General features: G+C 59.1%; 58 protein-coding genes and 1 tRNA gene (1 of these 59 running past the window's edge). 35 read left to right on the top strand and 24 right to left on the bottom strand.

Annotation, left to right across the window (positions count from 1 at the left end; all coding sequences use genetic code 11):
* The 15 genes from BV911_RS13305 to cysE all read left to right on the top strand — a co-directional run.
* Positions 1 to 470, top strand: partial view of an HK97 family phage prohead protease gene (locus tag BV911_RS13305; RefSeq protein WP_086054110.1) — the 3' portion only. 124 nt of this gene lie to the left of the window's left edge; the window shows 470 of its 594 coding nt (coding positions 125–594); its start codon lies beyond the left edge, outside the window; its stop codon occupies positions 468 to 470.
* Position 471: 1 nt separating this feature from the next.
* Positions 472 to 1,686: a phage major capsid protein gene (locus tag BV911_RS13300; protein ID WP_086054109.1), complete on the top strand. Its 1,215-nt coding sequence runs from the start codon at positions 472 to 474 to the stop codon at positions 1,684 to 1,686.
* Positions 1,687 to 1,852: 166 nt separating this feature from the next.
* A complete protein-coding gene (locus BV911_RS13295) occupies positions 1,853 to 2,452 on the top strand; it encodes a head-tail connector protein (RefSeq protein WP_086054108.1) in 600 nt (199 codons plus the stop codon).
* Positions 2,449 to 2,787 carry a head-tail adaptor protein gene (locus BV911_RS13290; protein ID WP_086054107.1) on the top strand — a complete coding sequence of 113 codons (339 nt, stop codon included), beginning with the start codon at positions 2,449 to 2,451 and terminating at the stop codon, positions 2,785 to 2,787. Before BV911_RS13295 ends, BV911_RS13290 begins: the two co-directional genes overlap by 4 nt.
* Positions 2,784 to 3,194, top strand: coding sequence for a DUF3168 domain-containing protein (locus BV911_RS13285; RefSeq protein WP_086054106.1), 411 nt, complete (start codon positions 2,784 to 2,786; stop codon positions 3,192 to 3,194). Before BV911_RS13290 ends, BV911_RS13285 begins: the two co-directional genes overlap by 4 nt.
* A 60-nt stretch (positions 3,195 to 3,254) precedes the next feature.
* On the top strand, positions 3,255 to 3,668 hold the full coding sequence (locus tag BV911_RS13280; protein ID WP_086054105.1) for a phage major tail protein, TP901-1 family: 414 nt from the start codon (positions 3,255 to 3,257) through the stop codon (positions 3,666 to 3,668).
* A complete protein-coding gene (locus BV911_RS13275; protein WP_086054104.1) occupies positions 3,668 to 3,994 on the top strand; it encodes a gene transfer agent family protein in 327 nt (108 codons plus the stop codon). Before BV911_RS13280 ends, BV911_RS13275 begins: the two co-directional genes overlap by 1 nt.
* Positions 3,991 to 4,185: a rcc01693 family protein gene (locus BV911_RS13270; protein WP_086054103.1), complete on the top strand. Its 195-nt coding sequence runs from the start codon at positions 3,991 to 3,993 to the stop codon at positions 4,183 to 4,185. The genes BV911_RS13275 and BV911_RS13270 overlap by 4 nt, the downstream gene beginning before the upstream one ends.
* A 1-nt stretch (position 4,186) precedes the next feature.
* On the top strand, positions 4,187 to 4,849 hold the full coding sequence (locus BV911_RS13265) for a phage tail tape measure protein (protein WP_086054102.1): 663 nt from the start codon (positions 4,187 to 4,189) through the stop codon (positions 4,847 to 4,849).
* 22 nt (positions 4,850 to 4,871) lie between these two features.
* Positions 4,872 to 5,501: a DUF2460 domain-containing protein gene (locus tag BV911_RS13260; protein ID WP_086054101.1), complete on the top strand. Its 630-nt coding sequence runs from the start codon at positions 4,872 to 4,874 to the stop codon at positions 5,499 to 5,501.
* Positions 5,501 to 6,388 carry a DUF2163 domain-containing protein gene (locus tag BV911_RS13255; RefSeq protein ID WP_086054100.1) on the top strand — a complete coding sequence of 296 codons (888 nt, stop codon included), beginning with the start codon at positions 5,501 to 5,503 and terminating at the stop codon, positions 6,386 to 6,388. The genes BV911_RS13260 and BV911_RS13255 overlap by 1 nt, the downstream gene beginning before the upstream one ends.
* Complete coding sequence (locus BV911_RS13250) at positions 6,385 to 6,831, top strand: NlpC/P60 family protein (RefSeq protein ID WP_086054099.1); 447 nt, start codon at positions 6,385 to 6,387, stop codon at positions 6,829 to 6,831. The genes BV911_RS13255 and BV911_RS13250 overlap by 4 nt, the downstream gene beginning before the upstream one ends.
* Positions 6,831 to 10,763 carry a glycoside hydrolase/phage tail family protein gene (locus tag BV911_RS13245; RefSeq protein ID WP_086054098.1) on the top strand — a complete coding sequence of 1,311 codons (3,933 nt, stop codon included), beginning with the start codon at positions 6,831 to 6,833 and terminating at the stop codon, positions 10,761 to 10,763. Before BV911_RS13250 ends, BV911_RS13245 begins: the two co-directional genes overlap by 1 nt.
* A complete protein-coding gene (locus BV911_RS20240; protein WP_086054097.1) occupies positions 10,756 to 11,466 on the top strand; it encodes a DUF2793 domain-containing protein in 711 nt (236 codons plus the stop codon). Before BV911_RS13245 ends, BV911_RS20240 begins: the two co-directional genes overlap by 8 nt.
* An 84-nt stretch (positions 11,467 to 11,550) precedes the next feature.
* Positions 11,551 to 12,348, top strand: a complete 798-nt coding sequence (gene cysE, locus BV911_RS13235; protein WP_086054096.1) for a serine O-acetyltransferase — start codon at positions 11,551 to 11,553, stop codon at positions 12,346 to 12,348.
* Between the two features lie 177 nt (positions 12,349 to 12,525).
* On the opposite strand, the gene BV911_RS13230 is transcribed toward cysE, so the two are convergent.
* From BV911_RS13230 to pgk, 3 genes are all read right to left on the bottom strand, one after another.
* The gene (locus tag BV911_RS13230; RefSeq protein WP_086054095.1) at positions 12,526 to 12,819 is read right to left on the bottom strand and encodes a septum formation initiator family protein; all 294 of its coding nucleotides are present in this window, start codon (positions 12,817 to 12,819) and stop codon (positions 12,526 to 12,528) included.
* Positions 12,820 to 12,936: 117 nt separating this feature from the next.
* Positions 12,937 to 13,866, bottom strand: a complete 930-nt coding sequence (locus BV911_RS13225) for a class I fructose-bisphosphate aldolase (protein WP_086054094.1) — start codon at positions 13,864 to 13,866, stop codon at positions 12,937 to 12,939.
* A gap of 90 nt (positions 13,867 to 13,956) precedes the next feature.
* Complete coding sequence (pgk, locus tag BV911_RS13220) at positions 13,957 to 15,153, bottom strand: phosphoglycerate kinase (protein WP_086054093.1); 1,197 nt, start codon at positions 15,151 to 15,153, stop codon at positions 13,957 to 13,959.
* 142 nt (positions 15,154 to 15,295) lie between these two features.
* Here pgk and BV911_RS13215 point away from each other — a divergent pair, with 142 nt between their 5' ends.
* Both BV911_RS13215 and BV911_RS13210 read left to right on the top strand, forming a co-directional pair.
* Positions 15,296 to 15,802 carry a peptidylprolyl isomerase gene (locus BV911_RS13215; RefSeq protein ID WP_086054092.1) on the top strand — a complete coding sequence of 169 codons (507 nt, stop codon included), beginning with the start codon at positions 15,296 to 15,298 and terminating at the stop codon, positions 15,800 to 15,802.
* On the top strand, positions 15,795 to 16,352 hold the full coding sequence (locus tag BV911_RS13210; RefSeq protein ID WP_086054091.1) for a peptidylprolyl isomerase: 558 nt from the start codon (positions 15,795 to 15,797) through the stop codon (positions 16,350 to 16,352). The genes BV911_RS13215 and BV911_RS13210 overlap by 8 nt, the downstream gene beginning before the upstream one ends.
* A 16-nt stretch (positions 16,353 to 16,368) precedes the next feature.
* Here BV911_RS13210 and BV911_RS13205 read toward each other — a convergent pair whose 3' ends face one another.
* Positions 16,369 to 17,313: a GNAT family N-acetyltransferase gene (locus tag BV911_RS13205; RefSeq protein ID WP_086054117.1), complete on the bottom strand. Its 945-nt coding sequence runs from the start codon at positions 17,311 to 17,313 to the stop codon at positions 16,369 to 16,371.
* A gap of 99 nt (positions 17,314 to 17,412) precedes the next feature.
* Between BV911_RS13205 and BV911_RS19585 the strand changes: the two genes are divergently transcribed.
* On the top strand, positions 17,413 to 17,565 hold the full coding sequence (locus BV911_RS19585) for a hypothetical protein (protein ID WP_168184074.1): 153 nt from the start codon (positions 17,413 to 17,415) through the stop codon (positions 17,563 to 17,565).
* On the opposite strand, the gene tyrS is transcribed toward BV911_RS19585, so the two are convergent.
* Complete coding sequence (tyrS, locus tag BV911_RS13200) at positions 17,562 to 18,821, bottom strand: tyrosine--tRNA ligase (RefSeq protein WP_086054090.1); 1,260 nt, start codon at positions 18,819 to 18,821, stop codon at positions 17,562 to 17,564. The two genes, BV911_RS19585 and tyrS, sit on opposite strands and share 4 nt — an antisense overlap.
* Before the next feature lie 65 nt (positions 18,822 to 18,886).
* Between tyrS and BV911_RS13195 the strand changes: the two genes are divergently transcribed.
* A complete protein-coding gene (locus tag BV911_RS13195; RefSeq protein ID WP_086054089.1) occupies positions 18,887 to 19,990 on the top strand; it encodes an anhydro-N-acetylmuramic acid kinase in 1,104 nt (367 codons plus the stop codon).
* Positions 19,991 to 20,015: 25 nt separating this feature from the next.
* Here the strand turns inward: BV911_RS13195 and BV911_RS13190 are convergent.
* A tRNA-Gly gene (locus tag BV911_RS13190) sits at positions 20,016 to 20,089 on the bottom strand.
* A gap of 131 nt (positions 20,090 to 20,220) precedes the next feature.
* A complete protein-coding gene (locus tag BV911_RS13185; RefSeq protein WP_086054088.1) occupies positions 20,221 to 20,931 on the bottom strand; it encodes a hypothetical protein in 711 nt (236 codons plus the stop codon).
* 257 nt (positions 20,932 to 21,188) lie between these two features.
* On the opposite strand from BV911_RS13185, the gene BV911_RS20235 reads away from it, so the two are divergent.
* The 3 genes from BV911_RS20235 to BV911_RS13175 all read left to right on the top strand — a co-directional run bounded on the left by BV911_RS20235 (position 21,189) and on the right by BV911_RS13175 (position 23,314).
* Positions 21,189 to 21,314 carry a hypothetical protein gene (locus BV911_RS20235; RefSeq protein ID WP_256388259.1) on the top strand — a complete coding sequence of 42 codons (126 nt, stop codon included), beginning with the start codon at positions 21,189 to 21,191 and terminating at the stop codon, positions 21,312 to 21,314.
* A gap of 146 nt (positions 21,315 to 21,460) precedes the next feature.
* Positions 21,461 to 22,585 (top strand): Ppx/GppA phosphatase family protein, encoded by a 1,125-nt coding sequence (locus tag BV911_RS13180; protein ID WP_086054087.1) that lies wholly within the window; start codon positions 21,461 to 21,463, stop codon positions 22,583 to 22,585.
* 3 nt (positions 22,586 to 22,588) lie between these two features.
* Positions 22,589 to 23,314 (top strand): RlmE family RNA methyltransferase, encoded by a 726-nt coding sequence (locus tag BV911_RS13175; protein WP_086054086.1) that lies wholly within the window; start codon positions 22,589 to 22,591, stop codon positions 23,312 to 23,314.
* A gap of 9 nt (positions 23,315 to 23,323) precedes the next feature.
* Here BV911_RS13175 and BV911_RS13170 read toward each other — a convergent pair whose 3' ends face one another.
* Complete coding sequence (locus tag BV911_RS13170) at positions 23,324 to 24,499, bottom strand: HupE/UreJ family protein (RefSeq protein ID WP_240512245.1); 1,176 nt, start codon at positions 24,497 to 24,499, stop codon at positions 23,324 to 23,326.
* Between the two features lie 2 nt (positions 24,500 to 24,501).
* Between BV911_RS13170 and BV911_RS13165 the strand changes: the two genes are divergently transcribed.
* A complete protein-coding gene (locus BV911_RS13165) occupies positions 24,502 to 25,311 on the top strand; it encodes a DUF4198 domain-containing protein (RefSeq protein WP_086054085.1) in 810 nt (269 codons plus the stop codon).
* 13 nt (positions 25,312 to 25,324) lie between these two features.
* Here BV911_RS13165 and BV911_RS13160 read toward each other — a convergent pair whose 3' ends face one another.
* The 8 genes from BV911_RS13160 to BV911_RS13125 form a co-directional block, all read right to left on the bottom strand.
* Positions 25,325 to 25,978, bottom strand: a complete 654-nt coding sequence (locus BV911_RS13160; protein WP_086054084.1) for a class I SAM-dependent methyltransferase — start codon at positions 25,976 to 25,978, stop codon at positions 25,325 to 25,327.
* A gap of 3 nt (positions 25,979 to 25,981) precedes the next feature.
* Positions 25,982 to 27,211: a DUF3419 family protein gene (locus BV911_RS13155; RefSeq protein WP_086054083.1), complete on the bottom strand. Its 1,230-nt coding sequence runs from the start codon at positions 27,209 to 27,211 to the stop codon at positions 25,982 to 25,984.
* 26 nt (positions 27,212 to 27,237) lie between these two features.
* The gene (locus BV911_RS13150) at positions 27,238 to 28,110 is read right to left on the bottom strand and encodes a UDP-2,3-diacylglucosamine diphosphatase (RefSeq protein ID WP_240512244.1); all 873 of its coding nucleotides are present in this window, start codon (positions 28,108 to 28,110) and stop codon (positions 27,238 to 27,240) included.
* A 180-nt stretch (positions 28,111 to 28,290) separates the two neighbouring features.
* Entirely contained in the window at positions 28,291 to 29,499 is a 1,209-nt protein-coding gene (locus BV911_RS13145; RefSeq protein WP_086054082.1) for a glycerophosphodiester phosphodiesterase family protein, read from the bottom strand.
* Positions 29,500 to 29,627: 128 nt separating this feature from the next.
* Positions 29,628 to 31,346, bottom strand: a complete 1,719-nt coding sequence (gene metG / locus BV911_RS13140; RefSeq protein WP_086054081.1) for a methionine--tRNA ligase — start codon at positions 31,344 to 31,346, stop codon at positions 29,628 to 29,630.
* 164 nt (positions 31,347 to 31,510) lie between these two features.
* Positions 31,511 to 32,023, bottom strand: a complete 513-nt coding sequence (locus BV911_RS13135) for a hypothetical protein (RefSeq protein WP_086054080.1) — start codon at positions 32,021 to 32,023, stop codon at positions 31,511 to 31,513.
* A gap of 442 nt (positions 32,024 to 32,465) precedes the next feature.
* Positions 32,466 to 33,041 (bottom strand): YceI family protein, encoded by a 576-nt coding sequence (locus BV911_RS13130; RefSeq protein ID WP_086054079.1) that lies wholly within the window; start codon positions 33,039 to 33,041, stop codon positions 32,466 to 32,468.
* 66 nt (positions 33,042 to 33,107) lie between these two features.
* Entirely contained in the window at positions 33,108 to 33,713 is a 606-nt protein-coding gene (locus tag BV911_RS13125; RefSeq protein WP_086054078.1) for an ImuA family protein, read from the bottom strand.
* A 145-nt stretch (positions 33,714 to 33,858) separates the two neighbouring features.
* Between BV911_RS13125 and BV911_RS13120 the strand changes: the two genes are divergently transcribed.
* The gene (locus BV911_RS13120) at positions 33,859 to 34,902 is read left to right on the top strand and encodes an aldo/keto reductase (RefSeq protein WP_086054077.1); all 1,044 of its coding nucleotides are present in this window, start codon (positions 33,859 to 33,861) and stop codon (positions 34,900 to 34,902) included.
* On the opposite strand, the gene BV911_RS13115 is transcribed toward BV911_RS13120, so the two are convergent.
* Together BV911_RS13115 and BV911_RS13110 are read right to left on the bottom strand one after the other, a co-directional pair.
* Positions 34,899 to 35,582: an NUDIX hydrolase gene (locus BV911_RS13115; protein WP_086054076.1), complete on the bottom strand. Its 684-nt coding sequence runs from the start codon at positions 35,580 to 35,582 to the stop codon at positions 34,899 to 34,901. The two genes, BV911_RS13120 and BV911_RS13115, sit on opposite strands and share 4 nt — an antisense overlap.
* A 60-nt stretch (positions 35,583 to 35,642) precedes the next feature.
* The gene (locus BV911_RS13110) at positions 35,643 to 36,047 is read right to left on the bottom strand and encodes a DUF983 domain-containing protein (RefSeq protein ID WP_086054075.1); all 405 of its coding nucleotides are present in this window, start codon (positions 36,045 to 36,047) and stop codon (positions 35,643 to 35,645) included.
* A gap of 199 nt (positions 36,048 to 36,246) precedes the next feature.
* Between BV911_RS13110 and BV911_RS13105 the strand changes: the two genes are divergently transcribed.
* From BV911_RS13105 to BV911_RS13090, 4 genes are read left to right on the top strand one after another with little or no spacing between them, the layout of a single operon-like run.
* Entirely contained in the window at positions 36,247 to 36,774 is a 528-nt protein-coding gene (locus tag BV911_RS13105; protein WP_086054074.1) for an EF-hand domain-containing protein, read from the top strand.
* Between the two features lie 56 nt (positions 36,775 to 36,830).
* Complete coding sequence (locus tag BV911_RS13100; RefSeq protein ID WP_086054114.1) at positions 36,831 to 37,415, top strand: RNA polymerase sigma factor; 585 nt, start codon at positions 36,831 to 36,833, stop codon at positions 37,413 to 37,415.
* Positions 37,408 to 37,797 carry a hypothetical protein gene (locus BV911_RS13095; protein WP_086054073.1) on the top strand — a complete coding sequence of 130 codons (390 nt, stop codon included), beginning with the start codon at positions 37,408 to 37,410 and terminating at the stop codon, positions 37,795 to 37,797. Before BV911_RS13100 ends, BV911_RS13095 begins: the two co-directional genes overlap by 8 nt.
* Before the next feature lie 4 nt (positions 37,798 to 37,801).
* Positions 37,802 to 38,317 (top strand): periplasmic heavy metal sensor, encoded by a 516-nt coding sequence (locus BV911_RS13090; protein WP_086054072.1) that lies wholly within the window; start codon positions 37,802 to 37,804, stop codon positions 38,315 to 38,317.
* An 84-nt stretch (positions 38,318 to 38,401) separates the two neighbouring features.
* Here the strand turns inward: BV911_RS13090 and BV911_RS13085 are convergent, their stop codons facing one another.
* Complete coding sequence (locus BV911_RS13085; RefSeq protein ID WP_086054071.1) at positions 38,402 to 39,808, bottom strand: diguanylate cyclase; 1,407 nt, start codon at positions 39,806 to 39,808, stop codon at positions 38,402 to 38,404.
* A gap of 458 nt (positions 39,809 to 40,266) precedes the next feature.
* Between BV911_RS13085 and BV911_RS13080 the strand changes: the two genes are divergently transcribed.
* The 4 genes from BV911_RS13080 (at position 40,267) to BV911_RS13065 (ending at position 43,044) form a co-directional block, all read left to right on the top strand.
* Positions 40,267 to 40,545 carry a DUF3572 domain-containing protein gene (locus tag BV911_RS13080; RefSeq protein ID WP_168184072.1) on the top strand — a complete coding sequence of 93 codons (279 nt, stop codon included), beginning with the start codon at positions 40,267 to 40,269 and terminating at the stop codon, positions 40,543 to 40,545.
* Between the two features lie 84 nt (positions 40,546 to 40,629).
* Positions 40,630 to 41,346 (top strand): HAD family hydrolase, encoded by a 717-nt coding sequence (locus tag BV911_RS13075; RefSeq protein WP_086054069.1) that lies wholly within the window; start codon positions 40,630 to 40,632, stop codon positions 41,344 to 41,346.
* A 76-nt stretch (positions 41,347 to 41,422) separates the two neighbouring features.
* Positions 41,423 to 42,055, top strand: a complete 633-nt coding sequence (locus tag BV911_RS13070; RefSeq protein WP_371588167.1) for a heme NO-binding domain-containing protein — start codon at positions 41,423 to 41,425, stop codon at positions 42,053 to 42,055.
* 2 nt (positions 42,056 to 42,057) lie between these two features.
* Complete coding sequence (locus BV911_RS13065) at positions 42,058 to 43,044, top strand: diguanylate cyclase (RefSeq protein ID WP_086054067.1); 987 nt, start codon at positions 42,058 to 42,060, stop codon at positions 43,042 to 43,044.
* Between the two features lie 60 nt (positions 43,045 to 43,104).
* On the opposite strand, the gene ilvN is transcribed toward BV911_RS13065, so the two are convergent.
* The 3 genes from ilvN to gyrA all read right to left on the bottom strand — a co-directional run bounded on the left by ilvN (position 43,105) and on the right by gyrA (position 48,488).
* Entirely contained in the window at positions 43,105 to 43,665 is a 561-nt protein-coding gene (gene ilvN / locus BV911_RS13060) for an acetolactate synthase small subunit (protein ID WP_086054066.1), read from the bottom strand.
* Positions 43,666 to 43,678: 13 nt separating this feature from the next.
* Positions 43,679 to 45,421: an acetolactate synthase 3 large subunit gene (locus tag BV911_RS13055; protein WP_371588177.1), complete on the bottom strand. Its 1,743-nt coding sequence runs from the start codon at positions 45,419 to 45,421 to the stop codon at positions 43,679 to 43,681.
* A gap of 310 nt (positions 45,422 to 45,731) precedes the next feature.
* Entirely contained in the window at positions 45,732 to 48,488 is a 2,757-nt protein-coding gene (gene gyrA / locus BV911_RS13050) for a DNA gyrase subunit A (protein WP_086054064.1), read from the bottom strand.
* Positions 48,489 to 48,681: 193 nt separating this feature from the next.
* Between gyrA and BV911_RS13045 the strand changes: the two genes are divergently transcribed.
* Complete coding sequence (locus BV911_RS13045; RefSeq protein ID WP_086054113.1) at positions 48,682 to 48,951, top strand: usg protein; 270 nt, start codon at positions 48,682 to 48,684, stop codon at positions 48,949 to 48,951.
* Between the two features lie 5 nt (positions 48,952 to 48,956).
* Here BV911_RS13045 and BV911_RS13040 read toward each other — a convergent pair whose 3' ends face one another.
* Together BV911_RS13040 and BV911_RS13035 are read right to left on the bottom strand one after the other, a co-directional pair.
* Positions 48,957 to 49,430, bottom strand: coding sequence for a disulfide bond formation protein B (locus BV911_RS13040; RefSeq protein ID WP_086054063.1), 474 nt, complete (start codon positions 49,428 to 49,430; stop codon positions 48,957 to 48,959).
* A complete protein-coding gene (locus BV911_RS13035) occupies positions 49,427 to 50,005 on the bottom strand; it encodes a YqaA family protein (protein WP_086054062.1) in 579 nt (192 codons plus the stop codon). The genes BV911_RS13040 and BV911_RS13035 overlap by 4 nt, the downstream gene beginning before the upstream one ends.
* A gap of 514 nt (positions 50,006 to 50,519) precedes the next feature.
* Between BV911_RS13035 and BV911_RS13030 the strand changes: the two genes are divergently transcribed.
* Together BV911_RS13030 and BV911_RS20390 are read left to right on the top strand one after the other, a co-directional pair.
* A complete protein-coding gene (locus BV911_RS13030; protein ID WP_086054061.1) occupies positions 50,520 to 54,194 on the top strand; it encodes a vitamin B12-dependent ribonucleotide reductase in 3,675 nt (1,224 codons plus the stop codon).
* Between the two features lie 414 nt (positions 54,195 to 54,608).
* Complete coding sequence (locus BV911_RS20390) at positions 54,609 to 55,409, top strand: TniQ family protein (protein ID WP_086054060.1); 801 nt, start codon at positions 54,609 to 54,611, stop codon at positions 55,407 to 55,409.
* The last annotated feature ends 3 nt before the right edge of the window (positions 55,410 to 55,412 follow it).

The following is a 55,412-nucleotide window of genomic DNA, read 5'->3' as shown; positions in this document are numbered from 1 at the left end:
GCGATGTTGTGGCGCGGGGGGCCTATGCGGCGTCGCTGCAGCGAATGAAAGCAAGCGGCCGAGCGGTCAAGTTGCTGTGGCAGCACGACCCGACCCAGCCGATCGGTATTTGGGATGACGTGCACGAGGACGAGCGCGGCCTGCATGTGAAGGGCCGATTGCTGACGGACGTGGCCCGTGGACGAGAAGCCATTGCCTTGATCGAGGCGGGAGCCATCGATGGGCTGTCGATTGGATATCGGACGATCCGGGCGAGCAAGGACGACAGTGGCCGCAGGGTTCTGTCTGAAGTGGAGCTTTGGGAAGTGTCGCTGGTGACCTTCCCGATGCTGCCAACGGCACGAATTGGGGCCAAGTCGGAAGACCTGTCGGACCGCCTGTTTCGTGACCTTGCGGAGGTCGTCAATGATGCCCGCCGCCGACTGGCCAGCGCGGACTGGGCCGGCCCACCACCGCTGAAAGGAGTTTGAGATGAACCAACCCGAGACCAAGGCTCGGGCCGGGACAAGTGCGCCCGATGCCCAGACAGAGCCGCCATCGGCGGCATCAGAAATCAAGTCCGCGCTTGTCGGATTGATGCAGGACCTAACCGAATTCCGGACCGGGATTTCCACTCAACTGAAAGAACAGGAAATGAAGTTGACCATGCTGGATCGTAAATCTGCCCGTTCCGGGCGCCCCGCACTGTCCATGGCCGCCGATCTTGAGGCGCCGCACCAGAAGGCCTTTAACGGCTATCTTCGCAACGGCGATGAAGATGCCTTGCGGGGGGTCGAACTGGAAGGCAAGGCCTTCAATGCCGCGATCGCATCGGAAGGCGGTTTTTTGGTTGATCCGCAAACCTCGGCCACAATCCACGCTGTTTTGAACTCGTCGTCGTCGTTGCGGTCGGTCTCTACGGTAGTGAACATCGAAGCGACCTCGTACGATGTGCTGGTTGACCGCACCGACATCGATCACACATGGGCGAACGAGACCACGACGCTGACCGACAACACCAGCGCCAAGATCGACCGCATTGTGATCCCGCTACATGAGCTTAGCGCGATGCCCAAAGCGAGCCAGCGGTTGCTGGACGATAGCGCGTTTGACATCGAGACTTGGCTGGCGAGCCGGATCGCGGACAAATTCTCGCGGGCTGAAGCGAGTGCGTTCATCACCGGGGACGGGCAGGACAAGCCGCGCGGGTTTTTAAACCATCCGCTGATGTTGAACGACAATTGGGCGTGGGGCAGTCTTGGGTATCTGCCCACGGGTGCAGACGGAGACTTCGCGACCACGGCACCGTCGGATTCGATCATCGAACTGGTCTATGCGCTGGACTCGCAATATCGCGGCAATGCGACATTCGTGATGAATTCGAAAACCGCCGGTGCGGTGCGGAAGATGAAGGACTCGGATGGTCGCTTCTTGTGGTCGGACGGTTTGGCTGCTGCTGAACCGGCGCGATTGATGGGGTATCCCGTCCTGATTGCGGAGCAAATGCCGGACATTGCGATCAACTCGGCGGCGATTGCCTTCGGTGATTTTAGCGCAGGCTACACGATTGCCGAGCGTCCCGACCTGCGGGTGCTGCGGGACCCGTTCTCGGCCAAACCGCATGTGCTGTTCTATGCCACCAAGCGCGTCGGTGGCGATGTCAGTGATTTTGCCGCGATCAAGGTCCTGCGTTTCAGCGCGACCTGATCCAGCGACCGGATGGACCGTGCTGGAGAAGAGGCGCGGTTCATTGGGGCGATCAAAGGTCAATTCCAGACGTGTTGTCCAGCTTCCCTCCGTCAGAGCAGCACGGACGGTTGATCGCCCCTGCCTTCCCAGAATTCGCCAATCGCCCAGATTTCGGAGAACCGCCATGATGCTTGTCGAGATTATGCAGACCCCGCTTTCGGACCTGCCGATTGTGCCGTTTCGCGCGCATCTGAGGTTGGGCCGCGGATTTGCCGATGACGCCGTGCAGGACAGCGTTCTGGAAACCTGTCTGCGCGCCGCGATTGCCGCCATCGAAGGGCGGACTGGCAAAGCGCTATACAGTCGCGGTTTTCGATGGACCCTGCCTGCGTGGCGATGCCGCGATGTGCAGGCCCTTCCGGTGGCTCCGGTCTCTAACGTGTCGGGCATCACGATTATCACGCGCCAGGGGGATGCCAGTTTTGCGGACCCTGAATATTATTATCTTGAACAAGATGCGTTGCGCCCGTTGTTGCGCGCGGTGTCCTACTTTCTGCCGTCAATCCCAACGGGTGGGACGGCCGAGGTGACCTTCTCGGCGGGCTATAGTGTCGACTGGTCAGGGATGCCGCCTGATCTGGCACAGGCGGTTTTGCTGCTGGCCGCGCATTACTATGAGACGCGCCAAGAGCAGCCGACGAATGATGGCAATATGCCGTTCGGCGTGACCAGCCTGATCGAGCGTTACCGCACGGTCCGCATCCTTGGCGGGGCGGGCGCATGAAGACCGTTGCCTTGACCCATGAATTCGATCTGGAGGCCCCGCAATATGTGCCGGATGGGGCCGGAGGATTTGTCGAAACCTGGGCTGTGATCGGGGTTATGTGGGGCGCACTGAAGACCAGCAGTGGCCGCGAGCGGACAGTCGAGGCCGCGGGTGTGTCGGAACTGTCGCAACGGATTGTGGTTCGGGGCGCCCCTGTTGGTGCGCCGTCGCGGCCGACAGCACGCCAGCGGTTTCGGCTGGGTCAGCGTCTTTTCTCGATCAACGCGGTCTATGAGGCGGACCCTGAGGGGCGCTATCTCACCTGCAAGGTCACTGAGGAGGAGACGGTTTGACTTATGTCTTGGCGTCATGCCTTCAAGAGGCCGTTTTCGCGCGGCTCACGGGTGACACTGCGCTTGCTGGATTGGTTGGTACCGCGATTTTTGATGCGGCGCCACAGGGCCAGCTTCCGTCGATTTACGTTGCAATCGGGCCGGAGGATGTGGTCGCGCGTAGCGATAAGACGGGGCGTACGGCACAGCATCGGTTTGTCGTCAGCATTGTGACGGACGAAGCAGGGTTTCAGGCCGCGAAACGGGTCGCGGCTGTCGTAGACACCGCTTTGACCACGGCCCGTTTGCCGATGGCGCGTGGCACGGTGGTGTCTTTGTCGTTTTACAAAGCCAAGGCGCGGCGCGAGCGGGCGGGAACCCGCCGCCGTATCGACCTTCAGTTTCAAGCGCTCGTCGACGACGCCTGAGCCGCTTTTCGCACTCAACAGTGCGGCCAACCAATCGCAAAAATGACATGGAGATGAGAGATGACAGCTCAAAGCGGCAAGGATCTTTTGATCAAGATCGACATCGACGGCATGGGAAATTTTCAGACCATTGCGGGGCTGCGCGCGACCCGGATCAGCTTCAACGCGGAAACTGTGGATGTCACAAATCTGGATAGTACAGGGGGATGGCGGGAGTTGCTGGCCGGAGCGGGTATTCGGTCGGCAGCATTGTCGGGGTCGGGCGTCTTTCGCGATGAGGCGACGGATGCTCGGACACGGGATGTCTTCTTTGCAGGGCAGGTGCCCCAGTTTCAGGTTATTATCCCGGATTTCGGAATCGTTGAGGGGGCGTTTCAAGTCACAGCCCTAGAGTATGCCGGAAGCCATGACGGTGAAGCCACCTATGAGCTGTCGATGGCGTCGGCTGGGGCGCTGAGCTTTACGGCGATTTGATGGCCAATCCATGGGCCGGAGAAGTTTCACTGACGTTGGACGGTGTGCCGACGCGGATGAAACTGACTTTGGGTGCTTTGGCGGAGCTGGAAACGGAATTGCAAAGCGGAACCTTGGTCGATCTGATCACACGGTTCGAAACGAACGCGATCTCAACCCGAGACGTTCTGGCGCTTGTCGTCGCCGGGCTGCGGGGCGGTGGCTGGAATGGCCATGCTAAGGACTTGCTGACGGTCGAGATCGCGGGTGGACCGGTTGAAGCTGCAAAGGCAGCGGCACTGTTACTGACCCGCGCGTTCACGGTCCCCGGTGGCGATCGGTCATGACGGAAATCGATTGGCCCGGGCTTTTGCGTACAGGCGTTCAGCGGGTCGGGCTGAAGCCCGAGGAATTCTGGAAACTGACGCCGGCAGAGTTGCTGCTGATGCTTGGGGCGGGTCAAGGCGAGGTGCCGTTGTCCCGGGCGCAGCTTGAACAACTGGCCAGCCGGTTCCCGGACACAGTCAAAGGAGTGTGAAATGGCGGAAATTGATGGGCTTGATGACTTCACCGATCAGGTGACTGTGCTGGAAACCAGTCTTGCGGGGGCGCAAGCGGTCGCGTCAACGTTTGCCGGCGAGATGCAGCAAATCCGGACCACAATGTCGGATACCAGCCGGGAAGTGCGCACCCTGTCAAACGGCATGAGCCGTGGTCTGAGAGGCGCGTTTGACGGTGTCGTTTTCGACGGAATGAAGTTGTCGGATGCGTTGCAGAATATTGGAAAGTCGATGGTCAGTGCGGCCTATTCGTCTGCCATCAATCCGGTCACCAAACATATCGGGACCATGTTCGGCGCTGGGCTTGAGGGCGTGATCAGCGGCGCGCTTCCTTTTGCCAAAGGGGGAAGCTTTGTGCAGGGCCGGGTGACGCCATTTGCGAAAGGGGGGGTGGTCAGCGCACCGACGACCTTTCCAATGCGCGGCGGCACCGGGCTGATGGGCGAGGCCGGACCTGAAGCCATCATGCCACTGACCCGTGGTGCCGACGGCCGCCTTGGGGTTGCGGCGGATGGTGGTGGACGAGCGGTGACCGTCGTCATGAATATTTCGACCCCGGATGTCACCGGATTTCAGAGGTCTCAGGGCCAGGTCGCCGCGCAGCTAAGCCGCGCTTTAGGGCGCGGCCAGAGACTTCGTTAGAGCAATACAAAAGGACATTGCCATGAGTTTTCATGACGTCAGGTTTCCCACGTCTCTGAGCTTTGGTTCGGCCGGTGGGCCAGAGCGCCGGACCGAAATTGTCACCTTGGCAAATGGGTTTGAGGAGCGAAATACGCCATGGTCGCAGTCGCGGCGGCGATATGATGCTGGCATGGGCGTCAAATCACTCGACGATATGGCCCTGTTGACCGCGTTCTTTGAGGCACGGCAAGGACAGGTCTTCGCCTTCCGCTGGAAAGATTGGGCCGATTTCAAGAGCTGTGTGCCGTCCGGTCAGGTCTCTGCTTTAGATCAAGCGTTGGGACTTGGGAACGGCGTCATAGCCACGTTCCAATTGGTGAAACGCTATGCCTCCGGAGATGCCGCCTACCAACGCCCGATTGGAAAGCCGGTGGCCGGAACTGTACGGGTAGCGGTAGATGGTGTCGACCTTGGCCCATCAGAGTTTTCGGTCGATATCACGTCCGGCGTGGTTAGCCTCATGTCTGCTCCAGCAGTGGGCGTTCCTGTGACTGCGGGGTTTGAGTTTGATGTTCCGGTTCGGTTTGATACCGACCGAATTTTTACATCCCTTTCGTCGTTTCAAAGCGGGGAAATCTCGGACGTTCCGGTTGTGGAGGTTCGGGTCTGATGGCAATTTCTCCGGAGCTTCAGGCGCATCTGGATCAGGGCGCGACCTCGCTTTGCCGCTGTTGGGTTGTCCGTCGCAAAGATGGCCACGCGCTTGGCTTTACTGATCATGACCGGCCACTCGTGCTAGCTGGAATGGTGTTCAAGGCAGATACGGGACTGACCGCGCATGCATTGCAGCAGACCACAGGTCTGTCGATCGACAATAGTGAAGCGATGGGTGCGCTGAGCGATGCCGCAATAACTGAAGCGGACATCACTGCCGGACGCTACGATGGTGCCGAGGTTGAAACTTGGTTGGTCAATTGGAATGATCCGGAACAACGCTATTTGCTGTTCCGGGGGACGTTGGGTGACGTGCAGATTGGCGGTGGCGCGTTTCGCGCAGAGTTGCGCGGATTGACGGAAAAGCTGAACCAGCAGCAGGGCCGGACTTATCAGGCGTTATGTGGGGCAGGATTGGGCGACGCTGCATGTGGTGTCGATACGACAAGCTCGACGTTTTCAACGGTGGCGACGGTGAGTTCGCAAGGTGGGTCCCAAGTGTTCACCTTGGTCGGGGCTGAGAGTTATCAGGAGGGGTGGTTCGAGCGCGGGTCCCTGAAGGTCCTGAGTGGTTCCGCCGCCGGGTTGCTTGGTCAGGTGAAATTTGATCGGCGCGTGTCTGCCGCCAGTCGGATCACACTTTGGCAAGATTTACGGGAGGTTCTGGTCACCGGCGATCAGGTTCGTTTGACGGCGGGCTGTGACAAGCGGTTGGCTACCTGTCAGCAGAAATTCGGCAATCTTCTGAATTTCCGAGGGTTCCCAAATATCCCGGGGGAGGACTGGATGTTGGCCTATCCCAGAAGCAAAGGCAAAAACAATGGCGGGAGTCGGTACCAATGAGTACGGTTTCGCGACGCAGCATCCAAATCGCGCGGCGATGGATTGGGACGCCGTATCGCCATCAAGCGACACATGAAGGCATCGGTTGCGATTGTCTTGGGCTTTTGCGCGGCGTGTGGAGAGAGTTGTATGGGGCTGAGCCAGAAGTTGTCCCGGCATACACGTCCGATTGGGCCGAGCCGCAGCATGAAGAGGTGCTGTGGGCCGCCGCATTGCGGCATTTGACGCCGAGGCCCCTCGATCATCCCAAACCCGGCGACGTTGTGCTGTTTCGGATGCGAGACAGCACGATTGCCAAACATCTCGGCATCCAAGCGGAGCTTTCTCCGGCGGCGACCTTTCTGCACGCTTATGCGCAACATGGCGTGATCGAAAGCCCCCTTTCCGCGCCTTGGGCGCGCAAGATCGTTGCGCGCTTTGAGTTTCCCGAGGAGGTGATCTGATGGCGACAATTCTTTTGTCTGCGGCAGGAGCGGCAGTGGGTGGCGCAATCGGTGGTTCGGTCTTGGGGCTTTCTGCTGCCGTGATCGGTCGGGCTGTTGGCGCAACGATCGGCCAGTCGTTGGATCAACGGTTGATGGGGGCGGGCTCGGAAGTCATCGAGACGGGCCGAATTGATCGTTTTCGCGTCACTGGCGCAAGCGAGGGCAGCGGCGTTGCCCAAGTGTTCGGACGTACACGGATTGCGGGCCAAGTGATCTGGGCATCAAATTTTCTGGAGCGGCGCCAGACACAGAAATCGAGTGGCGGAAAAGGCGGAGCAGGCGGCGCGTCTGTTCGCAGCTATTCCTATTCGGTCAGTTTGGCGATTGCCCTATGTGAAGGTGAGATCAGCCATGTCGGACGCATTTGGGCCGACGGGTATGAAGTGGCAAGGAGTGCGCTGAATTTGCGGGTGTATCCGGGGTCTGAAACCCAAGTACCCGATCCCAAAATCTCGGCAATTGAAGGGGCAGGCAATGTTCCGGCCTATCGCGGGACCGCCTATATCGTTCTGGAAGACCTTGATTTAGGTCAGTTCGGAAATCGGGTGCCGCAATTCAGCTTCGAGGTCATTCGACCAGAGCAAGCTGCTGCGACTGCATCTGCGAAATCCCTGGTTGAGACGGTTCAGGCCGTCGCGCTGATCCCGGGGACTGGGGAATATGCACTGGCAACGACACCGGTGCATTATTCAGAAGGACCGGGACGCAAGCGGCCTGCCAATGTTCACAGTTATGATGGGCGGACGGATTTTCTGGCGTCAATGACGGCCTTGGAAGCTGAACTGCCCAAGTGTGCGTCGGTCTCTCTGGTTGTGTCTTGGTTCGGCGACGATCTTCGCTGCGGCAAGGCCAAGATCCGGCCAAAAGTTGAGCACAAGGATGCCGACGGGACGCCGATGCAATGGGGGGTTGCAGGACTGGACCGTTTTTCGGCCCTTCAGGTGGCGCAAGAGGCAGGGCGTCCGGTTTATGGGGGGACCCCATCAGATCAGAGTGTTGTCGAAGCCATCACATCGCTTCGGTCGCGCGGAAAGAGTGTAGTGTTCTATCCGTTTATTTTGATGGAGCAGCTTGCTGGAAATGGCCTAGTCGACCCTTGGACTGGAGAGGCGGAGCAGCCGCCGTTACCCTGGCGCGGGCGCATTTCCCTGTCGATAGCGCCGGGCCGCGCGGGCAGTCCTGATGGGACAGTCGCCGCGGCAAGCGAAGTCGCGGCATTTTTCGGGAGTGCAACTGCGTCGGATTTTACGATCAGTGACCGTAAGGTAACCTATTCCGGCGCATCGGAATGGAGCTTTCGCAGATTCATCTTGCACAATGCCGCTTTATGTTTGGCTGCCGGCGGCGTGGATGCATTTTGCATCGGCTCTGAAATGCGTGGGCTGACGCAAATTCGCGGGGCCGGAAATAGTTTCCCGGCAGTGTCGGAACTTGTCCGTTTGGCCGATGAGGTGCGGTCTATTCTCGGGCCTGCGGTCAAGATCGGATACGCGGCCGACTGGTCAGAATACTTCGGCTACGATCCTGCTGATGGGACCGGCGATCACTTTTTTCACCTTGATCCCCTTTGGGCGCATTCTGATATCGATTTCATCGGCATCGACAATTATATGCCGCTTTCAGATTGGAGAGAGGGTACGCAGCATGCCGACGCCCAAGCCGGATGGGAGACCATCTATGATCTCGACTACTTGAAAAGCAATATTGCAGGGGGGGAGGGGTTCGATTGGTTCTATCCGGATGCCCAAGCGGCGCATGACCAAGTGCGCACGCCCATTACCGACGGGGCATATGGAGAGCCTTGGGTCTATCGATATAAGGATTTGGTTTCGTGGTGGTCTAACGCGCATCACAATCGGATTGGCGGCGTTCGCCAAATGGTGCCAACGTCATGGGTGCCTCAGTCGAAACCGATCTGGTTCACGGAAATCGGGTGCGCCGCGCTCGATAAAGCGACCAACGAGCCGAACAAGTTTCTCGATCCAAAATCCTCTGAATCGGTGCTGCCGCGCGCCTCTAATGGCGCGCGCGATGACCTCATTCAGATGCAATACCTGCGGGCGACATACGATTACTGGACCGACCCCCTGAACAACCCGATGTCAGGAACGTACGGCGGCAGGATGGTCGACATGGCGCACGCGCATGTCTGGGCGTGGGACGCCCGGCCATACCCTTGGTTTCCGGGGCTACCAGAAATTTGGAGTGACGGCGATAATTACACCCATGGGCATTGGCTGAATGGCCGCACAGGGTCTCAACTTTTGGCGACGGTTGTCACCGAGATTTGCCAAAACTCAGGGCTGACCAATGTGGATGTCTCGGGCCTATATGGGCTTGTTCGTGGGTTTGGAATTGCGCAGCCAACGACTGCCAGACAGGCGTTAGAGCCGCTTATGCTTGCCTATGGATTTGATGCGCATGAACGAAATGGTACGTTGGTTTTCCGGAATCGATCTGGAAAAATCGCCAAGACCGTCGAAAAAGGCGAACTTGTTCTTTCCGATGAGCAGGAAAGCACCCTTCTGACGCTTCGTGGGGCGGGTTCAGAGAGCGCTGGGCGCATCCGGCTGACCTTTGTCGCTGCTGATGGTTCGTTCGACGCTCAGGTGTCGGAGACAAGCTTTCCCGAGGCAGAGGCCCAGTCGGTGTCGGCGACGGAGTTGAATTTGGTGATGACCACCGCAGAGGCGCGTCATGTGGCCGAGAGGTGGCTATCGGAAGCACGGATCGCCGGAGAAAGCTGTAAGTTTGCATTGCCCCCGTCGTCTTTGGCTTTAGGGGCAGGGGATGTGGTGGCAATTCCGACGCCTTCTGGCGTGGCGCGCTATCGCATCGACCGCGTCGAGGACATGGGATTGCGGCTGCTAGAGGCAATCCGAGTAGAGCCTGAGTCCTATCTTCCTGGGGGCGTTGTTGAGGGTTCCGTGACTTTGGTTGCGCCTCCTGCAAAGGTGCCGCCGACGCCTGTGATTCTAGATCTGCCACTGTTGACCAACACCGACGTCCAATCGGCACCCTATATTGCTGTGGCCAGTGATCCATGGCCGGGCGCGGTGGCCATTTACGACTCGGCTTATGATCAAGCCTATTCCTTGAATGCTGTGGTCGAGGTCTCGGCAATCCTTGGTGTGACCCAAACCCCGTTGGCGAAAGCAGCACATGGCATTTTCGACCGCGGGCCGACGCTCGAAGTGGTCCTATCTGGTGGGGCGCTTAGTTCTGTCACGATGGACGCGCTTCTGGCTGGCGCGAATGCGATGGCCATCGGCGATCAGGATACGGGGCATTGGGAAATCTTCCAGTTTCAGACTGCCGTGCCTTTGGGCTCTGGCATTTATGGGCTGAGCGACCGCCTTCGCGGTCAACTTGGAACAGACGCGCTGATCCCGGATCTGTGGCCCGCTGGATCGACGGTAGTTCTGCTGGATGATGCCATCAAGCAGCTATCCTTTCCGAGCAATATGCGAGGGCTTGCGCGACACTATCGGATCGGGCCCGCTGACCTGACATATGACGATAACAATTTCGTTCATTTGCAGGTGGCCTGCGAAGCGGCGGGTCTAAGACCATTTGCACCGGTACATTTGCAGCAGGTTCGGGATGCGGCGGGAGTTGATCGTATCAGTTGGATCAGGCGCACCCGGATTGACGGAGACATTTGGTCTATAGCCGACGCGCCGCTTGGCGAAGCGCGTGAAGAGTATCTGCTGCACGTGCTCGTGGCAGGAACGGTCGTGCGGACCGTAACCGTGGCCCAACCTCTGTGGAGTTACGAGCCGTCCATGCGCGCTGCGGACGGTGTGGTTGGAGCATATGAAGTTCAGGTCGCACAAATTTCCGATCGTGTCGGGGCCGGTTTATTTAGAAGGATCATGATCAATGACTAAAACGGAAAATCTGAATCTGCCGCTTGTCCAGGCATCACAAGCGCAGAAGCATGTAACGGTGAACGAGGCTTTTGCCCTGTTGGACGGCCTGTGCCAGATGACGTTGGAATCACTGTCCATATCCCAGCCACCTATCACAGCGATAGATGGCCAAGCATGGGGGGTGCCTGTCGGGGCATCAGCAGAGTGGGCAACGGAACAGGGAAAACTTGCAGTCTTTTGCAACGGCGGCTGGCTGTTCGTTTCGCCTCAGGCAGGGTGGCGTGGATGGGTCAAGGACATGAGCCAACCGGTTCTTCACGACGGTTCGACATGGGTTGCAGCCGGTGTCGCACTGTCGCCAAATGGGGCGGCGACACTGATCGACGTGATCGAGTTTGATCTAGATCTGACCCCCGGAACAAATGTGACTAGCGCCGCAATCATCCCGGCCTCATCCGTGGTTTTCGGTGTGACTGGGCGCGTCCTTCAAGCCATCTCGGGAAGCCTGACGTCATGGCGCCTTGGCGTGGCGAGCAGTTCAAACCGGTACGGCTCTGGCCTTGGGATTGCAGAGGGTTCCACTGCGATGGGTCTGACGGGGCAGCCACTCGCGTATTACGTGGATACGGCGTTGTCACTTGAAGCCGAAGGGGGCGCCTTTACGTCCGGGCAAATCCGTCTTGCGGTTCACCTGCTGCGATTGGGTATACCGCGCCGTTGACCCTTGGTGGATAGGGCGCAAACCGGTATGATCTTTTCTGTGCCTCAGTCTTCCCGTATATGACCGAGCAAAGAGGAGGCCGATATGGCGGAACTTCACAAGAGCATTTCGTCTTTTGACCCCGTGTGGGCCCAAATCACGTCAGAGGCCAAAGATGCGATCCGGGCCGAGCCGCTGTTAGGCGGCTTGATCCATTCTGGTATCCTCCACCACTCGACGCTTGAACGGGCGCTGTCCTATCGGCTTTCCATGAAGCTGTCGTCCAGCGAAATGCCTGACCAGTTGTTGCGCGAAATCATGGACGAAGCCTATGGATCGGATGCGTCATTGGTTCAGGCGGCGCGTGCGGATTTGGTCGCAGTTTACGAGCGTGACCCCGCGTGCCACAGAATGATCCAACCTATCCTTTATTTCAAAGGGTATCAGGCAATTCAGGCGTACAGGATCGGTCATTGGCTCTGGGCGCAGGAGCGCGAGGATATGGCCTATTTTGTTCAGATGCGGGTATCAGAATGCTTCGGTGTCGACATTCATCCGGCGGCGCGGATGGGCAAAGGCATCATGATCGACCATGCGCATTCGATTGTGATCGGGGAAACGGCTGTAGTTGGCGACAACGTATCGATGCTGCATGCGGTTACACTTGGGGGCACGGGCAAGGAAGATCATGACCGTCATCCGAAAATTGAGGATGGGGTGCTGATTGGCGCTGGGGCTAAAGTGTTGGGCAATATCATCGTCGGGCATTGTTCAAGAATTGCCGCCGGTTCGGTTGTTCTGGAAGATGTTCCTGCGTGTACGACCGTTGCGGGTGTGCCGGCAAAGATCGTGGGCGAGGCAGGGTGTGCGCAGCCGTCAATTTCCATGAACCAACGTCTTTAGAATTCCGCAAAATTCACCCTCACCATTGATGGGATGCTCCTCTGAGACGGAGTGCCACGCAGTTTTTTGTCCTCGTGGGGCTGGTAACGCAGGGGATCGAACGTCGTGAGCTTTGCTTTGGCTGTATAGCGGCCTGATCCTGGGTCAGGATGGATGACGGCAGCGCGGGCTCCAGTCTTAGCGAACGACCAAATCGTCTGCGCGCAAGGTGCCTAAGATATTGCGCGCCCGTTCGTCGAGCAGATCGAGGTCGAGGAAGTTGTCTGACAGCCGACGGGTTTTGTTGGTCATTGCTGCAACGTCGCCTTCCAGCGCATCACGAGTCTCAATCAATGCGTTCAATTCGGATTGAATCGCAATCCGTTGCAATACGCCAAGATCGCCTTGGACCGCAGCGAACGCGAAGTAGATCGCAAGGGCGACTGCCATGGTCGCGTAAGCGAGGAAACCGAAACCACTGTTTTTTGTCATTGCTGCCCTGATCCGCCCGGATGTGCGTTGCGTTGACTATCGCACATCCGAAGCGGATTTTGAATCTAAAACATCATGGCAACAGCCGGTCTGAAAGGTCCGGCCATTGCCAAGGGATCAGGCGGCGCCTTTGTAGATGTCGACCAGTTTGCCAAGCATTTCCATGGCGTCTTCACGGGACCGCTGGAAGCTGTTGCGCCCAATGATCGAGCCGTTTCCGCCACCGTCGCGGATTGCCCGGGCATCGTCATAGACGCTATCCGTACCCTTTTTCGCACCGCCCGAAAACACCATGATGCGACGACCGGCAAAGGCGCTATCCATGCAATGCTTGACGCGCGCCGCTTGGGTCGAGACATCAATGCCGAGGTCTTCGTAGACTTTCTTGGCTTCCGGCAGCATGAGGTGGTCTGTCGACAGCTTGATCTTAATGATATGCGCGCCAATCTGACCTGCGATGTGGGCGGCATAAGCAGCAACGTCGATTGCGGTTTCGCCGTCTTTGCTGATGGCTTCGCCACGCGGGTAGGACCAGATCACCGTGGCGACGCCCTTGGCAGCAGCTTCCTTGCGCATTTCGACGATCTCTTCGAACATCTCGATGGCGCAATCCGAGCCGGGGTAGATCGTGAACCCGATTGCCGCACAGCCGAGTCGCAGCGCGTCATCCACAGACGCGGTCAACGCTTGGTTTTTTCCGGCAGTCTCTGACATCAGCGAGTTGGAAGAATTTACCTTCAGAATTGTCGGAATTTGACCGGCGAAGGTATCCGCGCCTGCCTCCAACTGTCCAAGCGGCGCGGCATAAGCATTCATGCCCGCGTCGATGGCCAGTTGGTAGTGGTAGTGCGGATCATACCCGGCTGGATTGGGCGCAAAGGTCCGTGCGGGTCCGTGCTCAAAGCCCTGATCAACCGGAAGGATGATCATTTTTCCGGTTCCACCCAACGCGCCATTCATCAGAATGCTGCAAAGTTTGGCCTTTACGCCCGGGGTTTCACCTTCATAGTTTCTCAGGATCTTTTGGACGGCTTCAGTGGCTTTCATCGTAGGAACCTTTGACTGATTGAACTGCGTCATTGGTTAGTCGGCTCCCGCATGGCAAGCAATACTGGGAGCGCTAACGGTGAGTGTTTGTCACCCCTGATCGTTCAAAGCGGCCACACCCGGAAGGGTTTTTCCTTCCATCCATTCCAAAAACGCACCGCCTGCGGTCGAAATATAAGTGAAATCATCTGCCGCGCCGGAGATGTTCAAAGCGGCCACCGTGTCGCCACCTCCCGCAACGCTGATCAGTTTGCCCTCTCGGCTGAGAGTGGCAGCGCATTTGGCGGCAGCATTGGTCGCCATGTCGAAGGGCGGGATCTCGAACGCGCCAAGCGGACCGTTCCAGATCAACGTGGCGGAAGCTTTGAATACCGCATCCAAGGCCGCCACGCTTTCTGGTCCCGCATCCAGAATCATCGCATCATCCGGGCAAGCATCTGCCGGGAGGACCTCATAGGCGGCTCCGGCCTTGAATTCACGCGCGACGACGATGTCGATTGGCAGGACAATCGTACAGCCAGCTGATTCAGCCTTGGTCAGGATCGCACGGGCGGTGTCGGCCATATCGGCTTCGGCCAGCGATGTCCCAATAGGTTTGCCTTGGGCGACCAGAAACGTGTTTGCCATGCCGCCGCCGATCACCAGCGTGTCGACCTTTTCCACCAAATTGCTGAGCAATTCGAGTTTGGTTGATACCTTGGCACCGCCCACCACCGCAACCACGGGCCGTTTTGGTGCGGATAATGCTGCCTCAAGCGCTTGCAGTTCAGCCTGCATCAGGCGTCCCGCGCAGGCGGGCATCAGCCGGGCGAGGGCTTCGGTCGAGGCATGAGCGCGGTGTGCGGCCGAGAACGCATCGTTGCAATAGATCTGTCCCAATGCGGCCAGAGACGCCGCGAACCGCGCATCGTTGGCTTCTTCTTCGGCGTGGAACCGGGTGTTCTCTAGTAACAAAACCGACCCGTTCGGCAATTCACCCACCGCCTGTTTCGCGGCGCTGCCGATGCAATCGGACGCGAAAGTGACCGGAACGCCGAGAATATCCTGCAAAACCGGCACGAGGAACTCAAGGGACAGGTCGGGAACCACCTTGCCTTTGGGCCGCCCGTAATGCGCCATGAGGACCGGCTTGCCGCCTTTCGCCAAAATATCCGCAATGGTCGGCGCAATCCGCTCGATCCGCGTTGCGTCGGTTACCTTGCCATCCGCAACGGGAACATTGATGTCCACGCGGGTCAAGACAACCTTGCCGCTCAGATCCAGGTCGTCGAGCGATTTCCAAGCCATTTGGGTTCTCCAGTCAATTTGCGGTTGGGTTCTTTCACCCCAGATCGGACGAGCGGTCAATCACTGACCTGCTTTCGGCTTTTCCTTTGACGAAATGCACCCTAGGGTCCGGCGCAATTCGACGCAGAAAAGGAGGCCCCCAATGGCCGAGATCAAAGATCCAGAAAATACCATCATTGTGGAGCTGAAGGATGGCGCCGTAGTGATTGAACTGCTGCCAGCCGTGGCGCCCCAGCATACCGCACGAATGAAGGAACTGGCGCGGGCCGGAGCGTACGACAACGTTGCCTTTCACCGGGTCATCGATGGCTTCATGGCGCAGACCGGTGATGTCGCCAATGGCAACATGGAACAGGATTTCAACATCCGTCGCGCTGGCACCGGCGGGTCTGACCTTCCCGATCTTCCGGCGGAATTTTCCAAGCTGCCGCATGACCGGGGCACGATCGGCGCTGCGCGCTCATCCAATCCCAACTCGGCCAACTCGCAGTTCTTTATCAACTTCTCCGACAACAGCTTTCTGAACGGTCAGTACACCGTTTATGGTCGCGTTCTGTCGGGGATGGAATTCGTCGATAAGATTGCCCGGGGTGAGCCGCCTGCGGCCCCGGACCGGATGATCAGTGTCAAGGTGGCCGCAGATGTTTAAGGTCGCTGCGACGGCTCTGACGGTGCTGGCCGCAGCGCCGGCCTTTGCCACCGGACTTGAAATCACCGTTGCTGGCGAAGCAAACGGTGTGATTGAGATTCAGCTGCGCGATGATCTGGCCCCACAACACGTGGCGCAGATCGTCGCTCTGGCCGAAGAAGGCGCGTATGATAATGTCGCGTTTCACCGGGTTATCGACGGTTTCATGGCCCAGACCGGGGATGTGGAATTCGGCAAGATGGACGCGGACTTCGATATCCGCCAAGCGGGAATGGGCGGCTCTGACCGCGACAACATCCCTGCCGAGTTCTCAGAAGAATCGTTTGAACGCGGTGTAGTTGGGATGGCGCGGTCCCAGAACCCGGACAGTGCCAATAGCCAATTCTTCATCATGTTCGCGCCGGGTGAATTCCTGAACGGACAGTACACCATCATCGGTGAAGTGACCGAAGGCATGGACATCGTCGACGCCATCAAGCTTGGAACCGGACCAAATGGTGCCGTGGTCGGAGAGCCTGACCGTATGGTCTCGGTCACTGTCACCGACTGATCGTCCGCCGGGAAGATCAAGACATCCGCCCGGGCCAACCGTTTGGCCCGGGCGACACCGCGCCCCAATGCTGAGACCATGCGGCACCCAAACGCGCGACCATTGCGGTGCCCGGTGCTCGCATCCATGTGCTGCTAAGGTGAACAGGTTTGGCCCCTGCGCCGAGCTTAAAACGCGCCAAACCGGGCGTCGTTTCCGTGTCCAGAACCCCCAGATCAAATCCGGTGTATCCGCGCTCTGCCAACCAGCACCCGGCCTGCCACATCAACAGATTATGGGCCGACACGTGGCGACCTTCGGGGCCGGTCCAGCCGATGTGATAGGTCGCTGTCGGCGCATGCAGTAACACCAAAATGCCCGCGATCGGGCGTCCGGCCTGATAGAGGCTGAACAGTCGGGTGCCCCCGGGAGTGGCCGTTTCCCATGCAACTGAAAAGCTGGGTGGAAGGCGGCTGTAGCGGCGTTGTCGGCTTTGCGCGGCCTCCGCGCGCAACAGCCAGTGCTGCGGGTCCGCAGGCAACCGAGTTATTTTTACTTGCAGCCCCGACGCTTCGGCCCGGTTCAGCCGGTTGCGCCACTTTTGATCCAGTGCCGCACGTCGGGCGCTATGTGGCCCGGTCAAATCGATCTCGGCCAGATGGAACGGCGACATCATGCGCAGCAACCCGCGTCCCTCCAGCAGGTCACGCCCCTGATCGCGATCCGGCGTGAGGATCACGCCGGTGAACCGCTGTGCCAACTGATCCACCAGCGCGTGCAGCGCAGTATGGCGATCAGCGGGGGGGAACTGCTCGGACCAGACCGGGCCGCGAGTCACCAAGGCGAACCGACCCAGCAATGGCCACCGTCGTAGCACCACTTGCGCTGTCGCCAGAGGTGCGGTCCCCCGGCCAAAGGACAAGTTCAGAACTTCGGCGCCCAAGGCGCGGCAGGCAGCCCCATAGCAAGGGTGCTGCTGCATCGCAGGCGCCGCCGATGGAAAAATCCCAGACGTGTCGGACCATTTCAGCGTCATAGCCCTGTTAACGCGTCGAAAACCTAAAGCGGCGTTAATAGGGCTATGAAAAAGCCACTCAATCCGATTATGGGGGTCGTTGCGCCGCGGGCCCGGCCAAGTTGGGCCAGCGCGCTATGGCTGGCCCTTGTTCTGTCGATCCCGACCTTCGTGTTGCTCAGTGCAGGCGAAGGGATTTGGCGTTGGCTGTCCGGTTAGGACTTGGTGGCCAAGGTGATCAAGGCATGGCGCTTGCGTCCAGCGCTGAGTTTCAGCGGGCTGTCTAAGTCGGACAGGTGCAGGACCAGCCCGGCATCGGTCAGGGGGGCGTCGTCAAGCCGCGCGCCATTGTCTGCGATCAGGCGCTTGGCCTCTTTGCCGGTCTTGGCCAACCCGGCACGCACGATCAGTTGCACGATGGAAATGCCGTCGCCAACCTCGTCGGCGCTGAGGGCAAGGGTCGGCAGGTCGTCGCCGGTTCCGCCCTTTTCAAAGACTTCACGCGCTGTGGCCTCGGCAGCGGCAGCGGCAGCGGCGCCGTGCAGCAGCGTCGTGACTTCGTTGGCCAGCCGGATTTTGCCCTCGTTGATTTCTGAGCCTTCCAGCGCCCCCAGACGGTCGCATTCGTCCAGTGGCAGTTCTGTGTACAGCTTCAGGAATCGTCCGACATCGGCATCGGTGGAATTGCGCCAGAACTGCCAGAACTCATAGGGGCTCAACATGTCGCCGTTCAGCCAAATCGCGCCACCCGCACTTTTGCCCATCTTCTTGCCGTCAGACGTGGTCAACAGCGGCGAAGTCAGGCCATAGATCGTTGTATCGGCCACCCGGCGGGTCAGGTCGATCCCGTTAATGATATTGCCCCACTGATCCGAGCCGCCCATCTGCAACTGACAGCCATACCGGCGGTTCAATTCCAGAAAATCGTAGGCCTGCAAGATCATGTAGTTGAATTCAAGAAAGCTCAGCGATTGCTCGCGGTCTAGACGCGATTTGACCGACTCAAAGCTCAGCATCCGGTTCACACTGAAATGCCGCCCGATATCCCGCAGGAATTCGAGGTAATTCAGGCTGTCCAGCCATTCCGCATTGTTCAGCATCAACGCGCCATTTCCGGCGTCGCTGTAATCCAAGTAGCGGGCAAAGACTTGGCCCATGCCCGCGATATTGGCGTTAATCTGCTCCGGACCCAGCAACGGGCGTTCATCCGACCGGAACGACGGATCACCGACCTTAGTTGTGCCGCCGCCCATCAGCGTAATTGGCCTGTGGCCAGTTTTTTGCAGCCAGCGCAGCATCATGATGTTCAACAGATGGCCGACATGCAGCGACGCCGCCGTGGCGTCATAGCCAATATAGGTGGGCACGATGCCATTCAGCAGCGCCTCATCGAGGCCCTCAAGATCGGTGCAGTCGGCAAGGAAGCCGCGCGTGATCATGACGTTCAAAAAGTCAGATTTCGGCTGGAAGGTCATCGTCGCAGGGTCCATTCTCGGGCAATCAGTGGCTTATAGGGGCAAGACCTGTGAAGGAAAAGACCATGTTGCGACAGCGTGCCGAAGCGGGTCCGATCTGGGCTCTGGGATCCATGTCGGGAACGTCATTGGACGGGGTCGATGCGGCTATGATTCTGACCGATGGGGTGCAGATCACCGATTTTGGCGCCACCGGGTATCGCGCTTATACCGAGGCAGAGCGCGCCGTGCTGCGGGCCGGGCTTGGACGATGGCCGGGCGAGCCTGCGGTTGCGGCGGCGGCCGAGGTGGTTGATCGCGCCCATCTTGCACTTTTGTCCGGGTTTGACGGGGCCGACCTTGTTGGCTTTCACGGTCAGACGTTGGCGCATGAGCCTGCAATGCGCGGCACACATCAGGCGGGCGAAGGCGCCAAACTGGCCCAAGGGTTGGGGCTGCCGGTGGCGTGGGATTTCCGCAGTGCAGATGTGGCTGCGGGCGGGCAGGGCGCGCCGTTGGCTCCGGTCTTTCACTTCGCGCTGGCGCAGCGGATCGGCGCGACAGCTCCCGTGGTGTTCCTCAATCTTGGCGGCGTCGGAAACTTAACTTGGATTGATCCGGAGAAGACGTCACCATTTGATCCCGGTGCGATGCTGGCCTTTGATACCGGTCCAGCCAACGCGCCGATCAATGACCTGATGCGCCGACGGTTCGGGGTGGATCTGGATATAGACGGGGCCTTGGCTGCTGCGGGTATTGCTGACGACCGGGTGCTGGCACGGTTCGCGGCCCACCCGTATTTCGATCAGCCTGCGCCGAAAAGCCTTGACCGCGATGCGTTTGCGCAACTGACCGCCGATGTCGCTACGCTGCCAGATGCTTGCGCGGCCGCGACCCTTGCTCATGCGGCTGTGATCGGGGTCGCGCGCGGTCTCCAGCTGTGCCCGGCTCCGGCAGTTCGGGTGCTTGTGACCGGCGGAGGGCGGCGCAATCCCGTTATTATGCGCGACCTCGCGCAGACGCTTGGCTGTTCGGTCGCGCCAGTCGAAGATGTCGGCCTTGATGGGGATATGCTTGAGGCGCAGGCTTTCGGATTTTTGGCGGTCCGATGTCTGCGCGGCTTGCCGATCTCAGGCCCGTCGACGACAGCTGTGTCTGTAGCCCTGACAGGGGGGCAGATCGCGGATTGATGCCCTGAGCGGAGAGATAGGGTGTTGGAGCGGGTGAAGGGAATCGAACCCTCGTATTCAGCTTGGGAAGCTGCTGCTCTACCATTGAGCTACACCCGCGACCGTGCTTGGCAATAGCCAAGGTGCTTGCTGCGGTCAAGGACGATTGCTTGCAATCGGCCGGACAAAGAAAAAGGCGCGCCGTGATGGCGCGCCCAAATTGCAAAGGCCGAGTACGTGTGGCCCGAGGTTCAGGCAGTCTTGCGCCGACGGGCTGCAACACCGCCACCCAAAAGCACCGTGCCCAGCAACAAGCCAGCGGCAGGCAGAGGCACCGGCGCAGGAACGGGGGCTACGCCAGCATAGACCGACCCGACCGAGTTGGATGCAGCTGGATCAATGCCGCTCATCAACATGGTCAGAGAATTGACCGAGGTCAGGTCAACGCCATTTGAAAAGCTGGAAAACAGAAAAGCCACCGGGGAGGCCGACGAGATATCGGTATTAAAGGCGTATGTTGCCATTCCGCTGACGCCGTTCGTGTCGACAGCGCTAAATGTCAGCGCCCCGGACCCACGTGAAAACACAATGCTGGTGATCAAGGCATCATTGCTGCCGCCATCGGTCAAATCGATGCCGCCCAGGCCAGTTGATCCCATACCATCCCAGGTCACGGATCCCGAACCGGTGACGCCACGGGTGTTGGACAGATCAATGCTGCCTTCACCGTCGACAACTTGCAGGATCGAACCAAAATACGCGGTCGCACTCGAGACGACACTGATGTCACGATATCCGCCGATGACCGGGGCTTCGACTTCGCTCTGATCCGAAACGAAGCCAGGGATTGGTTTGTACGCGACAATCTGTTCGGCGTTAAAGGCGTCGATCAGAACAGGCGCGGCCTGTGCGGCGGAAGAAAGGCCAGAGAACACGGCGATGGCAACAATCAACTTTTTCATACGTTAAGCACCTTTAAAATGAAACTGGTCACCAAGTCAGCGGTGCCCTTAAGTACGTGGTCGCGGCATTCAAACGGTTAGCGAAATGACGTGACGTGATTCTTCGTCTTGACGTTAAGTTTGTTGTTATCGATTTAGCCGTAATATTTGCATCAAACAAGAGTTGTTAACGAATTGGAGGCAAACTTTGGCGCGTTTGGCAAAGAATCGCCTCAATCGATTTAGTGGCGCCTTTTCAATAGGCAGGCGATGGGCGAATGCAGCATATCAACCTGGCCCAAATATCTGTGCTTGAGGATGAAGTCGCCATGCATCTGGATGTGATGCGCCCGCCCTGTGATCTGCTGACGCGGAGTCTTTGGGATGATCGCCTCGACGCATAGGTGCCGTAATAAGGTGGGCGGCGACCGGGTCTAACCTCTGCGATCAGTACTGATCTCACGCGTTTGGAACCGAGAAGTGACCTGTGAACGCTTGCGTTGCAGAACTGTCACGTCTACCTTGTCCATAACCACAAATGGAGGGCGTTATGACGCCCAGGCGTTCCGGGCTGGTCGAGACGCTGCCGATACATGGTGTTCGTTCCCCCCAGCCTGCCAACCCAGATGAGCTGTATGCGGCGCTCGATCTGGGCACAAATAGTTGCCGTATGTTGATTGCCCGTGCCGAGGGAGATCATCTGCGCATCGTTGACAGCTTCTCAAAGGCTGTTCAATTGGGAACCGGACTGGAAAGTTCCGGATCGCTTTCGCGTGTCGCGGTCCGACGCACGGTTCAAGCCTTGCGCGTTTGCAGCCGTAAACTTGATCAACACCGGGTTAAGCGGATGCGGCTTGTCGCGACCGAAGCCTGCCGGAGGGCCCGCAACGGCCCGGCCTTCATCGCACAGGTTCAACGCGAAACCGGCTTAAAGCTGGAAGTGATCTCGCCCGAGGAAGAAGCCCGCCTTGCAGTAGTTAGCTGCGGACCACTGGTGCATCGGTCTGCCGAACAGTTGCTGGTGGTCGATATCGGCGGCGGTTCGACCGAACTGGTTTGGATCGATCTGTCTCAGGTCGCGCCGGAGGAACGCTCGGCGGCCATTCTGGCGATGCATGGGCGGCCGTTCTCAGAACCAGGCCGCCGTGGCGCAAAGGTTGTGGACTGGATTTCGGTGCCGCTGGGCGTTGCCACCTTGCGGGACCGGTTCATCGACGTCGAAGACGATGCGGGACGGTTCGCGCTGATGAGCTGGTTCTTTGAAGAAAACCTTGCCAGCTTCACCCCCTATGATCTGTTGCACGAGCGTAGCGGTTTTCAGATTGTCGGGACCAGCGGCACCGTCACGACCGTGGCTGCGTCGCATCTGGGGTTGCGCCGGTATGACCGGGCTTTGGTGGACGGGATGGAGTTAAGCTCGGATCAGATCGACACAGTGATCCATGAATATTTACGACTGGGCCCGGAAGGGCGGCGGACCGATCCGCGGATTGGACGGGATCGGCATACGCTGATCATGCCGGGCGCGGCGATCTTGCAGGCCCTGCTCAGGCTGTGGCCTACCGACCGGCTGTCCGTGGCCGACCGGGGGCTGCGCGAAGGGCTGCTTTATGCTCAGATGTCTGCTGACGGATTGTTCGGCAGTGACACGTTTCAAAATCAGAAAGGCGGCTGAGTTATGGCCAAACCGACCAGTGGTCGCGGTGCGCGCGACTTGCGTGTGAAAGTCAAAACGGCGCGGGGGCGGAAGCTGTCTTCGACCCTGTGGCTTGAGCGTCAGCTTAACGATCCCTATGTCGCCCGGGCGCGGGCCGAGGGGTTTCGCGGCCGCGCGGCCTTCAAGATCTCTGAACTGGACGACAAGTTCCGGTTTCTGGTGCCCGGCGCCCGGGTTCTGGATCTTGGCTGCGCCCCGGGGGGCTGGTGCCAGATCGCCGTGGACCGGGTCAATGCGCTTGGGACCAAGGGCGGCAAGGCGCGCGGGCGGGTTGTCGGCCTCGACTTGCAAGAGGTCGAGCCGATTGCAGGGGCGGAAATTCACGTGCTGGATTTCTTGTCAGACGGTGCTGATGATGTTGTGAAAGGCTGGCTGGACGGGCCTGCCGATGTCGTGATGTCGGACATGGCTGCCGCCAGTTCCGGGCACAAACAGACCGACCACATCCGCATCATTGCCCTCTGCGAGGCCGCGGCCTATTTGGCCTTTGATGTCTTGGCCGAGAACGGCACGTTCGTCGCCAAAGTTTTGGCGGGTGGGGCCGAGGGCGAGTTGCAAAAGCTGCTGAAACTGCGGTTTAAATCCGTGGCCAATGTCAAACCCAACGCAAGTCGGTCGGACAGCTCTGAAAAGTTCGTGGTTGCCCGTGGCTTCAAGGGCATCTCGCCTGACGAGGCCGACGCCTGATCCGGTGGGTCAGGCGATCTGACCCACTATCCGCTCCACGAACCAATAAACGCCCACCAAGCCGATCATCACCGACGCCGGAATGGCGATACGGGTCCGGTACCATGGTTTCTGGCCAAACCAAGCGCCGATCAGCCCGTAGGCCAGCAAGATGACGGACAGTTGCCCAATCTCGACGCCGATATTGAAGGCCAGAAGGCTGCGCAGGGCATGGCCGGATGACAGGCCAATGTCGCCCAGAACCGATGCGAAGCCCAAGCCGTGCAGCAGTCCAAATGCGAAGACGACAAATGTGCGCCACGGGGTGATCTGTTTTAAGGTGATGTTTTCGAACGCGATATAGGCGATTGATAAGGCAATCAGCGGCTCGACGATCCCGGACGGCACCGACACGACCCCAAAGATCGCCAGAGCCAGCGTTACCGTATGCGCTGCGGTAAACGCGGTAATTTGCACCAAAAGCGGGCGCAGCTTGGTCGAAAAGAAGAACAGCCCAAGCACGAACAGAATATGATCGGTGCCTTTCGGGATGATATGCTCAAAGCCCAACACGAGATAGCGCAGGAAGCTGCTTGTCGCCGAGGTCGGGGCCGCTTGGGCGCCGCGCGGGATCGGATCACTGGCAGCGCCCGATGTCAGATACGCGGTATAGCCCTCTGGTCCTGCTCCGATCTGGCGCAGAACGATGGGCCCGAGGTCCGCGTCCCATGCAAAGGTCACGGCGGCGTCGCCGGGCGGTAAGGCCGCAGAGATCGACAACAGTGAGTCCCGTGGCAGGTCTCGGGCGATGTCTGCGGGCACATCCACGCCCGTCAGCGACAATGGCAGTCGCACACCGCCGCTTTCTAGTGTGATCTTGCCTGACAGGCGCGGCCAATCCTTGCGCACAAGTGCCGCCAAATCCGGGGCAGACAGGGCGCGAAGCTGGTCATATTGGGCGGCCTGAGGGGCGTCGTTCGTATCGGTGATCCCGTCCAGATCGATCTCGGCTAGCGGTGCTTCGAGGGGCAGGGTGATGCTCAGTTGCGCCCGGGTTTGCCCGATGTCCAGATCGGCAATGGCGGGGCGGGTTTCATGCGCCTGTGCGGCAGTCGCGAACACCAAGATCAGGATTAGCGCCATCGCGGCGCTTGACTTCCCGCGCAACAGGCGCAGCCTTGTGGTGACCTCATTCCAATGGATCATCCATGCCCCTTTTCCATGCTGCCGCCGTCATCTTGTCCATTGCGGCCAGTTCTCTGCCCGCACACGCGCATGAGTTTTGGATCTCACCTGATTCGTATCAGATTGCCTCAGGGGAACAAGTCACCGCGCATTTGAGGGTCGGACAAAACTTTGACGGGACCAGCCATTCTTACCTGCCCGCAAACTTTGCGCGGTTCGAGGCGGGGTCGCCCGATGCGCTTGGTCCGGTTGCAGGCCGATTGGGCGACCGTCCGGCGCTGTCGATGCCATCCGGGGCGGATGGTCTGTTGCTGATTGTGCATGAGACGGCAGACAATCGTGTGACCTATGCCAATTGGGATCTGTTCGCCGGGTTTGTAGCCCAGCACGACCTTGGCGATGCCGTCGCCCAGCACAAAGTGCGCGGTATTCCCGAGACCGGCTTCCTCGAGGCATACCGCCGCTATGCCAAATCCCTGATTGCGGTCGGTGACGGCGTAGGGGCGGACGGTCAGGTTGGTCTGGAGGTCGAAATTGTGGCCGAGACCAACCCCTATACCAAGCCTGCTGGCGCGCCGGTCACAGTGCGCCTGTTTGAGGGCGGCGTGCCGCGCGGCGATGCGCAGCTTGAAGTCTTTCAACGTCTGGGGCCCGATGTGACCTATACCACGTTGCGCACCGATGCCGAAGGACGGGTGGAAGTTCCGGTCGCCGCCGCAAGCGAGGTGCTGCTGAATTTCGTCGTGCTGCGGCCGGTGGCGTGGGATGCGGCGGAGAACGGTCCGGCGTGGCGATCGCTGTGGGCGTCTATGACCTTTGCGGTGCCGCAATGATCGAGCCGTGGCCTCAGGAGGGGAGGGTCAGCCGCCCTTGTACCGCGTAGTCGCGAAACGGATGGCTGATTGTGACCGCGCCGCCCATGTCCGCGCCGATCCGGCCTAGGACCTCTGGCAGGGTGCCGCGCGGTGCGACATGGAACTTCGCCAGCCACGCCAATAGCCCTGCATTGAACCAACGGGGCAGGCCGGTTTGCTGGCCGAAATCCACCACGGCCAGTTGCCCGCCCGGGGCCACCTTCGAGGCCGCCATGCTGAGGGCGGCTTGCCAGTCGGGGATCATCGACAGGCTGTACGACAGGAATACACGATCAAAGCGGGTCTGTCCGAACAGGGCGGCTGCATCAAAATCGCAGGCGTCGGCCTGTTGTAACTGGGTCCGCGCGCTCATGCCTGCCCGGGCGATATTTGTTCGTGCGGTGATCAGCATCTCGGACGATATGTCGAGGCCAAAGAGCCGTGCCGTCGGATAGCGTTGTCCCGTTTTGATCAGGTTTCGACCGGTGCCGCAGGCAACTTCCAAAACCGTGCCATTTTCGGGCGGGGTCAGGCTGTTGATCATCTCGTCGCGGCCCAGCAGATAGTATTTGCGCGTGGCATCATAGATCAGGCGTTGCTTGCGATAGATGCTGTCCATCAGGGCGCCTTGGGGCAGGTCGGCCATTGCTTAGTCCTTCATCTGGTACAGATGCAGCCCGCCATAAATCGCCGAGCGGTCTTGCTGCCAAAGCGCATGCGAGCGGTCTGGCTGATACGTCCAGCGGTCCAGCAGCGGGGCTGGCACGCGACCGGGCAGAATATCTGCGGCCCCGCCTGTGCGGAACAGCACCCGGGCACCGGGAGTGGCGGTTCGGGTGATCTCGGTCCACAGGTCGGTCAACTGTCGGTCGTTCATCCAGTCCTGCGCATCGAGCAGCACATAGGCCTGTTTGCTGGCCGGGGGCAGGTCGGCCAGAACGGCTGTCAGCGGGCGGTTGACGATGCTGGCGCGCGGCGCGTTCGCGCGGACCATGTCGAAATTGGCCGCCTCAAGATAGGGCGGGACCGGCCCGTTGCCATCGGCGCGATAGCCACGGTTGAAGGCGGCCCATGCGAAATAGTTCTCTGAGATCGGGAAATCGCAGATTAGCTTGCGGGTGCGCTCGCGCAGGACCGGCACGATATCGCCGCCGCCGTCCAGCGCCAACTTGTCGAATTGCGCTGGCGGTATGCCGAGCCCGAACAACGAGGCCCGCCGACGCGCGATCATTTTGACGATCCCACGATCGAACAGCGGCGCGATCTCGCGGTCAAAGAAATCCTGCTGCTCGGCCAGGGATTGGCACGCCAGCAATGGCCGGTAATCGACCCCGGCGATTCGTGAGACAACGTGCATCGTCGAGATGAACTGCCCCAGAACGCCAAAGCGATAGAGGCCCTTGCCAAACATGTTGACCCGGCGCGGCATCAGGCCTTGGCGCGCGTCCCACCACGCGCGACTGACCGGATCGAGGGCAGGGGCAACGTACCGGTCATACAGGGCGATGTTGGAAGGGCGGTTGGCATGGCCCAGCAGGTCATAGAAGGCGGCGTGGTCCGGCAAGGTCTGCGCCGCCACCAGTTTCAGACGCACCAGCGCCACATGGGCCGGGGACAGATCGACGGCAGTGACCGATGCCGGGTTTGCCGTCAGATACGACAACAGGTTGCAGCCGCCCGAAGAAATGCAGATCACGTTATCGCCCGGACCTAATTCCAGTCCCGCCATGTCGACGCAGGGGTCCTCCCAGATCTGGGCATAGACCAGACCAGTAAACAACTTGGAAAACAGTCTCTCCTGCGCGCCTGTGCGACTGAATAGCGGTTTTTGATGAACCGCGCCGCCAAGCTGGCCGCGTGCAAGATCTGTTTCGGTCATAGAAGGCCCTTTAACTATGCATAGATTCAATCGGTGGTTTCGGGGATCCCCTGCTGCTGCCCATCACCGGAGGGCTGCGCCCGCTCTTTCAGCTTCTGCCGGCGCCGGGCCCGCCGGGTCACCCGGGCCCAGTCGATCAGGCGCAGGGTCCCGTCTTGCTCTTCGACGATCGCGGTGCAGCTTTCCACCCAATCGCCGCAATTAACGTATAGGATGTCGTCGATGTGGCGCAGTTCCGCCTTGTGGATGTGGCCGCAGACGACGCCGTCAAATTCGCCACGCTTGGCCTCGTCGGCCAACACCGCCTCATAATCGCCGATAAAGTTGACCGCGCGCTTGATCTGTTGCTTGGCCCAGTTTGACAGGGACCAGAACTGGCCACCCCACAGCCGTCGGATCTGGTTGATCCAGGTGTTCAGCCACAGCACGAAATTATAGGCCCGGTCGCCCAGATGCGCGAGCCATTTGGCATTCACCACCACCACATCATATTGATCGCCGTGGGTAACCAGCAGGCGCAGACCGGCTGCGGTGACGTGTTCGTCCTTTTCCTTGACCTCGATCCCGCCGAAATGGGTGCCAAGATAATTGCGCATAACCTCATCATGGTTGCCCGGAACATAGATGATCGGAATGCCCTGATGCGCCTTGGTCAACAGTGCCTCAATGACATTGTTGTGCGATTGCGGCCAATGCCAGCCCCGGCGCAACCGCCATCCGTCGAAGATGTCACCGACGAGATAAATCTTTTCGGCATCATAGCGCCCCAGAAAATCCAGCAGCATCTCTGCTTGGCAGCCGCGGGCGCCAAGGTGAATGTCGGACAAGAATAGGGTCCGAAAGCGTGGGACGGGCAAAGGGTCGGTTTTGGTCATGACGCCATACATAAGGGGTCTCATCGCGCCTGACCCATGATCAACGCCGCACCGTATCAAATTGGAACGGTGCGATGCCGGGCTGGCCAGACGTGCAAGCCGGATACCGGCCTTTTGGCAGGAAATCGGCCCGGTGTCACGGCTTGTCGCGCATTGCAGACCCCAGCGCGCGGCTGGGGTCGCAGGTCTTATGCCCGCCTTAAATCACAGGCCCATGCAGTTAGCGTAATAGGTCACCGTGGAGTTCCAGTCGGTGAAGATGCCTTCGACGCCGACGTCTTGTGCCAGTACGTCAACCAGTTCGTACATCATGCCGTCCGAGGTGATGGCAGGGGCGATCGATTGGTAATACCAGCCTCCGCCAGTGGTCAGCGGACCCGAGCGTTCCAGCGACCAGGCGATCAGCTTCAGATCGGCCTCTTTGGCGGCAATCGCGTATTCGGACGGCACGATCTTGTTATCCGCGTCGAGCGTGACCATCATCCAGAGCGCAGGGGCGAGGTAGTTGACGCCCATGGCCTTGATCTCGGCGGGGGTCAGATCCCAGCTTTCAGGGTCCATGTTGTCATAATTTTCGTGGCCTTCGACCAGATAGACGGCTTGCGCGCCGAACTCTGGCTCTGCCTTGATCCAATAGAGCACGTCGTCCAGATTAAAGGACTGCAAGAAAACGTCCGACGCGGGGATGCCAGCGGCTTTGTACTCGTCCACCAACTTCTGTGCATAGTCTTCCTGCGTGAAGCCGTCGAACGGCATCTCGACCGAGGGGCCTTTCAGTTCCGGCGTGAACTTGGCTCCCAGCGATTTGAACAATTCGATGGATTCGGCATGGGTCATCAACGTGGTCGGCTCGACCGCATATAGGTCGGTGCGCCAGCCAGCGGTGGAGTCCATGTACGCCTCGACCGTGGTTGCTACGGAACTTGCTGCATCCATCTTTGGGGTCAGGGTCATGAATTCGTCGAGGGTGACCTCCGAGGTGCGGCACTCGGCTGTGGCCTTGTCATCACCCGACGCGGGGCTGAACGGCGTAACACAGGTCTCGGCCAGATCGGTGGCCAGAATGTTGGTGGTGGTGTGCAGGTCATTCTGGGCGTGACGGCAGACCAGTTCTTTGTCCTTGGTGAAGGTGACATCGCATTCCAGAATACCAGCGCCCATCCGTGCGGCGGCAACGTTGGCCTCAACCGTGTGCTCGGGGAACTGCATCTGCGCGCCGCGATGGCCGATGGAAAAATCGCTGCGCGTAAACGGACCCTCGGCGCAGGACAGAAGTTTGTCCTTCAGCGGGCCATCGGTCATCTTGTCGATTAGGTAATAGGGACGAGGGCCCATGGTCACGACATCGGCCAAAGCGGTGGTGGCGACAAGAGCCAGTGCTGACGCACTGACGAGGGTACGGTGAAAGGTCATGTTCAATCCTGCATGAAACGAGCGTCACGCGGATGTCTCACCCCGATGTGACGCCCGCATATGCAAGATGCGACATTTGTTTGAAGCTTATCTGCGGGCGGCAATCTGTTGCCGCCCGCAGATAAGCGTTACCCGCGTTGACCGGCGAACTGCTCTTGCCAGCCTTCGCGCTCTTCGTCCGTGATCTTGCGGAACAGAACGTCCGGCACGGTGAAGGGGGCACCGGCGGACAAGGCGGTGAGGGCGGCCGCGACATCTTCTGGCCAGTCGAGGCTCGCCAGCCCCATGGCTTGGCGCAGGGTTTCGCTGGCATTAGGAATGAACGGTTGCGACAGGGCCGCATAGAGACCGATCAAGTTCAGGGCCAGCCGTGTCACCGCAGCGGCGGCATCCGGGTCGGTCTTGTACAGGGTCCACGGGGCCGCATTTTGCAGATACTCATTGCCAACGACCCAAATCGCGCGCAATTCCGCTGCGGCCTTGCGGATGTCGATGGCATCCATATGGGCCTGATACTGCTGGACCCGCGCGGTGAGGTCTGCAACCAGCGCCGCCGCCTCGGGCGTATCCGCGCCGCCAGCAGGCACCGCTTCGCCAAATTTCGAGCGGCAGAATTTGGTGACCCGGCTGACGAAGTTGCCCAAAACATCCGCCAAATCCTTGTTCACGTTGGTTTGGAAATTCTCCCACGTGAATTCGGTATCGCTGCTTTCCGGGACGTGGCTGAGCAGCCACCAGCGCCAGTAATCGGCAGGCAGGATCGACAGCGCCTGATCCATAAAGACGCCGCGGCCCTGACTGGTGCTGAACTGACCGCCGTCATAGTTGAGGTAATTGAACGACTTGATGTAATCCACCAACTTCCACGGATCGCCCGATCCCATGATCGTCGCCGGGAAGCTGAGGGTGTGGAACGGCACATTGTCTTTGCCCATGAACTGGACATAGCGCACGTCTTCGGCGCCCTTGTCGGTGCGCCACCAGCGTTCCCATTCGCTGTCGGTCAGGTTACTGGCTTCGGCCCATTCAGCCGCGGATGCGATGTATTCGATTGGTGCATCGAACCAGACATAGAAGACTTTGCCTTCCATGCCGGGCCAATCCTCGGTGCCCTTCTTGACCGGCACACCCCAGTCCAGATCCCGGGTGATGCCGCGATCTTGCAAGCCATCGCCATCGTTGAGCCACTTTTTGGCAATGGAGGTGGTCAGGATCGGCCAGTCGGTTTTGGTGTCGATCCATGCCTCCAGATCGGGGCGCAACACCGATTGGCGAAGATAGAGATGCTTGGTCTCGCGCACTTCTAGATTGGTGGAGCCTGAGATCGCCGAGCGCGGATCGATCAGGTCGGTCGGATCCAACTGTTTGGTGCAGTTTTCGCATTGATCGCCGCGGGCGCGGTCGTAGCCACAGTTGGGGCAGGTGCCTTCGATATAGCGGTCGGGCAAGAACCGTCCGTCGGCATGGGAATAGACTTGGCGCTCGCTGACTTCGCGGATCAGGCCCTGATCGGCCAAGCGACCGGCAAAATATTGGGTCAGGCGGCGGTTTTGCGGGCTGGAGGACCGTCCGAAGTGATCGAAGGATAGGCAGAAGCCCTTGGCCAGATCGGCTTGCACGGCGTGCATCTCGGCGCAGTAGTCGGCGACCGGCTTTCCTGCCTTGGCCGCGGCCAGTTCCGCAGGTGTGCCGTGCTCGTCGGTTGAGCAAAGAAACAGAACCTCATTGCCACGCGCCCGGTGATAGCGGGCGTGGAGGTCTGCTGGCAGCTGACTGCCGACCAGATTTCCAAGATGCTTGATCCCGTTGATATAGGGAATCGCTGAAGTAATGAGGATACGTGCCATCGCGCCGCCTTGGTCTGAATTCGCCCTGCCTTACCGCAACGGATCATGAAGAACCAGTGCCCGGCGTGATCCGTCTCCGCGTGTCATGCGCGGCAAAAGAAAAAGCACCGGCGAACCGATGCTTTTCCATTTTTGAAACTGTCTGATCCGTTGGATCGGGCAGATTACTTCTTTTTGCGTGCAGCGACGGTGCCGCCAGCAACCAGGAGCGAACCCAGCAGCAGGCCAGCGGCCGGCAGCGGAACGGGTGCGACATCGGCAGGGCCGGTGGCGAATGCCAGGCTCAAAGTGATGTCGTCCTTGATGGCGTAGGAGAAGAGGAACTGTACCACGTCGCCTGCGGAGAAGTTTTCGCCAACAGAGAAGGCGTAACCGGATTGGCTTTCACCACTCCCGGAAATGGTCAGAGCCTGTGCATCGGCGCCGTTAACGCTGTACCGCACGCTGCCCACATCGGCACCGAAGTTGTTGCCGTTTGCGGTGATGGAGAAGTTATTGACCTTGAGGTCTTCCATTACGTTGAAGTTGTACTCAGCCGAGGTGCCGGGCATCAGAACTTCTGCAAACGCGTACGAGTTGTTTGCAAAAACGTCCTTGTTCACTGTTGCAGCCTGAGCTGCAAGCGGTGCGGAGATTGCGAAAGCTGCGGCGAAAAGTGCATTTTTCATGTAGGTCACTGCTTAACATCCTTTTAGTTAAGGCCGATCAAACCCGTCCGGAGCCCGTCGGCAAATCGATACTCTAGTTTGTATCACACCGGCAAAATTCGACCGCTGAGATCACTTATTAACGAATGTGTACATGTTTTCAGTCATCCATGCAATTGCCTTGTGGGGTTTTTCAGTGACCTTTTTCTTGTGTTGCACAGCGCCCACAGGGATCATCGCGGTGGGGTCGCGTGGTTAATTAACCCTGATAATTGAATGAGTTAGTGTTAACGAACCGCGACCGTCTATGCCTTGGCAAGCCGGGCAGTCACAGGCCGCGTTGCTCCGCCGCAGGGGGGGCACGCGCAAGTTGCCCGGTGGCGGGCGAACAGCATTGCGCATTTTAAAATTAATGATTCGAGTGCGCGGGCCGGGCCGAGTGGTCTGTCAATCCGAGTTGCCGGTTGGGCAATCAGTCGGCGCGTGTCAGCCGAACCAGAATGCGCAGGCTGACCGCATCGGCCACCGACTCGGCATAGCCGGTTGCGCCGAATGCGCTGCGGTTAAGCGTGCCGGTCAGAAGCACACTTAACCGGGACAGATCGCCGGTGTCTGTGCCTGTCTGGCGGTAAATCTGGGCGTCCAGAACCAGTGGCTGTGTGACGCCGCGAAGCGTGAGGGTCCCGGCAACTGTCGCGCCAGTCCCATGCGGGGTAAACCGGGTGCTATGAAAGACGATTGTTGGATAGGTCGCGGTGTCAAACACACTGGCACTTTTCAAGGCGTTGGTTGCGAAAATAACCCCGGCTTGGGTGCCGTCGGCGTTCAGGGACACCGTGGCAGTGGAATTTGAGATATTCTGAAGATCGAGTGTCAGCTTGGCGGTGTCGATCGGGATGGTGCCGGTGTTCGTTTGTCCCATCATCGAATAGCCAAACTGCACCTTGGATTTTTCGGCATCCAAAAGGTAGGCGCGCGGTTTTGCCCCTGCGGACGCCCCCGCGAACAGAGCCGCTATTGTCGCCAGTATGGTCAACGAAACCCGCATGATTGGATATATATAAGGTCGGCGCGGGATCGTTTACAGGGCAGGCGCCCCATTCGTTCGTGCGCGTTACTGCGGTGCCGGGATTGGATGCAGCACTTGCAAGATTTCCGGTGTCAGGGACCACATGCCGGGCGGCGCGCTGCGGGCGCGCCGACATTCCAGCCGCCATTCGGTGGTGTCCGGGCGATGGGTGGCGGACAAAGACCAGCGGCTGTCCACACCGGCGGCGCCGCCATTCCCCGGGGTTAACAGCAGTCCCAAAGGTGCTGTTGCGGCATGCCACGTGCCGGTTTGGGCGGCAAGATGCAGCCGACGCACGGGGGTCAGGGGCGGCGGTTCGGGAAGTTCCACCACCACCAACGTAGCGGCGCCTGAGCGCAGGCTTTCCTCGGCGGCCCACAACAGATCTTCGGCCCGACGCGGCGTGACGTCGATCAGCCGGCCGGGATCGATCCAAGGTTGCACCCCGTCGAAATGCAGGATTTCGGATTGCCACGAAGGGCGGATCCAGATGACCGGCCCGGTCAGCCGCGCCGCAATCATCATTCCCAGCGTCCAACGTGCCGGGCCGCAGATCTCGTGGGTCCGCCCCAATTGCAATGCCATGTCGGGGGTTACCCGCACTTGCGACTGCGGGTTGTACGCGCTGCGATGAAGGCGAATCTGGTCCATGCGCCAGCATTGCATGTTCATGTTGTGTTCTCAATGGCTGCGCTGCCGGCTGACGGCAAGGGCAAGCGCCCCATCGGGCAACTTCGCCTTGAGCACAGCCGCGCCTCGTCCTAGATCAACCGCAATCGATCATAAGGAAATGCAAATGCAATACAACACATTGGGACAATCGGACATTCTGGTATCGGAATTGTGCTTGGGCAGCATGACCTGGGGCACCCATACCCCGGAGGCAGACGCGCATCTTCAGATTGAGACCGCCCTCGCGCATGGCATCACCATGGTCGACACTGCCGAAATGTATCCGGTCGCCCCGGTTCTGGCCGAAACCGTTGGCATGACGGAAACCGTCATCGGGAATTGGATCGAGAAAAGCGGGCGGCGGAACGACATCGTCCTTGCCTCGAAAATTTGCGGCCCAAACGGCGGACATACCCGCGATGGTGAGGCGATCTCGGCTGACGCTATCCGCCGCGCGTTGGATGGATCGCTGAAGCGGCTGAAGACGGACGTCATCGACCTCTATCAACTGCACTGGCCAAACCGGGGGTCATATGCGTTTCGGCAGAACTGGACCTATGATCCGTCGGGCCAGAACCGGGCTGAAACGCGCGCACATATGGAAGACGTGCTGGGTGCGTTGCAGCGCGAGGTCGACGCCGGCCGGATCCGGCAGTTCGGTCTGTCCAATGAGTCGGCGTGGGGCACGATGGCATGGCTGGCCGCCGCTGACGCCGTTGGCGGGCCGCGGGTGCAGAGCATCCAGAATGAATATTCGTTGCTGTACCGGCTGTATGACACGGACATGGCCGAGGTGAGCGCCAATGAACAGGTCGGGCTGCTGGCCTATTCCCCGTTGGCGGCCGGGCTGTTGACCGGAAAATATCGCAATGGAGCCATCCCTGAGGGATCGCGCGCCACCTTTGCTGATACGCTGGGCGGACGCATGACACCGCGGTCAGATGCGGCCGTCGCGGCCTACCTGACCATCGCCGAACGCCATGGGCTTGACCCGATCCATATGGCGCTGGCCTTTTGCAAGGCTCGCCCATTCATGACCTCGGTGATCTTCGGGGCCACGACACAGGCGCAACTAGAGCATATTCTGGCGGGTGCAGACCTAATCCTGTCCGATGATGTTCTGACTGATCTCAACACCGCCCATCGTGACCACCCAATGCCCTACTAAACCGGGGCTTGACCGCCGATCCGTAGGAACAGGCTCTCTTCGTCGTCATTTCGAAAGAACGGGACGCTGGAGGGGGCCTCGCCCGACCGGATCAGATGCGCCACTTCGGACAGGACGACCTGTGTGATGAACGGCAGGTCAAAGTTTCGAACATCGGCCAGCGCGATCCATTGCAGGTTCGACAACTCGTCACTGGCGCGACTGAAATCATTGGTATCCCCACAAATCTGCTCGGCGGGGGCCACAAAGAACCGCGCGTCAAACCGGCGGGGCCGGCCCGGTGGGGTAATGGCGCGAAACACAAAGCGCAGATGTTCTCCGCAGGGGAGGTGACCCGTTGCCGCAAAGGTCGCCCAATCCGCAGGCGGGTCGGGCCACGTGCCGGGCTGACCCAAAATGAGTCCAGTCTCTTCCCAGAGTTCGCGAATAGCCGCCGCAATCAGGGCGGTGGACAGGTCCGACGGCGTGTCTTCCTGCAGGCGGTCAAGGCAAGCAGACGCGGGCAAGTTGGCCAACGGAACCGCCGCGTCACAGGCATCGACGGCCCCGCCTGGGAACACCACCTTGTTGGGCATGAACGCGGCCTTGGCGCCGCGCTGTCCCATCAGGATTTCAGGCGCGTCCGGATTGCGAAATAGGATAAGGGTAGCGGCGTCCCGGATCACGGGCTCAGTTGGCATTTTGACACCTGCGGGTTCGCGCTTGTTTCACAAAGACCGCAAAGCGCGGACAGCCCAAGATCAGACCTTTGCGGATGCGCTGCCAAATCCATGCATCCGCCGTGACCACTGGATGGCAACGATCATGCCCTTCATGCGCGGCAGCAAGGCAAGGGACAAGGCCACACAGCCCACCGAAAAGGTCAGCGCCAGTACCATCGGGTCGGGACGGTAGATGTTGAACACGGCCAGAATAAGCGGTGCCATCAGGTGCCCAACCACCAGAATGGTCAGATAGGCCGGGCCATCGTCGGCCCGATGATGGTGAAAATCCTCGCCACAGGCGGGACAGGACGGGCGGACCTTCAGCAAGCCTTCAAGAATACGGCCCTCGCCGCAATTGGGGCATCGACACCGCAGGCCGCGCAGGATGGCAGTCTTGATCGGGCGATCGTCGATCATTGCCGAATGAGACGAAGTGTGCATGGAGCCTCGCTGTAATTTTGTTCCCCAAGACTGGTCCTTTGCGGTGCCTCAGTCAATGTGGCTGCATGTCACCTCTGCCGCGCAGGTCTGCCACGGTGCCAATGTGACCTGATGAAAAATCTGCGACGGAAATCCGAACGGCCACCGTTCTATTTGTATCGTCGGATATGACGCCGACGGTGAGTGAACAAAATAGGACATGAAGCAAATGAAAGTCTCGACCGCGAAACTGACGATCCTCGGCATGGCAATGATGACGGCACTGGCGTTGCCGGTGATGGCCGAGACCAAAGACCGGAATGGGCCGCAATTCGGCGCGTTCGATACGAATGCCGATGGCCAAATCAGCGTCGAAGAAATGACGGCGCACCAGCAAGGCCGATTCAATGAGGTCGACACGAACGGTGACGGCAAGTTGTCGGCCCAAGAAATGGCGGCGCACCGTCAGAATGCCGAAATGCAGCACATGGAACGCCGTGCGGCACGTATGATTGAAGAAATGGACGCCGACGGCGACGCCATGCTGACGATGGAAGAGTTTTCCGCCAAAGGCAAAATGACGATGTTCGAACGGATCGACGTCAACAAAGATGGCGTGATCGATGCCGAGGAGTTTTCCAAGATGCAGCACAAAGGACCACGTGGCGGTCACAAGGATGGCAAGCAACGCGGGCAGCACGAACAGCACCAAAAGGATGGCATGCCCGACGAGAAGATCGACGGCTAAGCGGGTTTGACAGGACGGTCTGGATGTTCCGGGCCGTTCCTGTCACCTCTCAAGGGATGAAGATGGCATTCGACCAGACTGTTTCTGACCCTGATGCCGTTCTGCTTGCGCGCTATGCCGGGGGTGACCGGCACGCCTCGGCTGAATTGGTACAGCGTTTGACGCCCCGGATTCTGGGCCTTGCGCGCCGTCTGTTGCAGGATGGCGCCGAGGCCGAGGACGTGACGCAGGAGGCAATGCTGCGGTTGTGGCGGATTGCGCCAGACTGGGATCCGGGGCGTGCCCGGGTCTCAACGTGGCTCTATCGGGTGGCGTCGAACCTGTGCATCGACCGTCAACGGCGCAAGAAACCCGCCGAATTGGCCGAGGACTGGGAGGTCGCCGATCCAACGCCGGATGTGACCCACGTGATGCAAGGCCGCACGCGTGTCGCGGCGCTGGAAGATGCGCTGGCCCATCTGCCATTGCGCCAACGCCAAGCAGTGGTCTTGCGCCACTTGGACGGTCTTGCCAACCCGGAGATTGCCGAGATCATGGGCATCTCGGTGGAAGCGGTTGAAAGCCTGTCCGCACGAGGCAAACGGACACTAACCACGTTGTTGAGTGGACGAAAAGAAGAACTGGGGTTTGCAGATGACTGAACCGGAAAATCGCCTGACAGAGACCGATCTTGACCGGATGTTTCAGGCCGTCCGTGCTGAACCGGACGTGGTGCCGCTGGCCTTGATGGACCGGATTGCCCGCGATGCAAGCCGCGAGCAGGCCTTGCGGTCTGAGCCGGAGCCGTTACCGCGACCAAAGCCGCGTAGCTGGCGAGTTCCGTCGCTTTCGGCGGCGGTTCATCGGGCCATGCACCTGCTTTTGCCGGTCGGCTTGACCGCGTCGACGCTGATGGGAGTCTGGTTTGGTGGATGGGCGATGGACAATGGTCTGGTCTCGACCGACGCGCTGCTCGGGTCTGATCTGGCCTTCAATTTGGCATATCAGCTTCCGGCGCTGACTGATTATCTGGTGGGGTATTAACGCGATGGAAAAGACCAACAAAAGACGGGTTTGGAAAGCTGTGTTCGGCGTGTCTCTGGCACTGAACCTGATGATTTTGGGAACTGTCGTCGGAGTTTTCGCTCTACGCGGGCCGCAAGATACGCGGGATTTCCCGGGCGGTTTGGACCGTGGCACCTTCGGCCTGATTGCGATGTTGCCGCCAGAGGGCCGTGAAGCCTTTCGCGCCCAGATCATGGCCGAACACAAGGTGCCCCGCGATGAACGGCGGCGCTTGATCATGTCCGATCGTGCGGCGTTGATTGCGGAATTGGAACAGCCGGTGCCCTCGGCCGAACGGTTGCAGACCCTTTTGGCTGGCCCCCGGGAACGCAGCACACAGGCAAATGTACAGACGGAGCAGGCCCTGTCCGGCTTTCTGGCGGCTATGACTTTAGAGCAGCGGCTGGACTATGTACAACGCCTGTCCGAGATCAGCGATCACCCCCCCAAACGGGCGCATGATCGAGCCCCCGATCACAGGGATGGGAAGCGGCCGTAAACGGACGCAGGCCTGCGGGACCTACCGAACGGCAGCACCGGTCCGTTGGCCAATCGGCGCGGCCGAGGGATAGCCCGGATGAGGTTAGGCTGCGGGCCGGGCAAATGTGACCTGATCGCGCCCCTCTGACTTGGCAATGAATAGCGCGCGATCCGCTTGATCCATGAATGTTTCGGGCGAGGGGCGTGCCATGCCGCTTTTGCCATCGAAAAGTGCGACGCCGATGCTTAACGTGACCCGGACCAAGGTCTTGCGCTCGGATAAAGCAATCGGGCTGGACCTGATCAGTTCCCGTAAGTGTTGGGCCACGCTGCGCGCGGATGCAGCATCAGAATCCGCCAGTGCGATCAGGAATTCTTCACCCCCGATCCGGGCCACCAGATCCTGCGGCCGCAAGGTTTCTGACAGGTGGCTGGCCACATTGACCAGCACCGCATCGCCGGCAGCGTGGCCATAGGTGTCGTTCACCGCCTTGAACCGGTCCAAATCCAGAACCATCAAGGACAGGGCGCCACCAGTGGCCTGTGCACTGCTCAGCATGCGTTGCAGTCGGGGCAGGGCATATCGACGGTTGTAGAGCCCGGTCAAAGGGTCAAGCACCGCCAGTTGCATTCCGGCGTTCAGCGATTTTTGAAGATGATCGGAATAGCGCTTTTGTGCCATCTGAATATTCAACCGACAGGCGAGCTCCTGAGGCTGGAACCCGTTGATCATCACATCATCAGCCCCCAGATCGAGGGCCATCGCGGCGTCATCCTGAAGGGAACCCGTGTGATCATCATCGGGGTCGAGAATGATGATGGTTCGAGTGCCACTGCTATCAGTGCGGCAGCGCAGTTCGGATAACAGCCGCAGCCCTTCCCGGGCGCGTTTCAGGCGCGCCTTGATAACGTAAATATCTGGAGCGGAGTGTTCGGCAGACGGCGCCAAGGCCTCGTCTGCCGACATCAAACGGAAATCGTGCGGACTTGCGGCGCAAATTGGCGATAACCATGCCGCCCCGACCTGAGAGGACTGCGTGACAAGGGCGACACGACCGACCGTGCTGTAAGCGACGGCGTCTTCGAGTAGCCCTAGTTCCGCGATCCGCGCGCCACCGCTGCGGCGGTCGTGCAGACTATTGCGCTGCCGCAAAAACCGTCGCAGCGTCGCCATCAATAGATCATCATGCAGGGGCTTCGCGACAACATCCCAGGCCCCCGCATTCAATGCCGCAACGCGCATGGCGGCGTCGGGGGCTTTGGCCATCAGCAGAACCGGAACCGATGCGGGCAGGCGACCGGCCTGAATTTCCGCGCATAAGGTCAGGCTGGCCGCGAAATCTTCGTCCGCGTCGAGAATAACAATGTCTGGACACTGGAGCGCAATCCGGCGGCGCATATCCGCAAGGGACGTCGCCGGGATGACATCGTAACAGGCCGATGACAGCTTGCACCGCAGGATGATCCGGTTCGCGGCAATGCCGTCATAGATGAGAATCCGACCGGCCATGGCATTCTGCCCCAAGTTTATTGTAGTTAGGGTCGATCATTGGCACCAAGCGTTAAGAATTACCGAACGGGAGCCAAGATTTTACGTTGGTCTCGCTTCCGGCTTCGTTGGGGATGTTCGCGGATTTAAAAGGCCCAAGCTGATCGCCGACGTTCCGGCGCCGTTTCCAGATGTTTGGTTATAACCCGAACGGATTTCACGGCAGGGGAAAATTCTACAACAGACCGTAAACCTGTGACGTCGTAGGGTGAGCGGCGGTCGCGCTAGCCTATGCCTTCTGTTGCTGGCAGACATGAGTTTGGCTAAGCGTATGCACGGGTGTCGGTGAGGGGCATGATTTAAGTGGAAGTGCGTTGTCAGCGGCGCAAAAGGTGGTTGGAAGTGATGATGAGATCCTGTCTATATCGTGCCGAGGGCGCTGCGCCTTGCCGCTTGGAGCGAGGCCAATGACTCAGCCAATGCAAAGATCGGCAGCCGAAGCTGTCGCCTTGCAGGTCGTCGGCTGGATTGCGGGCCCGGGCGATCTTTTGGGAGTATTTCTTGGCACCAGTGGGCTGGCCCCTGACGATCTGAAGGCGGGGTTGGGGGATCCGCATCTCTTGGCGGCGGCGATGGATTTTTTGTTTCTGGACGACCAATGGGTCATTGAGTTCATGCAGCACGCGGAGGTGGCGCCAGAGGTGCTTCATGCGGCACGAGCCGGCCTTCCCGGTGGGGATACCCCAGTCTGGACCTGAGCCCTGTGCCGCATATGGCCCACCCATGATCTTCATTGTCAGAAAGGGGTTTTTGCGGCATCATAGCCTGGGGTTGGAGACCGAATGACCAGAATTTCAGCGATCCTTTTTGACAAGGACGGCACGCTCTTTGACTACCACAAGACTTGGGCGCTATGGTCGCGTGATTTTCTTGCGGCCTTGGCTGAAAACGATCCGGCATTGACACAGCGCCTGGCGGATGTCGTTGATTTCGATATTGAAATGCTCGCTTTTCGACCGGACAGTATCTTGGTCAGCGCAACCCCGCATGACATTGCGCGGACGTTGCTGCCCCAGTTGCCAGGGGCGTCAATGGCCGGAATTGTGACGCGGATGTCGGCGATGTCGGCTGATCTTGAGCAAGCGGAGGCGACGCCGCTTTTGCCGCTGATGCAGGGTCTGCTCTCGCGTGGTCTGCGACTCGGCGTTGCCACGAATGATTGCGAAGCCCCGGCGCGAAGCCATCTGGGATCGGTCGGCATTCAGGACATGTTCGACCACATTCTCGGGTGCGACAGTGGCTATTCTCCGAAGCCCAGTCCCGAGATGTTGCTGGCATTTTGCGACCGCACCGATCTGCAACCGGCGGAGGTGGTCATGGTCGGGGATAGCTGGCACGATATGTCTGCGGCGCGTGATGCCGGGATGGTGTCGATCGCGGTTTTGACCGGGATTGCCCGCCGCGCACAACTGTCGCCATTGGCCGATGTGGTCCTGCCCAGTATTGCGGCGCTGCCCCAATGGCTGGATGGTGTGTGCGCCACAGAATCCGCAGCCTGACACCACGGCACAGTTTAGCGCGATGTCTGCGGACCGCTTGGCTTTGATGCGGACTCGGTTGGGATTTTGTTAATGCTTGCACGCTATCAAACATCCACAACAAACAATTGGGTGTACTATGCATGGGCTAATGAATCGTGCAGTTCAGTGTTTTGTTCGCGATACCTACGGTGTCGAGATGTGGAAGGCGCTTGCCTATAGTGCCGATGTTCCGATGGCCGGCTTTGAGGCGATGTTCGTCTACGATGATGCGATGACGGACCGGATGCTGGACGGCGCGACACGCTTGTTGAACCGCCCGCAGGAATCGATCCTCGAAGATATCGGGACGTACATCGTCTCCCATCCGAATGTGGAATCGTTGCGCCGCTTGTTGCGGTTTGGTGGCGAGACCTTTCTGGAATTCCTGTTGTCTGTTGATGATCTACCCCGCCGTGCCCGTCTGGCGGTCCCCGATCTGGGCCTGCCTGCAATGGAAATTATCGAAGGCGACTATGGGGCGTTTGAATTGATCTGCCGCGGTGATCGGCCCGGTTTTGGGCATGTCATGGTCGGCTTGCTACGTACAATGGCGGATGATTATGGCGCATTGGTTGTGCTGGATTATGAAGGCCGTAACGGTCTGGAAGAAACAATCTCTATCCAGATTTTGCAGAATGAATTTACTGAAGGTCGCCCCTTTGAATTGGCAACTGGACCATTCAGTTGAAGATGGGTGCGCTGTCGATCTCGTTAACGCATGACGCACGGGATATCCTGCTGCCCATGCACCTGCGGGTGTCAGGAACGGGCGAAATCCTTCATGCCGGGCCGACATTGCGAAAACTCCGTCCCGAAGGCCAGTTGATCGGGCGGCAATTTTTTGACGTGTTTGATCTGCGCCGTCCGCGCGGAGTGGTCACGATGGACGGATTGCGGCAGCACAGCGGGCTCCGGTTAAGCCTGCAATTTCGCGACGGGCCGGACACGGCGTTCAAAGGGGTGCTGGTGGCTGACGCATCTGCGTCCGAATTGATCGTGAACCTGTCCTTCGGTATCTCCATTGTGGATGCCATCCGCGATTACGATCTTCATAGCGCGGACTTCGCGCCGACCGACCTGACCGTGGAAATGCTATACCTGATAGAGGCGAAGTCCGCGATCCTAGAGGAATGGCGTCGGTTAAATGTCCGTTTGCAATCGGCCAAAATTGCTGCCGAGGAACAAGCCTTCACGGATACGCTGACGGGGTTGAAAAACCGCCGCGCGATGGACCACATCCTTGGGCGCTATGTGGATGCCGGAGTGCCTTTTGGATTGATCCAGCTTGACCTCGATTATTTTAAACAGGTGAACGACAAGCTGGGGCATGCGGCCGGCGATCTGGTGCTTCAAAAAGCGGCTGAAGTGATGCTGCGTAGCACGCGGGATAAAGATACCCTTGCGCGTGCTGGTGGCGATGAATTCGTCCTGATCCTGCCGGAAACTGTCGAAGCCGGGCATTTGGTTGATCTTGGGAGTCGTCTGATCGAGCGGCTGGAGGTGCCGATCCCCTTCGGAGACGATATTTGCCGCATTTCGGGCAGCGCCGGAATCACCGTGTCCTTGGGAGTTCCCGGGGTGAGCGCCTTTGATCTTTTGGGGCAAGCAGATAAAGCGCTTTACGCGTCGAAAAATACAGGGCGCGGCCGCGTGACCGTTTTTTCCGACACAATTTAGCCCGGAGGGCTGTTGCCGTCCGGGCTAAATTTTCGCGTCAATGTTTCGTCAGGTTGGGCGTTACGCCCCGCGCGACAAGGCAGCAACGCCCGTCCGTGCGACCTCGACGCGCCCAAGGGGACGCATTAGATCAGCGAAGGCATCCACCTTTTCCGGGGTTCCCGTGATCTCGAATACGAAACTGGACAACGTTGTATCGACGACCTTGGCGCGAAAGATATCGGCCAATCGCAGGGCTTCGACCCGCTTATCGCCGTCGCCCGCAACCTTGATCAGTGCCAGTTCCCGCTCGACAGCGGCACCTTCCACCGTCAGGTCATGGACCTCATGGACCGGCACCATACGTTCTAGCTGCGCTTTGATCTGCTGGATCACCTGCGGCGTGCCTGTCGTCACGACAGTCACTCGCGAGGTGTGGCCGGTATGATCGATCTCGGCCACAGTCAGGCTGTCGATGTTGTAGCCGCGGCCGGAAAACAGCCCGATCACGCGGGCCAAAACGCCTGCTTCGTTGTCCACGATCACCGCAAGGGTGTGGCGCTCGACAACATCGCTCAGATGGTTGCGCAGGTCGTACGCCGAATGCTTCGACGTGCCTTTCTTGATCACAAGTGGAGACATATTTCCCATCTTTCTAAACCAGAACTGCGCCGGATTTGCCGATTGCATCTTTCTTGGACGCATCGCCAAGGATCATCTTGTTGTGCGGTTCACCCGACGGAATCATCGGGAAGCAATTCTCATGCTTTTCGACCAGACAATCGAACACCACCGGCCCGTCATGCGAGATCATGTCCATGATGGCATCGTCCAAATCCTTTGGATCGCTGCACTGGATACCTTTCATCCCGAAGGCTTCGGCCAGTTTGACGAAATCAGGCAGGGCTTCGGACCACGAATGGCTGTACCGCTCGCCATGCAGCAATTCTTGCCACTGCCGCACCATCCCCAACCGTTCATTGTTCAGAATGAACTGTTTGACCGGCAGCATGTATTGGCGGGCCGTGCCCAGCTCTTGCATGTTCATCAGCCAGCTTGCCTCGCCGGCGACGTTGATCACAAGGCTGTCTGGATGGGCGACTTGCGCACCGATGGATGCAGGAAACCCATAGCCCATGGTGCCCAGACCGCCTGAGGTCATCCAGCGGTTCGGAGCTTCGAAGCCCAGATACTGCGCCGCCCACATCTGGTGCTGACCGACTTCGGTGGTGACATAGCGGTCCCGATCCTTGGTCAGTGCTTCCAGGCGTTGCAACGCATATTGCGGTTTGATCGTCGTGGTCGATGGTTTGTAGTCAAGACAGCGCACCGCCCGCCATTTATCGATCTTTTTAAACCACTTGGCCACAGCTTCGTGATTGACCTTGCGGCCGCGTTCTGTCCACAGGTCCAGAACGTCCTTCAACACGCTGGCGACATCACCGATGATCGGCACATCCGCATGGATGACTTTGTTGATCGAGGATGGGTCAATATCGATATGGGCCTTGCGCGAGCGGGGGCTGAAATCCTGAACCCGTCCGGTGATGCGGTCATCGAACCGAGCCCCGATATTGATCATGACGTCACAGCCATGCATGGCCAGATTGGCCTCATAAAGCCCGTGCATCCCGAGCATGCCCAGCCACGCCTTCCCCGAGGCAGGGTAGGCCCCAAGCCCCATCAGGGTCGACGTGATTGGAAACCCGGTTGCCGCCACAAGTTCCCGCAGCAATTGGCTGGCGACCGGTCCGGCATTGATGACGCCGCCGCCGGTATAGAAAATCGGACATTCTGCTGTCTCGATCATCTCAACCAGTTCAAGGATCCGCTCAGGGTCGCCCTTGGTGCGCGGCTGATAGTGATGCGTGCGGGCCTGTTCCGGGCGGAGATAGGTCCCCGACGCGAATTGCACGTCCTTCGGAATGTCGACCAGAACCGGACCGGGCCGCCCATGGGTTGCCACGTGAAAAGCCTGATGGATGGTATTGGCCAGCGCGTCGGTTTCCTTGACCAGCCAGTTATGCTTGGTGCAGGGCCGGGTAATTCCAACGGTGTCGGCTTCCTGAAAGGCGTCGTTGCCGATCATGAACGTGGGCACCTGACCGCTGAGCACGATGATCGGGATCGAATCCATCAGCGCATCGGTCAATCCGGTGACCGCATTGGTGGCCCCGGGGCCAGAGGTCACCAAGGCAACACCGGGTTTGCCGGTGGACCGGGCATAGCCTTCGGCGGCATGAACTGCTGCCTGCTCGTGCCGCACAAGGATGTGCTTAATGTCGTCCTGTTGGTGAATTTCGTCGTAGATCGGAAGAACGGCACCGCCTGGATATCCAAAAATCACTTCGACGCCCTGATCCTTCAGGGCTTGTATCACCATCTTGGCGCCGCTCATCTGGGTCATCGTCCCGCTCCGTTCTTCGTCATCTGCGTGTGCCTTCTTGCCATAAAAAAACCCCCGATCTTACTCGGGGGTGCATGGGATCGTTAGGGTGTCCGTTACCGGCCCATGCACCATCGTCTTACAATTACTACGAGAGTGGTCATCTCAAGGGGGTCCTCCGTTCAGTCCTTGGACCTTAGGGAGAGTAAAAACCGGCGTCAACCGCGAAAAGGCGCAATTTCCTGTCGCCCTGGCGATCTCTTACGATATTTCCTTGCCGAAAGTGCGGGTGCTTTGACCGAATTGGCCAAAGCACCCCTGATTACGACGCGTCGTCCGCAGACTCGTCAAGGGTATCGGCCTCGCCTTGATCGGCAATATAGGCCACCGAGACCACAAACTCACCGACGGCGGTGTCAAAGACCCGGACCCCACCAGCCATCCGCGAGCGGAACGAGATGCCGTTGACCGGGCAGCGGATCGATTGGCCGGTCGAGGTCGCCAGCATGATCTGATCGTCCAGTTCGACTGGAAGGCAGGCAACCAGCGGGCCACCGCGCATCGCTTTGTCCATGGCCGCAACCCCCATGCCGCCGCGTCCCCGCACCGGGTAATCATGGGACGACGACAATTTCCCGGCGCCTTTGGCCGTGATCGTCACCAGCAGATCTTCGGCTGCGGACATTTCGGCGTAACGGGATTGGCTGAGCAACACATCCGTGACGCCGGCTTCCTCGTCGTCATCATCGCGTTCCGGCTCATCCACCATGCCTTCGACGGCGCGGCGACGCTTCAGATAAGCGGCGCGTTCCTCGGGCGAGGTTTCAAAGTGGCGCACGGTTGTCATCGCCACAACCTTGTCGCCCTCGCCAAGGCGAACACCGCGAACCCCGGTGGAATCGCGCCCCTTGAAGACGCGCACATCGGTGGATCGGAACCGCATGGCCCGGCCCAAGGCGGTGATCAGCAGCACATCATCGTCTTCGCTACAAATCCGGGCACGAACCAATTCCACACCCTCGGGCAGTTTCATGGCGATTTTGCCGTTGCGCATCACATTGGTGAAGTCGGACAGCGCGTTCCGGCGCACATCGCCCGCCGAGGTGGCAAAGACGATCTGAAGATTGGCCCATTCATCGTCCGGCACATCCACCGGCATGATCGAGGCAATCGACACACCCGTCGCGATCGGCAGGATATTGATGATGGCCTTGCCTCGCGCCGAGCGTCCGCCTTGGGGCAGGCGCCAAGTCTTCATCTTGTAGACCATGCCGTCCGTCGTGAAGATTAACAGCTGCGTATGGGTGTTGGCCACGAACAAGGTGGTGACGACGTCGTCATCTTTGGTGGCCATCCCGGCCAGCCCTTTGCCGCCCCGCTTTTGCTGGCGGAATTCGGCCAGCGGTGTGCGTTTGGCGTAGCCGCCCGAGGTCACGGTGACGACCATGTCCTCACGCTCGATCAGGTCCTCGTCTTCCATGTCGCCAGACCAGTCGACGATTTCTGTCCGACGCGGCACGGCGAAGTTGTCGCGGACTTCGCGCAATTCGTCCGAGATGATCGACAGGATCCGGTCGCGTGACCGCAGAATGTCCAGATAGTCGCGGATCTTGATGGCAAGGTCCTGCAACTCGTCGGTGACTTCTTTGACGCCAAGGGCGGTCAGGCGCTGCAAGCGCAGTTCCAGAATCGCCCGGGCCTGCGTTTCGGACAGAAAGTATGTGCCGTCGTCGTTCATTGTGTGGCTAGGATCGTCGATCAGGCGGATATATTCGGCAATATCCATCGCCGGCCAGCGCCGGGTTTTCAGGCGCTCGCGCGCTTCTGCCGGATCTGCCGAGGACCGGATTGTGGCGACGATTTCGTCCACATTGGTGACGGCCACGGCAAGGCCGCACAGGATGTGACTGCGTTCGCGGGCCTTGCGCAATTCATAGGCGGTCCGGCGGGCGACAACCTCTTCACGGAAGCTGAGGAAAGACGTCAGGAACCGGCGAAGGGTCAATTGTTCCGGGCGACCGCCATTCAGGGCCAGCATGTTGCAGCCGAACGAGGTTTGAAGCTGGGTGAAGCGGAACAGTTGGTTCAGGACAACGTCTGGCGTCGCGTCGCGCTTCAGTTCAATCACCACCCGCACGCCGATCCGGTCGGATTCGTCTTGAATGTGGCTGATGCCTTCCAGCCGCTTGTCGCGTACCAGATCTGCGATTTTCTCGATCATCAGGGCTTTGTTGACCTGATAGGGGATCTCATCAACGATGATGGCGTAGCGGTCTTTGCGGATCTCTTCGATCCGGGTCTTGGCACGGAGGATGACGCTGCCGCGCCCTTCCAAATAGGCCTTGCGCGCCCCAGACCGGCCAAGGATTACCCCACCGGTTGGAAAGTCCGGACCCTGCACATATTGCATGAGGTCAATGGATTCCAGGTCGGGGTCTTCGATCAGGGCCAGCGTGGCGTCGATAACCTCGCCCAGATTGTGCGGCGGGATGTTGGTCGCCATGCCGACGGCGATACCGCCTGCGCCATTGACCAGCATGTTGGGGTAGCGCGCTGGCAGGACGGTCGGTTCGCGGTCCTTGCCATCATAGTTGTCCTGAAAATCGACGGTATCCTTGTCGATATCCGCCAGCAAATAGGAAGCGGTCTTCGCCATGCGCACTTCGGTATAACGAAACGCCGCCGCCTTGTCGCCGTCCATAGAGCCGAAGTTGCCCTGACCATCCAGCAGCACCAGCGACATGGAAAAGTCCTGTGCCATCCGAACGAGAGCGTCATAAATCGCACTATCACCGTGGGGGTGGTACTTGCCCATGGTGTCCGCAACCGGACGCGAGGACTTCCGATAGGGTTTGTCGTGGGTATTTCCGACTTCATGCATGGCATAAAGAATGCGGCGGTGCACAGGTTTTAGGCCGTCGCGGAGATCTGGAATCGCCCGACTGACGATTACGCTCATTGCATAATCAAGATACGACGCCTTCATCTCATCCGCGATTGAGATCGATGGTCCGTCGTAGACATATTTCTGCGGAGTGTTTTCGCCTTCGTTTTCAGGTGCTTCCGGAGTATCGCTCACGTTTTTCGCCTTTTCTTTTCGGGCGCTTGGCCTGGTTCGGCATGCTATATCAGACAGGATAGGTCGGCTGCAACGTAGCAGTGGTCAAAGCGTTGGCAGCACTCGAACCCAAGTGCCAACATGCTGATATTATTTGAAAAGAAAATTTTCTTTGGCACAGTTGTTTTACACGGACGTCATGCGAGGTGGAAACATGTCACTTACAGAGACCGAACTGATGCTGAAGGGCTATGGTCTGACCACGGCCAAAATCTTTTATCGGATGCCGGATTTCAAAAGCGTGCTGAACACGTATGTCTGGCAAGAGTACGATCTGGCCCCAGATCATCCCAAATTATTTGAATTCATCGAATTCTGGCAGGACAAGATCGAGGGGCCGCTGCATTCGGTGGCGTTCAGCCATCGCAAGATGATCGCCCCGGGGGAATGGCGCAATGTGGTGGGCGAGTTGACCCTGCACTGATGCGGTCAGCCGCGGTGACGGGCCTTCGCCGCGGCAACCGCCCAGAGCATCACAAGGACCAACGACAGCACGCCATTCCACGCGGCCATCGACAGGCCCAGCATTTGCCATGAGATCTGGTCGCACATCACCAAGGGCGGGGCGGCGTCCAAACTGAGCAGATCGCTGCCGGACAAAGCACTCAGCCCAGAGCCGGTGCAAGAGGTTGGCCCTTGCCACCAGCCCTGTTCGACCCCGGCATGAAACAACCCAATGGCCGCCGTGCTGCCTGCTGCCAACATGCCGGCAATGGCCAGCGCGCGGGAGGGGCGCAGCATTAACGCCACTCCGCCAATCAGGATCGCGGCGGCGTGCGGCCAGCGTTGCCACAGGCACATGGCGCAGGGGGGCAGACCGCCAATGTATTGGAACGCAAAAGCCCCGGCCAACAGCGCGAATGACCCGGCGGCCGCTAAAATCACCGCCGTTCGATAGGTCATAGGAACTTCACCACGTAAAATCCGGCCAGCAAGACCGCAATGAACAGGATGAACATCAGGCCAAGGCGCTTTTCGATAAACTCACGGATCGGGGGGCCAAACGCCTTCAGCAAGGCTGCCACGACAAAGAACCGCAAGGCCCGGGCCACCACCGAGGCGGCGATGAAGATCGGCAAAGACAGGGCCGTGCTGCCGGATAGGATGGTGATGACTTTGTAAGGGAACGGGGTCACCCCCGCGATCAGCACCGCCCATGCACCCCACTCATTATAGCGCACGGCGAACTCGTCGAAATACTTGTCCTTGCCGTAGAATTCCAGAACAGGTCGGCCCACCGTGTCGAACAGACCGTAGCCGATATAATAGCCCGCCATGCCGCCCAAGACCGAAGACACCGTGGCGATACCGGCGATCAACCAAGCCCGCTTAGGGGCAGCAAGGATCATCGGAATCATCAAGATGTCGGGGGGAATAGGAAAGACTGAGCTTTCAATGAAGGCGATGATCGCCAGAGCCCAAAGCGCATAGCGCGTTTCGGCCAGCCCCATCGTCCAATCGTAGAGTTTCCTGATCACATCGGTCTCCTTCGCGCGTGCAGCATATGCCGTGCCGCTTATGCGCGGTCAATGCGCAGGATTGTCCCAGATATTGTGGGTGGCGGATGCGCGCCTGCCAGAATCTGTGGCCAGCAGTTCACTCGATTCGTGGCATGTGATGTCAGATCAAACCTGAATGATATGCACCCTAAATACCTGTTTTTCATTAATATTGATTAACAGATGCTTAACATTCCGTCTGCCGAATGTCGCCGGTCGGCGGCCAAGCCTCTGTTTTATTTGGTCAACGGAAAAATCCCTAAATCTGGTAAAAATATGCGTTGACCGAGGCTGCTGTTTTACGCTTGATTGTGCTCAGATGGCACTGAACTACTAGATGTGGTGGGTGTCGCAATTTTACGGGCAGTGACATGAAACAAGATGTAGGGCGTTCCCTATGTCCCCATGACCTGCATTTCACTGAAACGCGCGTCGGTCGGGACCGGTCCCGACATCGGCGCATGATTTAACCGATGATTGGCAGGGGCATAGTATGAGAATCGAGCGTAAATTCACCGCAGAGTCTGACAATGCTTATGCCGGGATCGCATTCACGACCACGTTCTCGGAGATTCGCAATCCCGACGGCACGATCGTCTTCCGACTGGATGATCTGGAAGTGCCGGAAAGCTGGTCCCAAGTTGCGTCGGATGTGCTGGCCCAAAAGTATTTCCGAAAAGCGGGTGTTCCGGCGTGTTTAAAGCCGGTGCGCGAAAAGGGCGTGCCGGAATTCCTGTGGCGGTCGGTTCCCGATACTGTGGCGCTGGCGAAATTGCCCGAAGATACCCGTATGGGCGGGGAAACGTCGGCGCGCCAAGTCTTTGATCGGCTGGCGGGCGCATGGGCCTATTGGGGCTGGAAGGGCGGCTATTTCACCAAGGAAGCCGACGCTCGCGCCTATTATGACGAGATGCGCTATATGCTGGCGACCCAAGCTGCGGCCCCTAACAGCCCGCAATGGTTCAACACTGGTCTGCACTGGGCTTACGGCATCGACGGTCCGGCGCAGGGGCATTTTTATGTCGACTTCAAGTCCGGAAAACTGACGAAATCACAAAGTTCTTATGAACATCCGCAGCCCCATGCCTGTTTCATCCAGTCGGTCAGCGATGATCTGGTGAACGAGGGCGGCATCATGGACCTTTGGGTTCGCGAGGCGCGGTTGTTCAAATACGGTTCCGGCACCGGAACCAACTTCTCCAGCCTGCGGGCTGAAGGCGAGGCCCTTTCGGGCGGTGGACGGTCAAGTGGTCTGATGGGGTTCCTGAAGATTGGCGACCGGGCAGCGGGGGCGATCAAATCGGGGGGAACAACCCGACGCGCTGCCAAAATGGTGATCTGTGACGCGGATCATCCGGACGTGGAACAATTCATTAACTGGAAGGTGATCGAAGAACAGAAAGTGGCGTCGTTGGTGGCCGGGTCCAAATCCCACGAACGCCACCTGAACGACATTTTCGCCGCGATCGCTACTTGGGACGGCGCGTTGGAAGACGCCACCAATCCGGCGGTGAATCCTAGCCTGAAAACCGCCGTGAAAGCCGCGAAAAAAGCGGCGATCCCCGAGACCTATGTCAAGCGGGTGCTGGATTATGCCAAGCAGGGATACATCAACATCGAATTTCCGACCTATGATACCGACTGGGATTCTGATGCCTATGCGTCGGTGTCGGGCCAGAACTCCAACAACTCGGTCCGGGTCACGGATGCGTTCCTTCAGGCCGTCCGTGACGATGCCGATTGGGAGCTACTGCGCCGCACCGATGGCACCGTTGCCAAGACCATCAAAGCCCGCGACCTGTGGGAGCAGATCGGCCATGCCGCTTGGGCTTGTGCCGATCCCGGCATCCAGTACCACGACACGGTCAATGCGTGGCACACCTGCCCGGCGGATGGTCCGATCCGAGGATCGAACCCCTGTTCCGAATACATGTTCCTTGATGACACGGCCTGTAATCTGGCGTCGATGAACCTGCTGGCCTTCTATCAGGACGGCGTCTTTCAGGCGGAAGATTACATCCATGCCACCCGGCTCTGGACCATCACGCTGGAAATCAGCGTGCTGATGGCGCAGTTCCCGTCAAAGGAGATTGCCCAGCGGTCCTATGACTTTCGCACCCTTGGCCTCGGCTATGCCAATATCGGCGGATTGCTGATGGCCATGGGCCACAGCTACGACAGTCCGGAAGGCCGCGCCATGTGCGGTGCCCTGACCGCGATCATGACCGGGGTGGCCTACGCAACCTCAGCTGAGATGGCGGGTGAACTTGGGGCCTTCCCGGGATACCCGGCCAATGCCGAGCACATGCAACGGGTGATCCGCAACCACCGCAATGCAGCCTATGGCAAGCGCGACGGCTATGAGGCGCTGGCCGTGATCCCGGTGCCGCTGGACCATGACCACTGCCCGGACCCGTCATTGATCGGTCTGGCCGTCCATTCGTGGGACGAGGCGCTGCGGCTGGGGCAGGCCCATGGCTATCGCAATGCGCAGACCAGCGTGATCGCCCCGACCGGCACCATCGGCTTGGTGATGGATTGCGACACCACCGGGATCGAGCCGGATTTTGCGCTGGTGAAGTTCAAGAAACTGGCGGGCGGCGGCTATTTCAAGATCATCAACCGGGCCGTTCCCGGCGCGTTGAAAAACTTGGGGTATTCGACCGCCGAGATCGCCGAGATCGTCGGCTATGCGGTGGGCCATGGCAGCCTTGGCTCCGCGCCCGGCATCAACCACACCTCGCTGCTTGGCCATGGCTTTGGTCAGGCCGAGATTGACCGGATTGAGGCCGCGCTGCCATCGGCGTTCGATATCCGCTTCGTGTTCAACCAGTGGACGCTGGGCGAGGAGTTCTGCACCGATATCCTTGGCATTCCCGCCAAGAAGCTGGCTGATCCGACCTTTGATCTGCTGACCAGCCTTGGCTTCAGCCGCGCCCAGATCGACGCCGCAAACGCCCATGTCTGCGGGACGATGACCTTGGAGGGTGCGCCGCACCTGAAGCCTGAACACTACGCGATTTTCGATTGCGCCAATCCCTGCGGCAAGACCGGCAAGCGCTATCTCAGTGTCGACAGCCACATCCACATGATGGCGGCAGCCCAGAGCTTCATCTCGGGGGCGATCTCCAAGACCATAAACATGCCCAACGATGCCACGATCGAGGATTGCCAGCGCGCCTATGAGCTAAGCTGGTCGCTCGGGGTCAAGGCCAACGCGCTTTACCGCGACGGCTCCAAGCTTAGCCAGCCATTGGCGGCAGCGCTGGTCGAGGATGACGACGAGGCCGAAGAGGTGCTGGCGACCGGGTCACAGACCGAAAAGGCCGCGGTCTTGGCCGAGAAAATCGCCGAAAAAATCGTGATCAAAGAGGTTCTGCGCGATGTGGTGCGGACGAGCCGTGACAAACTTCCCCAGCGCCGCAAGGGCTATACGCAGAAGGCGATTATCGGGGGGCACAAGGTCTATTTGCGCACCGGTGAATATCAGGACGGCAAGCTGGGCGAAATTTTCATCGATATGCATAAGGAAGGCGCAGGCTTCCGGGCGATGATGAACAACTTCGCCATCGCCATCAGCGTCGGCCTGCAATACGGGGTGCCGTTGGAAGAGTTCGTTGAGGCGTTCACCTTTACCCGGTTTGAACCGGCCGGGATGGTGCAGGGCAATGACAGCATCAAAAATGCGACCTCGATCCTAGATTACATTTTCCGTGAATTGGCCGTCAGTTATCTTGATCGTACGGACCTCGCCCATGTCCAGCCCGAAGGCACTGCCTTCGACGATTTGGGCCGGGGCGAGGACGAGGGGCGCAATAATCTGACCCCGGTCAGCCAAAGCTCGGCCAGCAAGTCGCTGGAAGTGCTGCGCCAGATTTCCTCCACCGGGTATCTGCGCAAGCGGATGCCGCAGGAACTGGTGGTGCTGCAAGGGGGGCAGGGGGCGGCGATGGCGTTTGGCCATGACCTGACCGTCGCAACCGCTATCGACACCCTGGGAAGTACCACCGCGATGTCCACTGGCGCAGTGCCGATTGACGCGCGGGTCAAGGCCAAAATTCAGGGATACGAGGGCGATCCCTGCGGCGAATGCGGCAACTATACCTTGGTCCGAAACGGCACCTGCATGAAATGCAACACCTGCGGCGGGACCTCAGGATGTAGTTGAGTGTCTGTTAGCTTTCATGTGACAGGGTAATCCTCCTGTCAGATTTCAGAATTTCTTACGAAATTTCGAAATGCGTCGAATTTTTTGGTGGGTGAGGTTCCAAGGATAACCGTTTTAATTCAACGCAGTATTCGGAGTTTTCCCAGCTTTCATGTGTCAGATTTCAGAATTTCTTACGAAATTTCAAAATGCGTCGAAAATTTGAACGAGTTTTGGTTCAGGAATTTCGGTTTTAATTCAGCGATTTTTGTCTAATCGTTGCCTGATTTCCTGAACTTCACACGAGTTTCCGGTGCGGTTCATTCCGTCGGGCCATGATTGGGGGGGCTCGGGCTCCCCAACTCGTCTGCATCATCTGGTTGGGAAACCCGGGCGGCCCGGTTATGAAGAGGGCAGTTCTCAGAAGATGCCTTGATGACCCTCACAGTCCTGCCTTTCCACGATGACGAACTGTTCACCGGCTACGTTAGTCGATGTGCCCGTGCTTTGAGTCTGACCAGCGTTGTCGACTTCTTGGCCGATCTCAGAGCCCTTCAGGCGGATTTCCAGTCAGGGCAGCCCGAAGCAATTTCCCGCGTCGCCAAAGCTCTTGGGGTCGATCCCGCGCGGGCCAAGTGGCAGACGTTTTCCCGTGATGATGGCCAAAATGTTCGGCTGGCGGGTGTTGTCCTGCACGACAAGCGACTGCTGCGCAGCCAGTTCCGGGTTTGCCCCGCCTGTTTGCGCGCTGACATCGGAACAGTTCTCTCTCCCAAATCTGCGTTAAACGCTTATCCCCGAATGGCGTGGTCGATCCGGCCGGTTGTTCAATGCCCGCAGCACAATTTGCTTTTGGTGCATCCGCTTGAAGCCTCTCAACCTCATGAGTTTAGCCAAAGCTGGGAGGCTTGGCTTCAGGATATCGTTGACGGGGACATGGATGTTCTGGTTCCAGGCGGAGCGGGATATGAAGCTCATGTTTCCGATGTATTTTCCGGAAATCCGTCATCGCTCGGGTGGGCAGATGGTTTCCCGCTTGATGCGCTCGGGTTGATTGCAGAGACCCTCGGGGTTGCCAAGCTTTTCGGGGCTGGCCGTCGCTTGGCAGATTGCGGTGTTTGTCAAACTAGTTGTCCGCCGATTTCATGCGGCGTCTCTGATTTCAGGGGCGCTGAATTCGTTTTCTGGATTCAGCCAGACAGGTCCGGCCGGTTGCCAGTTTCGGGTTTTTCCTGACCA

Origin of the sequence: Pseudoruegeria sp. SK021, assembly GCF_002119405.1 — a bacterium.
GTDB lineage: Bacteria > Pseudomonadota > Alphaproteobacteria > Rhodobacterales > Rhodobacteraceae > Meridianimarinicoccus.
Note: the sequence above shows the minus strand (reverse complement) of the source record. Positions and strands in the feature narration are given on the sequence as shown.

Bases quoted from the DNA above. Each gene is read 5' to 3' on its own strand.
- BV911_RS13130 (WP_086054079.1), bottom strand. From the start codon at position 33,041: ATGCGGGTTTCGTTGACCATACTGGCGACAATAGCGGCTCTGTTCGCG.
- ilvN (WP_086054066.1), bottom strand. From the start codon at position 43,665: ATGTCTCCACTTGTGATCAAGAAAGGCACGTCGAAGCATTCGGCGTAC.
- BV911_RS13245 (WP_086054098.1), top strand. From the start codon at position 6,831: ATGGCGACAATTCTTTTGTCTGCGGCAGGAGCGGCAGTGGGTGGCGCA.
- BV911_RS13155 (WP_086054083.1), bottom strand. From the start codon at position 27,211: ATGACCGAAACAGATCTTGCACGCGGCCAGCTTGGCGGCGCGGTTCAT.
- BV911_RS13065 (WP_086054067.1), top strand. From the start codon at position 42,058: ATGGGTGCGCTGTCGATCTCGTTAACGCATGACGCACGGGATATCCTG.
- BV911_RS13250 (WP_086054099.1), top strand. From the start codon at position 6,385: ATGAGTACGGTTTCGCGACGCAGCATCCAAATCGCGCGGCGATGGATT.
- BV911_RS13230 (WP_086054095.1), bottom strand. From the start codon at position 12,819: ATGACAAAAAACAGTGGTTTCGGTTTCCTCGCTTACGCGACCATGGCA.
- BV911_RS13040 (WP_086054063.1), bottom strand. From the start codon at position 49,430: ATGACCTATCGAACGGCGGTGATTTTAGCGGCCGCCGGGTCATTCGCG.
- BV911_RS13275 (WP_086054104.1), top strand. From the start codon at position 3,668: ATGGCCAATCCATGGGCCGGAGAAGTTTCACTGACGTTGGACGGTGTG.
- BV911_RS13045 (WP_086054113.1), top strand. From the start codon at position 48,682: ATGTCACTTACAGAGACCGAACTGATGCTGAAGGGCTATGGTCTGACC.
- BV911_RS13100 (WP_086054114.1), top strand. From the start codon at position 36,831: ATGAAGATGGCATTCGACCAGACTGTTTCTGACCCTGATGCCGTTCTG.
- cysE (WP_086054096.1), top strand. From the start codon at position 11,551: ATGGCGGAACTTCACAAGAGCATTTCGTCTTTTGACCCCGTGTGGGCC.
- BV911_RS13290 (WP_086054107.1), top strand. From the start codon at position 2,449: ATGAAGACCGTTGCCTTGACCCATGAATTCGATCTGGAGGCCCCGCAA.
- BV911_RS13170 (WP_240512245.1), bottom strand. From the start codon at position 24,499: ATGATCCATTGGAATGAGGTCACCACAAGGCTGCGCCTGTTGCGCGGG.
- BV911_RS19585 (WP_168184074.1), top strand. From the start codon at position 17,413: ATGAAAAAGCCACTCAATCCGATTATGGGGGTCGTTGCGCCGCGGGCC.
- BV911_RS13210 (WP_086054091.1), top strand. From the start codon at position 15,795: ATGTTTAAGGTCGCTGCGACGGCTCTGACGGTGCTGGCCGCAGCGCCG.
- BV911_RS13195 (WP_086054089.1), top strand. From the start codon at position 18,887: ATGTTGCGACAGCGTGCCGAAGCGGGTCCGATCTGGGCTCTGGGATCC.
- BV911_RS13260 (WP_086054101.1), top strand. From the start codon at position 4,872: ATGAGTTTTCATGACGTCAGGTTTCCCACGTCTCTGAGCTTTGGTTCG.
- BV911_RS13055 (WP_371588177.1), bottom strand. From the start codon at position 45,421: ATGAGCGGCGCCAAGATGGTGATACAAGCCCTGAAGGATCAGGGCGTC.
- BV911_RS13085 (WP_086054071.1), bottom strand. From the start codon at position 39,808: ATGGCCGGTCGGATTCTCATCTATGACGGCATTGCCGCGAACCGGATC.
- BV911_RS13160 (WP_086054084.1), bottom strand. From the start codon at position 25,978: ATGGCCGACCTGCCCCAAGGCGCCCTGATGGACAGCATCTATCGCAAG.
- BV911_RS13180 (WP_086054087.1), top strand. From the start codon at position 21,461: ATGACGCCCAGGCGTTCCGGGCTGGTCGAGACGCTGCCGATACATGGT.
- BV911_RS13090 (WP_086054072.1), top strand. From the start codon at position 37,802: ATGGAAAAGACCAACAAAAGACGGGTTTGGAAAGCTGTGTTCGGCGTG.
- tyrS (WP_086054090.1), bottom strand. From the start codon at position 18,821: ATGACCTTCCAGCCGAAATCTGACTTTTTGAACGTCATGATCACGCGC.
- BV911_RS13115 (WP_086054076.1), bottom strand. From the start codon at position 35,582: ATGCCAACTGAGCCCGTGATCCGGGACGCCGCTACCCTTATCCTATTT.
- BV911_RS13105 (WP_086054074.1), top strand. From the start codon at position 36,247: ATGAAGCAAATGAAAGTCTCGACCGCGAAACTGACGATCCTCGGCATG.
- BV911_RS13175 (WP_086054086.1), top strand. From the start codon at position 22,589: ATGGCCAAACCGACCAGTGGTCGCGGTGCGCGCGACTTGCGTGTGAAA.
- BV911_RS13185 (WP_086054088.1), bottom strand. From the start codon at position 20,931: ATGAAAAAGTTGATTGTTGCCATCGCCGTGTTCTCTGGCCTTTCTTCC.
- BV911_RS20240 (WP_086054097.1), top strand. From the start codon at position 10,756: ATGACTAAAACGGAAAATCTGAATCTGCCGCTTGTCCAGGCATCACAA.
- BV911_RS13150 (WP_240512244.1), bottom strand. From the start codon at position 28,110: ATGAGACCCCTTATGTATGGCGTCATGACCAAAACCGACCCTTTGCCC.
- BV911_RS13075 (WP_086054069.1), top strand. From the start codon at position 40,630: ATGACCAGAATTTCAGCGATCCTTTTTGACAAGGACGGCACGCTCTTT.
- BV911_RS13255 (WP_086054100.1), top strand. From the start codon at position 5,501: ATGGCAATTTCTCCGGAGCTTCAGGCGCATCTGGATCAGGGCGCGACC.
- BV911_RS13300 (WP_086054109.1), top strand. From the start codon at position 472: ATGAACCAACCCGAGACCAAGGCTCGGGCCGGGACAAGTGCGCCCGAT.
- BV911_RS13125 (WP_086054078.1), bottom strand. From the start codon at position 33,713: ATGGACCAGATTCGCCTTCATCGCAGCGCGTACAACCCGCAGTCGCAA.
- BV911_RS13270 (WP_086054103.1), top strand. From the start codon at position 3,991: ATGACGGAAATCGATTGGCCCGGGCTTTTGCGTACAGGCGTTCAGCGG.
- BV911_RS13095 (WP_086054073.1), top strand. From the start codon at position 37,408: ATGACTGAACCGGAAAATCGCCTGACAGAGACCGATCTTGACCGGATG.
- BV911_RS20235 (WP_256388259.1), top strand. From the start codon at position 21,189: ATGCAGCATATCAACCTGGCCCAAATATCTGTGCTTGAGGATGAAGTC.
- pgk (WP_086054093.1), bottom strand. From the start codon at position 15,153: ATGGCTTGGAAATCGCTCGACGACCTGGATCTGAGCGGCAAGGTTGTC.
- BV911_RS13225 (WP_086054094.1), bottom strand. From the start codon at position 13,866: ATGAAAGCCACTGAAGCCGTCCAAAAGATCCTGAGAAACTATGAAGGT.
- BV911_RS13265 (WP_086054102.1), top strand. From the start codon at position 4,187: ATGGCGGAAATTGATGGGCTTGATGACTTCACCGATCAGGTGACTGTG.
- BV911_RS13030 (WP_086054061.1), top strand. From the start codon at position 50,520: ATGAGAATCGAGCGTAAATTCACCGCAGAGTCTGACAATGCTTATGCC.
- BV911_RS13145 (WP_086054082.1), bottom strand. From the start codon at position 29,499: ATGACCTTTCACCGTACCCTCGTCAGTGCGTCAGCACTGGCTCTTGTC.
- BV911_RS13080 (WP_168184072.1), top strand. From the start codon at position 40,267: ATGCAAAGATCGGCAGCCGAAGCTGTCGCCTTGCAGGTCGTCGGCTGG.
- BV911_RS13120 (WP_086054077.1), top strand. From the start codon at position 33,859: ATGCAATACAACACATTGGGACAATCGGACATTCTGGTATCGGAATTG.
- metG (WP_086054081.1), bottom strand. From the start codon at position 31,346: ATGGCACGTATCCTCATTACTTCAGCGATTCCCTATATCAACGGGATC.
- BV911_RS13280 (WP_086054105.1), top strand. From the start codon at position 3,255: ATGACAGCTCAAAGCGGCAAGGATCTTTTGATCAAGATCGACATCGAC.
- BV911_RS13165 (WP_086054085.1), top strand. From the start codon at position 24,502: ATGCCCCTTTTCCATGCTGCCGCCGTCATCTTGTCCATTGCGGCCAGT.
- BV911_RS13215 (WP_086054092.1), top strand. From the start codon at position 15,296: ATGGCCGAGATCAAAGATCCAGAAAATACCATCATTGTGGAGCTGAAG.
- BV911_RS13205 (WP_086054117.1), bottom strand. From the start codon at position 17,313: ATGCAGCAGCACCCTTGCTATGGGGCTGCCTGCCGCGCCTTGGGCGCC.
- BV911_RS13295 (WP_086054108.1), top strand. From the start codon at position 1,853: ATGATGCTTGTCGAGATTATGCAGACCCCGCTTTCGGACCTGCCGATT.
- BV911_RS13110 (WP_086054075.1), bottom strand. From the start codon at position 36,047: ATGCACACTTCGTCTCATTCGGCAATGATCGACGATCGCCCGATCAAG.
- BV911_RS20390 (WP_086054060.1), top strand. From the start codon at position 54,609: ATGACCCTCACAGTCCTGCCTTTCCACGATGACGAACTGTTCACCGGC.